Consider the following 57,434-nt stretch of genomic DNA (forward strand, 5'->3'; position numbering starts at 1 on the left):
AACACCGAACGCCCGCATAGCGCGCTGGGATACTTAACGCCGGAGCAGTTTGCTCAGGCGCATCGGCAACAACGGTTTTTAACCCTGGACTCTATGTCGGTGCCGTACTAAGTCTGGGGGCAGGTCAATTACTTTCTGAATGCTCCGCCGGACTGGATGGTGCTCGTCGAGTCCGTTGCAGAAGCGGCAGAGGTCGATGAGCTTGTCCGTCCGAGCTGGAAGCGGCTAGCAGATGGCGCGCGGATGTTGTGCCGTGGCGACAGGGAACGGTTGATCAGACGGCTTGAGCAGCAACGTTCGAACTGTGAGTCCTTGCCGGCCTTTCTTCGCCGAAACGGCGAGTAGTGCCGGTGAGGGGTGCTCTACGATTGGGCCGCCTCTACATTGGGTAACGTTGCTGTAGATATGCGTAGAATGATTTGCTTGCCGGGAGCCTTGAGGAACAAGGCTCGCTCGAGCGTTGCCCCGTGTAGTGTAGCGATGGCGTGCGGGAGGTCTCTCTCGACATGAGCTGCGGCATGTGCAGAAATGAGCTGCACTTAAGCCTGCCAACTCCTCACGCCGATGCACGACTTGTCACTCCGCATGGATGCCATCCCCAAATGTAGAAAGTTCACCCTTCGATTTAGCCTTGATGCGTTGGTGGGCTGATCTACTTTGACTGCTTGTGGGGGCGAGGGGGCGTTAGTGTGCGGAAACTTTTGTCAAATGGTCGCCCTCGCAACGTGTATAGGTGCCGGTTTCTCGTGAAAAATTACCGTGAAAAATCGGTTCCCTTATAAGTCATAGGTGATATTATTATTTTTACCTTGGTGAGAAAATTGCGGGTAAATAATAGGCTTTAGAGGGTTTTAAGTAAAATATTCTGAGATGTCACATGGTTTTCCAAAAAGAAAACCTTGAAATGCGGGGCAGCCAATATTCTCTAAGTATGTTAGCTGGTCTAGTGTTTCCACTCCCTCGGCCACGACGTCCACCTCCAGGGCCCGGGCCAGCATGACGATGGCGCCGACGATGCCTTGATCCTTCTTGCTCACGACAATTTCATCGATGAAGGTCTTGTCGATTTTTATACGCGAGATCGACAGGTATTTCAGATAGCAGATCGATGAGAATCCCGTGCCGAAGTCGTCCACGGCTATGCCCACGCCCGCATCGCGAATGCGCTGGAATCCGCCCTGTTGCCTGCTTCCTTTGGGGTTCAGGAATACGCTCTCGGTGACTTCAAGAATGAGCCTGTCCCGCTTGATCCGATAGCGCTTCAGCAGGTTGAGCACGTCGCCGGCGAAATTCGGATGATTGAACTGGTGCGCGCTGACATTGACGCTCAGCGTCCACTCGGAGGCTACCGGGTTCGCGGACCATTGCTCCAGCTGCTGGCAGCCTGCTTCCAGGGCCCAGGCGCCCATGCTCATAATGGCGCCGGTTCGCTCCGCCAGCGGCACGAATTCCGAGGGCGGAATCGGGCCGTATTCCGCCGAGTTCCAGCGCATCAAGGCCTCCATGCCTATGATCTTCCGCGACCGATCGACAATGGGTTGATATTGCAGAAACAACTCATCGTGCACCAGCGCATTACTCAGCGCTTCCTGCAGCGAATGGAATGCCTGAATGGCAGCATGTTGATTCATGAGCCCTCTCTGGCTGTTGGAGGGATTGCGGGCGTCGAAAGGACATGGCGTAAGTCTAGGTTAGGAGAATGCCGCGGCAGGGTCTTGCCATTCGACGCCAAATGCGGAACAGCCGTTCAAGCCGGTCTTGTAGATGCATGTGAGACGCCGGTCAACCTGTCTTGACAGGCATTGCCTCGCTCTGAATACTCCTGGCGCGCCGAAGGGGCGCGCAACCAAATCAGGGCATTCATGTTCATGGCAAGTCACAAATATTCCAAGTATGTCCCACGCCAGTTGGCTCATTGCCTGCGGTCTGTTCTGCTGGCGCTTGCCTACGCGCTGGTCTCGACAGGCGCAGCTATGGCCGACACGGCGCTCGCGATTCGCAATGAATCCGCAAATGCGCTGCAGCACCTTTACGCCGTCGAACCGAGCACCAAGGAGCTCGGCGACAAGGCGGTGGCAGTGCTGGTTTTTCCCAAGATATACAAGGCGGGCTTCGTCGTGGGCGGGGAGCATGGGCAGGGTACTTTGTTCAAGGGAAAGCAGCCCGCTGGCTACTATGAAATCTCCGCCATGTCGGTGGGACTGCAGGCGGGAGCCCAGACCTTCGGCTATGCACTTTTCTTCATGAACCAGAAGTCGCTGGCCTATCTTGAAAAGAGCGATGGCTGGGCCTTGGGCAGCGGCCCCAGCCTGGTCGTCTGGGACAAATCCGCCGCGTCCAGCGTGTCCACCACCACCTTGTCGCAGGATGTCTTTGCCGTGCCTTTCGGCGCCCAGGGCCTGATGGCGGGCATGGGCCTCGAAGGCTCCAAGATCAGCAGCATCACCCCCTGAGGCATTTCCGGAAAATCCCGGCAGCGCGCCAATTCCTCATGGTCCGCTGTCTCCTTTTTTGGTGTGTTTTGTCTCACGTGGATGGTTTTCCAATGCCTCCCTCAGAGGGGGTGGTGTAAATTCGTCCACGATTTCCGACGCAAGAATGGCTTGGGTCGGTGCAGTCCTTGAGGGGTGGAGCGTTCGGCGAACTGGCTGACGGTCAAACCTAAGTCCATGTCGAACGCCACACCATCCATCAAGCTCCGAAGCTTCCTGCATATCGGCCCCTACTTGGCTAGCCGAGGCGTATCGCCGCTTGAATTCTTCAAGCGCGTGGGGGTTTGTCCGAATATCTTCCAAACGCCCGATATCTGGCTTCCGCGAGCCCAGTGTTTTCGCATCGCCAACGAGATGGCAGCGATTGCGCAAGATCCTTTTGGCGGCGCTTATGTAGGCCGCCTGATGGAATTGCGCTCGCTCGGCGCATGGGGAGACCTGGTTCTAGGTTCGGAGAACGTGGCGCAGGCGTGTGCGATGGCGGCAGCCCATGCGGCAATGTTGCATCAGGGGGGAGAGGTTCGTATCGTCACGGAAGGCAGAACGACGAAACTGATTCATAGCTTTACGGGCCGGCTCGAAGCGGACCCACGGCAATTCATTTTTGGAAGCCTTGCCGTGCTGCGTAAGGTGCCCCTCATGGCCGGAGTGCCATCGGCAATACGCGTGCATTTGCAGGCGACGAGAGCCCGGGGCGACGACGCGCTCGAGGAGTGCCTGGGCCCCCATATCGAAACAGGGGCCGCATACAACATGGTCGAATTCGACCGCGAGTTGCTTGAGGCGCCTCTTCAAGGACTGGCGGACGACTCCCGCAAGATTACGCAGGCCCTGCAGTCAACGATCGATACCGCGGGACTGCTGATAGAGCGGATTTCGGACCAAGAGGACATCACCCTCAAATCCGTCGCAAGAGAAATCGGCATGTCGTCCCGGACGCTTCAGCGGCGCCTGAAATGCAGCGGGGTCGATTTCGAAGACTTGAGGGACGAGACGCGGCGTAGCGAGGCGCTGCGGTTGATTCGCCAGGGCAGGTATTCGGCGACTGAAATCGCCTACATGATCGGCTACAGCGATCCGGCGCATTTCACGCGCGCCTTCAAGCGTTGGACGGGGCGCACTCCATCGAATTTCCGCTCGGCGCCGCGCAATCCCGCCTGACGCGGCGCGCGCACGCCTGGGACTGCAAAGCACTTTGGCACCGAATGGCAAGCCCGGATGCGGCATGTCCGGTAGCCTCGCAAGGCTGCGCTAGATAGCGCCTCGTCGGCGGCGGCCGGTTGCCATGGGCAGGCCGTCGCCACGCAACAGCACGGTTATCCAGCCAAAGACATGAACGTTTATCCCCACTTGGTGGCCTGTGAGCATTGCGACAGCGTGTACCAACGCTGCGCGTTGGCCGCAGGCGAGGTGGCGCGCTGCAGGCGGTGCGAGGCGGTGCTCCAACGCGCTAACCCGCTGGATGTGGACCGGTGGTTGGCATTGACCATCACGACGGCGGTCGTGTTCCTGATCGCGAACGTCTGTCCGGTGGTCCGCATCAGCCTGAATGGAACGCGCCGCGACGCGACGCTGTGGGAATTCGCTTGGGCCCTTGCCCAGGGCAGCGTGGCGCCCATTGCGATAGTGACAGCGCTGGTGATCATCCTAGTGCCGCTTGCGCAGATCGCCTTGCTTGCATGGGTGCTGGTCCATGCGCGCGTCGGCCAGCGCGCGCCAGGCTTTTCCCGGGCTTTGCGGATGCTGGCGATTTTGCGGCCATGGAGCATGGTCGAGGTCGGCATACTCGGCATCCTGGTGGCGATCATCAAGCTGATCAGCCTCGTGGAAGTGAGCCTGGGCGCCGGCGTCTGGGCCACCGCCGCCCTGATGGTATTGCTCACCGTGATTTCACACCGGGACCTCTCCACGCTGTGGGAGCAGACCGAAGACGTTGCTGCCTTGCGCAGAGGCCGCGCGGCATGAACAGGCTGCCGTTTGCAAGCGATTTGTCACTGGTGGGCTGCCATGCGTGCGGCCTGGTATGTGAGCGACTGGAAACGCCGGGGCATTCCGCGCAGTGCCCCCGCTGCGGCTCGACACTGCATCATCGGCGCCCGAACGGCATCGCCCGCGCCTGGGCGCTGCTCCTGACCGCCGTTATCTGCTACATCCCCGCCAATGTCCTGCCCGTTATGCACACCAGCCTGCTGGGTAAGGGCGCCAGCAGCACCATCATGGAGGGGGCGGTGGAGTTCTGGACGTCCGGCTCCTACGGAATCGCGCTGGTGATTTTCGTCGCCAGTGTGGCAGTGCCTTGCGCGAAGTTCCTGATTCTTGGCCTGTTGCTCGCCACCTCCCAGCGGCGCAGCCGATGGGCGACGCGAGAGCGCGCCAAGCTGTATCGCATGGTGGAGTTTGTCGGGTACTGGTCGATGCTGGATGTGCTGGTGGTGGCGGTGGTGGCAGCCCTGGTGCAATTCCAGGGCCTCACCGATATCTCGCCCCGCGTGGGCATCCTCTTCTTCGGCATGGTCGTGATTTTCACGATGCTGGCAGCCATGTCGTTCGACCCCAGACATATTTGGGATGGGGAAATCAATGGTGGTGATGAATGAATGATTCTTCTAGGACGCTCCATGGACCCGGCTCGCCCATGGTGGTGGCCCCCAAGAAGTGGCGCATTTCGCTGGTCTGGCTGGTACCCCTTATTGCAGCCTTGATCGGCCTTTCCATGCTGGTGCAAACCTGGATGACGGAGGGCCCAGTGATCAATATCACGTTCCGTACTGCCGCCGGTCTGGAAGAAGGCAAGACCCTGGTGAAGTACAAGGACGTGAACGTGGGTACGGTTACGGCGATCGGTCTCAGCGAGGACGGCTCCCGCGTGGTAGCGACGGTGTCGCTGGACAAGGATGCGGCGACCTTGGCGCGTCAGGACTCGCGCTTCTGGGTGGTGCGCCCGCGCATCGGCATCGATGGCGTTTCCGGCGTGGATACCTTGCTGTCGGGGGCATACATCGGCGTCGATCGAGGGCATTCGACGGAGCTTGCCAAGGAGTTCACGGGCCTGGAAAGTCCTCCCACCGTCATCGGCGACACGCCGGGCCGGTCCTTCGTCCTACATACCGAAGATCTGGGCTCCCTGGACGTCGGATCGCCGGTCTACTACCGGCGCATTCAAGTCGGCCGTGTTGCGTCATACCAACTGGGCGAGGATGGCAGGGCGGTCGCCCTGCGGCTCTTCGTCAATGCGCCCTACGACCGTTACGTCACCACGGCGACCCGCTTCTGGAACGCCAGCGGTGTCGACGTCTCGCTCGGCGCGGACGGGTTCAAGCTGCAAACTCAATCGATTGCCACCATCCTGGCCGGCGGAGTTTCCTTCGGCACGGCTCCGGGCGTTTCCGGCGAGCCGGCGGCGGAAGACGCCGCGTACGAGTTGGCCAAGGATCAGCAGGCCGCCCTGGCTCCGCCCGACGGGCCGTCGCAGGCCGCCTATCTGGTCTTCGAGCAATCCTTGCGGGGCCTGACCATAGGCGCGCCTGTGCAGTTCGATGGCATGGACCTGGGCCGGGTCATCTCCATCAAGCCGGATTACGACCCGGTCAAGCGCCGCTTTCAATCCAAGGTCGGCATCGTGGTGTATCCGCAGCGGCTCGGCGAGATTATGGCGAAGATGCCGGCCTCCGAAGGGTCTGAGGAAGACCGGCTGGTGCGCATGCTTCAGGAGATGGTGGCGCACGGCCTGAGGGCCCAGGCAAGAACCGGTAACCTGCTGACCGGCCAGCTTTACATCGCCCTGGACTTTATACCGAACACTCCCAAGGTCGTCTTTGATCCGCGACAGCGTCCGATTGTGCTGCCCACCATCAGCGGCAGCTTCGATCAATTGCAGGAGCGGTTCGCCAGCATCGTGGGCAAGATCGACAAGATGCCGTTGGACAGCATCGCGCGCAATCTGGACTCGTCCTTCGCCAATCTGAATAAAGCGCTGCTGCAGTTGAACGGCCTGGTTTTGCCGCAGGCCACGCAGACGCTGCGCCAGGCGCAGCAAACCATCGGTGCCGCGCATGGCATGCTGGCCGAGGATGCGACCTTGCAGCAGGGCCTGGGCCAGGCGCTTCAGGAGATCCAGCGCACGGCGCGTTCGGTGCGCACCTTGACCGATCTCTTGAGCCGATATCCGGAGGCGGTGGTGAGAGGCCGCCCCAAGAATGCGACATTCGAGGCTTCCGCAGAGCCGCCAGCCAGCACCATGGAAACTCCCAAACGATGATCCGACCGTTCCGCACCTGCCTGCTCGCCCTGCCTTTCGGGCTGGCCGCTTGCAGCGCTTCCGCGCCTGTACGTCATTACACCTTGTTGAATCCGCAGGCGGACGCCCGGTATCAAGGCGCTCCTGCGCGCTTCGCGGTCGAAGTGCTGCCTGTGGCCTTGCCGGAATACCTGAACCAGCCTCAGCTGGTCGTGAGACAGGACGACAGCGGCATGCTCGCGGTCCTGGACGACGAGCGCTGGCTGGGGCCGTTGGACGAGGAGATACGCAACGCGTTTTCGGCGCAGCTGGTCGAGCGCTTGGGCACGCAGGACGTCGCCGGCTTGTCCTGGCCGGGCGATATGCAGGTGATCAAGGTGAAATTGCAGGTTCGCCGGCTTGACGCATGGCCGGGAAAGCGCGTGCAGCTCGAGGCAGGTTGGACCCTGGCGGATGCACGCCAGCCTGGCGCTGCCAGGCTAGTCTGCCACGGACGTTTCGAAGAACCCGCGAACGCCGGTTATCCTGCGCTCGTGCAGGCGCAACAGCGCCTGATCGCTGCGTTGGCCCGGCAGGTCGGCCGGGACGCGACGGCGTGGTCGGTCTCGCGCCAGTCGAAATGCGAGCCGCCCCAGGTATCCTAGGCGGCTCTGCGTCGCGTTCGTCCAAGGCCGATGTTTGAGCAACCGAAGCGCGTGCACCATGCCGCCAGGAAAGCCGTCCATATGATTTGTTCGGAAACATTCATATCCACCGACGCAATAGAGCATTCGCTGCGCGACGAGTACTGGCGCGATGTCACCCGTCCGTTCTGCGAAACGACGCTGGCGTCGACGGACGGGCAGGCGACGCTGGAGGGAACCATGCGGCTGCGCCACGTCGGCGGATTGACGCTGGGTTCGACCACCTTCAACGCGCAGCGCTACAAGCGGGACCGGGCCACGATTGCGCGCAGCGGACTAGACCACTATCTGGTCCATGTTCTGGTTGCGGGCTCCATCTACGGAGATTTCGACAACCGTGACGTCGTGGCGGCCCCGGGAGGAATATGCATCATCGATCTGGCCCGGCCTTACGCGTGCCGGGTGGATGCCGGCGAACGGCTGGCCACGACCATTCCCCGCGCGGGCATCGACAAGTTGCTGGGCGCCCGCGATGTCCATGGATTCGTGCTGCAGGCCGGGCAGCCGATGACGCGCCTGCTCATGGATTATCTGCGCGGTTTCCATGCTGTATCCGGGCAGTTGTCCGCGAGCGAGGACGTCGCGGTGCAGGACGCCCTGGCCACGCTGCTTTCCGCGGGCCTGTCCAACACGGCGCTCATGCAGGATGAACCGAAATCCGTGCTCGCCCAGGCTTTGCGTGCGCGGGCGCTTGCCTATATCGATCGCCATCTTGCAGACCCCGAACTGGGTCCGGATCTGCTGGTGCAACGATTCAGGGTCTCACGGGCGCACTTGTATCGCGTCTTTGCCGACCTTGGCGGAATCGCCCATGTGATCAGGAGCAGGCGCCTGGACGAGGCTTACGCCCGTATCGTCGATCCCCGGAACGCCATGCGTCCGGTGAGCCAGGCCGCGGCGGATTGCGGCTTTCGGGACGCGGGACGATTCCGTCAGGCGTTCATTGCGCGCTTTGGCGTGGCCCCGGACGAAGCCGGCGAATGGAGCCGCAGCACTGCGCCGCCGGTCGATGGCAGCAATTTGCTGTCCAGCCATTTTGCCGCGCACAGCCGTCTCAGAACCGGTAGGTGATTCCCATGATCGGTCCTTTCTGGATGACGTCGTACTCGAAGCCGTTCTTCTTGTAATCCACGCCCTGGATCCGGTAGCCGGCCACGGCGGAAAGGTTGGCGTTTATCTTGTAGCCGAGGCCCGCAACCACGTCCCAGTCCAGATCGGCCTGACCGGCGCCGATGTTGCCCCAACCGGTCAGATACACCTTGTCGGTAACGGAATAGGTGCCGCGGAAGCCGCCCACCATGTCCACCCAGGTTGCGCTGTCGCGCTGTTTCACATGGTCGAGGATGCCGCCATGGAAACTCAACTTCGTGCTCACGCTCCAGACACGCAAGCCGGCGATCAGGTCCAGATGCGCGCGATCCGTGCTGTGGACGGTGTATCCGCTTCCCAGCAGGCCCGAGAACGATTGCGAGGCCACGCCGATTTTTTCCGCCAGGACACCCTTGGGCGTGGAGTCCTTGACCGAGATCTTCGTATACGCAATATCGACGAAGAGGCTGTAGCGGCCGCGACGTCCCTCCAGTATCCCCATGAAAGCATAGTCCAGCTCGTCGAAAATCTGTCCGAAGTCGGATTCGAGCCTGGTCGGCGGAGAACCAAATTGCCGGACCGTGCCCTGAACTCCGGCCATCCAGAGATAGGGGCTGACGCTGAACTGCCAATCCGACTTGTCTGCCGCTGCGGGCGCCGCGAGGGGATCCGCGACGCGGCCGGTTTCATCCGCTTGCGCGGCACCCGGCAACGCCGACGCGGCCCCCATCAACAACGTGAACAGCAAGCCGGCGCTCCCGCGTCGCTGCGGCAGCGGCCAGGCGCGAGGCGCAAGCCGTCCGGGCTGTAGTCGTTTGGCTGTGCTTGCCGGATCACCCGGCTGGTAGGGAACCATGCTCATGAAAGCGCGGCGGCCTCGGCGGCGCAGTCCATGGGCGTATTTCCTTCCGCTGCCTTGAGGTTCTTCAGTTCCAGTCTGGCGGCATCCACGTCGGCGCGGAAGCCCGCGTCGCTTTGCAGCCTGCTGACCGTTGCCGCGCCCATGACGCGCCCGCCGTCCACGTCGCTCTGCCAATGCGCATTGCAGATGACGCGGCTTTGCCCAAACGCCAGGCCGCGCGCCAGCAACTCGTTCGCGCGTTGCGGGTTGATTTCGGCCAGGACGAGCGCCCAGGCCCATCCCGCAGCGGTGTGGCCGGAAGGATAAGAGCCGTCGTTGCGCAGGATTTCCTCGTCCTTAGGCGTGCAAGTGCCTTCGTCGTGCAAGGCAAACGGCCGGGTCCGGTCGTACTTGTTCTTGACGCCATAGGTGGAAAGCCCTGCGTCCGTCAAAACGCGCTGCATGAGCCGATAGGTGCGGGGCGTGTACTGCTCGTCGATTCGTACGCCCATGGCGCAGGAGAAATTGTTGGCCGGCGCGGGAAACCTGAGATCGGCATCCCGCCTGGCGATCTCCCAGCGGGCGGTTCCGCTCTGCGCAAGAGCTGCCTTCCTGGCCTCTTCGTCGCGCGCGAACGCGGCGCTGTCTTTCGAGGGAGGGGCGCCCAGGAGCAGCAGGCTATCGGGCAGGGCCGCCTGGTTCAGATAGCCCGGGGCCAGTTCGAAGTGCGGATCGGTCACCTTTCCCGCCGCAGGGGAGAGCGTTTGCGCGCAGAGCGGGCCGGCAGCCGCCATGCACAGCAGCGCGCCGGCCGCTGCCCGTGAGCGGCCAAGAATGGATATCCCGTGCATGCCTGCGCTCCGGATTCAACGAACCACGGGTTGTGGTTGCGGGAAACGCCATTGGCCGTTCAGGATCTGTTCGCCCGGCTGATACAGCCTGACGGTGTAGTTCCAGTCCGGCATGACGGGCAGGCAATTCGCGATCTTTCCGTCGCAGCCGCCGAATTGGATGTCGATCGACCCGTCGGCGTTCTTCTTGGCGGTGAGATTGTTCAAGGAATAGGCGTCGTAGGGATTCTTCTGGAAGTAGCCCTCGGCGTTGTAGACGGCGATGGACCAGAAGCCATTGACGGGAACGGACCCCACATTCAGTCGGTACACCGTCTTGCCGTCGTTCTGCGGTATCACCCCCGTGAGGTAGATCGCGTCCTTGCTGGGATTTCCGCCCCATCCCGCCGCGGTCCCGATCAGGTGATGGACGGGGTCGACCTGGTCCTTGGAGCCAAACGCCCGGTTGTAGTTGGGTATGGCCGAGGCTAGCACCAGCAAGGCATCACGCACCTTCTTCTGGCTTGCCTGATCCCATTGCGGAATGACGAAGGTACCGGCCTGGGCCTGGCTGACGCGGATCCTGTCCTGCAGCGCATGCACCTGTTCAAGGTCCTTCTTGTCCGCCGGGTCCACCAGGGTGCGGATGGCGACAAAGACGTACCGGGTGCCGATCTGCTCTTTCGTTAGGACGTGGCGGCCTGCGCCATAGAAGACGGCGGGCACGTAGTGGTCTTCGTCGACCACGAGCATCGACATGAATCTCTTGCCCGTATCGGGCAGCTCGATCGTGACAGGGCCCGCATCGAGATCGAACACGCCGCTCGAGTAAAGCGTGTCGCGGTTCATCCGGATGACGTTCTGGGCATCGATGGCGACCGGCTCCCGGCTGTGGACCAGCTTGCCGAAACTGCCGTCCGACACCATCTTGCTCATGTAGAGATCGGACTCGGCCCGGGCAAAATTGTCGACGCCCACCGGGATCGTCGTATTGGCGGTGGCGGGGGAGTTCACCGCCCCCAAAGTTGCTAAAGCCAGGGCGACTGTGCGGACCGCAAATGAATATGACACGTGAACCTCTAGATCTGATGAAAGCGGGCCGCTCATTCATCCAATGAGAGGCCTTTGATTGCAGCATGTTTTCCGCGTGCCGCTCCCTTTCAAATTCTATGGAGGAGTCTCGTTCAAAGCTTGCCATTTGATGCCAAAACCCTAACCGACTTAGCATCTCATCTGTTCCTGTGAACGGACGAAACAGGAAGCGATTCCTCGCCGAACTTGGCTAAGTTATGCTTGCGACCCGGTAGGAGGGCGTTTGGTTGACACACTGTTCTGCCGTCAGATCACAAATTATGAGCTCGGCGAAGTGCACTTTCCTGCGGTACTCAATAATGGGAGCAGTTTGCCCTTCATTTCATCGTCACGGCCAAGTGGATTTGCGCGCGTTCGCACAGAGCAGGTGTGATCGTTTGGTCGCTAAGGGCATGACGGCGCCCTGGGTCCTAGACTCGGGCGCGGGACTTGGCGAGCTTGGCCGACGACATCCCCATAACATCCATGATGCGGTTCAACATGTCGTAGAACGGGCCATCTGGCCGGTGGGCTAGGGCATAGCGCTGCTCGCGGATCGGCAGGCGCTGCAACCGGAGGTAGGTGGCGCGGGCAAGGGCGCGGTTCTCGGGTGCTTCCATGCGGACGCAGCGTGCCCAGACAGGTGCGAGGTCTTCCATCGGCCTAGTGTATCAAGGGGGCGCGGCCATTTTCTAAAAACCGGTCTCAAACTTTAAACAGTAGTTGGCCATTTTCAAACTTTAAACAGTTTGCTGGCCGTTGGCCTGATGATCCGGGGTTGGGACGCATCTGGGACGCATTTAGGGCGCATTTTCCGATTCATGCGTCCCGCTGGAAACCCGCATGGATATTGGTTCTACCTGATTTCTTTGTGACTTTGGGACGCACGGGACGCTTATTCTAAAAAAGTTCAAAAATATTTACCCCATAGATATGGACCTGTGGATACTGCGAGTCGCTGGACCCCGCAGATACCGCCAGAAAAAACGCAAAATACTTTTACCAGCATGCGTCCCATGCGTCCCATGCGTCCCGTTTGTGTCTCGCGTAGTGTTACGTAGTATCGCGTAGCGTCGCTTTTTTTGGATATCTGGGACGCACGGGACGCATGATCCCCCGTCGGAGGCAAAAGAAGGGCACCCCGAAGGTGCCCCGCTGCTTTTACCTGCGCAGAAGTCGGATCGCCCAGCCGTCGTCCTTTCTGTACCCCCTAGGGATGACCCACGGCAGCGCAACCCGTGCGATCCACTCGGCCGGCGCGTTGAACCCGCGCGCCAGGCAGAACGCCCAGCAGTCGAGGGCCAGCGCTTCCGCCGTCATGATGGCTTTCTTGTCGGGCATGGTCCGATCATTGAACCAGTCGAGCAGGGTCTGCCGGTGCGGGTATTCCACCGCGCCAGCCCCCCGGTCGTAGCCCTCGCACTTGCGGTAGGCGAAAGTTCGGTCAAGGCGCCAAGCCATGCCCTCAGCCGTCGGGGTGTAGATGACGCTGTTGGGCAAACATGGGTCGCCGCGAAAGTCCGACGCCGGCACGCTCAGCAGATGGCGCACCATGTCCGCCACCCCCGTCGCATGAGGCCCCGGCTCTGGCGTCCAGTCCAGGTACTCACGAATCCAGAACTTGGCATCTTTCTTTGGGCGCCAAGCCCAGACGCTGTCTTCCCAACGGAACCAAAGGTCTGCCCGCTTGACGCCCTCCAGCTGTTCCCATTCCAGCGACCCGGCCGGAATGCAGAACGCCATGCCGTCAATGAAATCAAGAATCGCGTTGCAAGTCTTAATCATCAGAAACCCCCTTGATAGTCGCCCATTGCCGCGCTGATATCCTCATCGGAGATTCCAGCGGCGCGCATCGGTTCCCGGATCGCGTCACCCGTGAGCCCTCGATCCTGCAAAGCGCCCACGATATCGGCCGGCTCCAGCCCGTTGGCGGCCATCTCTTCGGCCGTCAGCAGCACGATAGGGTAGCGACGCCCGGCCGACTTGCCCACCAAGCGACTGATGCCGGCACCCACCAGAAACTTGCTGAAGTCATTGGGGGCGATATGGAATGCCTTGTAGCCGGTCGTCACGCCGTCAATCCGCTGGCGGTAAGCGATGTACGCCTGACGCAGAACGCCTACCTGCTCGCCGCCGTGCGGGTCGTCCTTTGTCGCAGGACGCGTAAACGACGACAGCCATTCGTTCTGCTCTTCCAGCGAGGACAGCCAGCTCGATGTAGCAGCATCGACGGGCGCGTTGCTGGGCAGCTTCTCCCCGTGGTCGATCAGCTTGCATGCGCCGTCCAGAATCCAGGCCAATGCTGCGGCCCGTACCTCGGGATCGGCCAAGTCGTGCTCAAACCTGGGGTTGGGCTTCTCGGGTTTGCCGTACTGCATGAGGTTGAACCGGCTCTCGAGCGCGCCTTGCTGCTGGCCGCCTGCGATAGACGGCAGAGAATTACCGTGCATCCACAGCTTGGCGATAACCTGCACGTCTATCAGCGAGCCGTCGTACAGGTTGCGCGCCGGTACAAGGTCGCCACCGGTAACACGTTTGATGAACCCGGCGTCGAGGGTGTCGGCGGAACTTATCTCCGGCACGACTGCGAAGCGAACGCCAATCATGCGGATGATGTCGGGCCGGGGCTTCTCCGTCTTCGCGCGTCCTGTCTCGGCGCAGACAGTCTGCTGCCCGATAGTCACGGCATACGTGCCATAAGTTCCCAGCAGCAGGTTGGCCAACAGGCTTTTGCCCGACGACGGGGCGCCTACGGAAATGAACACCCCGCGCAGCGACTTGCCAAGCAGCGTCATGCCAAGCGCGTGCTGCATCCATTCGACTTGATCCGCACCGCGCGACGTAGCCAGAAAGTCCGTGAACAGTTTGAGCTTGGCCGCGTTGCGCTTTGGTCGAACCGCGGTGCTGCGCGTGATCATGTCGTCCATGCGGCCCTCACGAAGCACCCAGGCCGACGGCTTGCCATCCTTGCCCGGCGTGATGACCACCGTGCCGCCCGGCACGCCCAGCGTGTATGGGTCAGTGTCGAAACCGCTATCCGCAAGCGTGCGCTTGATCCGTGTGGGGTCAATCGTCACAGTCTGGAGTACGTCGATCATGTTGTTTCGGGCGGCGGGGTTGCCCAAGGTCTTAAGAATCTTGAGCTGCGCTGCCGCGAACGGGTCATCACCCTGGCCCTTCAACATCTCGGCGCGCCGGTCCACCCATGAGGTGACTGCATGCTTGACCAGATAGTCCGTGTCGCGGGCCTTGGACGGCGTAATGAACTTGCCGGCCTCCTGCGACCAGCATACGAAGCCGCCGTATGCAGTACTGAAAACGAACTGCCCTTTGTGATCGGCCATGAATGCACGGGCGTTCGCCGTCGCATTGCCCAGCGGCAAGACTTCCGGCGACCAGCCATTGTCCATCGCCATCTTGAACACCGTAGCCAGCGTCACGGGGTTAGCCGTAGATGACGGCTTGCCGTCCCACAACTTGTCGAACTCATCCGCGTCGAACTTGCCGCCGTCATCGTGCTGGCTCCACTCCAGCGCGATATCGCGGGCGCACGTCCAGCCAGTGGCGCGGATGGCAAAGCACACGTCACGCCACACGTCCCGGTCATCGGACGGGATAGACAGCAGCGCGTCGCGCAACTCGGCGACAGCGGCGGGCGTCTCCAACCGCGACGGGGCGAAGTCCGTAGCAGTGGCGGGGGCGATATCGACCGGCACTTCGTGGGCGATCAGGTCCAGCGACAGTGGCGGGCCGTCATGTACGAACACCTCGCGGCCTTTGGGCGGAAGAAAACACAGCTGGCCGCGGCTGGCCTGTGCCATGTCCAAGGCCACCAGCGGCCCTGTGCCGCCGGCTTCGGGCTTGCCCGCTACCACGGTCACCCCTTCCAACTTCTCGTCCAGCAGCGCCGCGACAGCGCGGACGGCTGTGGCGTTATCAGTCGCGTTCAGCTGGCGGTCCAGCCACAAGACAACCTTGAGCTTTGGGGCGGCGTCGGAATCAGACGCAGACCGCCAGCCAATGCACGCGCCCAACTCCTTGCACGCCGCGACGATACGGGCCTCGATAGCACGCGGGTCGAGGTCAGCGCCCCCGACGATATGGTCTGCGTCGATCAGCACCCAAGGCACAGGGTGAACGTTGCCGCTGCGCGTCTCGCCTTTGGCTGCTGGTGCGAATGCCGGCTGGGCCTCCTTGGATTTCTTGAACGCCGCAACTGCTCCCTTCGCCGCCTCATCGTCCAGCCCGCGCACGTCAGGCATGGCGAGGCGCAACGGCCGCGCCCGTGTGGTCAGCAGATCGGCCAGCGCTTGGGGGCCGGCCACCTCCACCGGCTCAGTTACGTCTCTGTCGTTGGCCCTCGCGTAGAGGTTTACGCGCCCGGCCAGCAGCGCGCCGTTCTCGTTTACGCCTTCGGTGTAGCCGGTGACGGTAACGGGCACGTCGTCGCCCGGTACCAGCTCATACGTGCCGGGCATGCCGTCGATAGTGAAGCCAAACGGTGCGGGCACGCCGCGCACGCCGTACAAGCCGGCATCGCCAGCATAGTCCAGCGTAGCTCGCGCGGCCTGGATCAAAGCGCCCAGGCTGGCGACGGGCACGTCTTCTACCTTGAAGCGGGTTGCACCGCTATCGGCGGTTTGAGACAATGGGTAAGACATTTAGGTTTTCTCCGAATCCCCCGGCGCTGGGCAGGCACGGGGGATTTCTTTATGGAGGCCTTGATTTTGAAAACCGGCACCCAGCTGGGCGAGGCCATGAAGCGCCCCGGCAGTGGTCATGGTGACAGTCATTTGAACGTCGGCGCTATGCAGCATTGCGCATGCGCCTTGCAGCGAAGGAACACGCGGTCATGCCGCTTCGCCCTGCGTTACACGCTTGATGTAAGCGCGCACTTTGCCCACATGAATACGTATGCAGCGCGCGGTCAGCACTACGCGGGTAAAGTCGCCCGCCTTCGGCTTGCGCCACTTGTGCGACACGGTGCGCGACCCGCATACACGCAGCTGCGTTGGGGGCGGTGGCTACGGCGCTGCCGCCCGCCATCATGGTGAGTATCAATGCGTACAGCATGGTCACGCCCACGCCAGATGAGACAGGGCGGGCAGGTCGGGAAGCAGCTCGCGCACTCGCTTTTCCAAGTCCATTACCACCTTCGAGCGCTTGAAGTCTTCGACCAGTGCCGCGATGGTCCCGCGAGCGTCTACCGCCCCAAGCACACGCGCGATTTCGTTGGTGATTATGTCGCCGTTGGCGCAAGTGAAAAGCTCGCAGCCTGGCTCGGCCGGCTCGTAGTCGAATTGATTGGCCATGGCCATGGCGGCGCTGTACATGCAGTCGAAAAAATCACATTGCGTCGCGCTCGGTTCGATATGCACGACGTGCGCGTAGCCCTGCCCGCAGTTGATATGCGCCACCGAACCATGCCCTGGATGCGCGCCCCATGCTGTAGCGATGACGGCCCACCATGCCGCGCGCTGGGCGGCCTGTTTGAACGTCGTCGGCCCCACGAATTGCTCAGGCTCGGCCTCCCGCGCGGTGTAGACGCCGGGCTTGGTGGATGCGATGGCGTGGGCGCCAGCCCGCGAGGCGTGCAACTCTTGGAAGATGTTGGCGTGGCTCATGCGGACTCCGCTTCCATTGCAGTCATGCGCTCATCGGCCCAGGTGCGCAACTCTTCCTCGCACCAGACGGTAACGCGCGCTGACAGGCGGCGCTTGGCTGGAAAGGTTTCGTCTTCCCGCGCCCAGCGCCAAAGCGTTGCGACCGACACGCCGAGAATTTCAGCGGCGCGCGGTGCACGTACATACGTTTTCTTTTCCATCTAGGATGTACCCCTTAAGGTTCATCCCCAGCCAGTGGCTCACTGGCAATAGCTTGGACGCTGGCGCCGACTCCGGTACGCAGTGCTGCGGGGGGCGGATCGTGGCGGGCGTGCCGGCTAGGTGCCGGCTCCGGGTGTTGCGCCCGGTCCTTTTAGTGCTGCATATCCTATCAGGACATAGAACGAAGGGCAATTACCTGGGCGGCTTGGCCGTTGCACAGGTGCTGCAGCGTGTCGAGGGCCGCGCGCTTCTCGTCCAGGTAGCTGTGGCGGTCGTAGTGACGCTGCTGCACGCCGGACAGGCCATGCGATTGCAGCTGCGCCCGCACGGCTTCGGGCACTCCAGCGGCAGCTAGGCGCGTCTCTACCGTGCGGCGCAGGTCGCCCAGCGTGAACGCCTCGCTTGCCTCGCCTGCTTCCACCATCGCAGCGACAACGGGCTTTAGCCGGTCGTCAATCGCCTTGTAGCTGGCGCCGAACTTGCCAGCCGATACCGAGAACACGAAGCCCGCCCCCGAACACATAGAGTCAATCGCGGCCAGCGCCTCGGGCAGTAGCGGCACGGCATGCACGCGCGGGGTTTCGCGGCGTCCCTTCGGGTCGCGCAGCACCATAAGCATCCCCGCGCGGTCGATGTCTGCGCCCGTCACACGCGCCAGCTGTTCCACGCGCTGACCACCGCTCAGCAGATGCAGCAGCAACTGGGGGATGGCCTGAATGCGGGACCAGTAGGCGCGAAGCTCGGCCAGCGACAGCGCGCGTTCGCCCGGCTTGCCCTGCCCACCGCGCAGCGCTGCGATGTTCGCCGCTGGATTGTCGCTCAGGCCCAGCGCGGCCAGCGCCGGCAGGCCGTCCGCACGCTGGCGTGCTGCGATGGCGGCGGTGTAGGCCGCGCGAAGGTGCGAACGGACCTTAGCCGCTTCGCGCACATGCCCGGCGTCCACGACACGGCGGACGATGCGCAAGCAATCATCCAGCGTAATAGCCGCGGCCGGCTTGGCGGCGAGGCCAGGATGTGCCGCGAGGATATGCCGGGCGATGCAGGTTTCCACTTCACGCCAGCGGATGCGCCCACGCGCCTTCAGGTCTTCGACATACGCCGCCATCAGTGCCGCCAGCGTGGCCGCGCCCTGGGCCTTGGCTTTGGCTTGTGCATCGTCGGCGTCGAGCATGCCGCGCAGGTCGTTTATCTGTGCGAGGTCTGGATACCGGAGGCGTAGCGCTTCTATGCGGGCGCATAGCTCGGCGTGGCGCTCCCGTGCTTCGGCCAGCGTCAGCGGCACAGTGGCGGCCAGCGCAATTCGGTGCGTGCGGCGCTGGCTGCTATACGTCAGATACCAGGACAAGCCGCCACCGGCCAGCCGGCGCACGGCAAGGCCAGACTGCCCACGTGGGCTGGGGTCGGTGTCCCACTCTCCCGGCTTGAGGGCCCTGATCCTTTTGTCGGTCAACATGACGGTGCGTACTCCGTGCGTACTTGTTCGTGAGATGGCATGATAGGACATGACATCACCAGACACAATAAACACGGGAATCTCCAGGCATCTCCCCCTGGTGTGAAACTTCATGATATGGCCTGATATCACCAGGAAGCTGCCTCATAATCCGTTGGTGCCGAGTTCGACTCTCGGGGGGCCTACCAAGAAAGTCCTGTTAATTCAGGCACCTACAGCCGCCAGCAATGGCGGCTGTTTCTTTTCCGGCTCCGATATTGACGTAATCTTGACGTTCTCGGCGTCGCTTGGTTCGTGCTGGGCGCGTTCCACGGCCGGGAGGTGGCCGAGCTGCGTGCTGTCCAGGCCATTGAGCGGGATGCGCAATCCCAGGCCACTGTTGCCGCTGTTGAGGCGGCGAGAACCGAAGAACGACGACGCACTGCCGCCATGGAGCAAGCCCGCGATAATGCCCAGAAAAAAAGCCGCTGTCGCGGTCGCTGATGCTGCTGGCACTCGTGTTGAGCGTGACCGGCTGCGTGCCCGCGCAAACACGTTGGCTCGCGCCGCAGTTGCCGAACAGCCCGCCCTTGCCGACGCAGGCCCGTCAGGAGCCGCTGCCGTCGATCTGCTCGCCTACATGCTTGGCCGCGCTATCGATCGAGCTGAAGCGCTTGCGGGCGTTGCAGATCGTGCCCGCATCGCGGGACTGACATGCGAACGGGCCTACGATGGGGTGCGAGACCCCAACGGCCGGGGTGGGGGTTGAGTATTGCGACCATGTGCGGCCACATGGAACTGCTAATATCCGCAAATTCCGGCAGTTCGGCCATCATTACGGGAAAACTGGATGAAGCGCGCTCCCTGTCTTGCCCTTGTGTTTGCGGCCCTGGTCCTCATCGCTGCGCGTCCGGCGGCGGCGGAGCAGGGATGCGGCGATGGTTACACCATGTCCACCCAGGGGCCGGCCCAGTGCATCCCCATCCCTGGCCTTTACCAAGTGCCGCAGGGCGGTGGCGTGCCGCCGCCGCCGCCGCGTCCGCAGGGGCATTGGGAAACCCGCTGGGGCGCATTCGCGTCCAGCAAGGAAAACCTGGTCGGCATGGCGGGCAACCGTGGCAGCGAGCGCGAAGCGACCAAGGCGGCCATTGCTCACTGTGTCTCGAAGGGCGGCACCGACTGCAAGACGGCGATGACGTTCTACAATCAGTGCGCGATCGTGGCTTCGGGGGCGGTCGGCAATGGCCAGTACTTCACCATGTTCCGCAAGCACTACACCATCGAGCAGGCGACCGACGACGCCATGGACATCTGCAAAGAGAAGAACCTGACGGAATGCACCGTCCATTTCTCTAATTGCAGCCAGGCGGAGTTCATACAATAGGCCGCTGCGGGCCCCCTCCCGCTGTCCCTGCAGTATGGGGCGTGCGCGGCGCGCCATCGGGCGATAGTCGGCGTTTGGCCCACTGTCCGGCCGTGATCTAACGTCATCTGCAAGCGCCAAGTACCCACGGCCTGCCGTCACACCGGAACTTTCGTGTCGGCCCTCGCTCTGATCTCCTTTTGTGCAAGACAGCAATGGAGAACTCCGATGAAATCCAACGCCCTGCCTGGTACTGCCCCAGACCCTCTGGCTTTCGAGGCGGAAGCCCTGGCGTGGAGCGGCGCTCGCCCAATGGCGTCTGACATCTCAATGATGTCTCCCGGCGAGTTGATGAGGCATGCCTTGGTAAAGCTGGAAAATTCGTCCGTTCACCAGACTCCGGAGAAAGCAGCCGCAATCCAGTACCTGACCAGTGCATTGAGCATGGTCAGCGTTGTCACATGTAGCTAAGCGGGATCAAGCAACTGTGTCTGCCGCGGGCAAGGGAACAGCGTAGGCAACGCATCAGTCGATGACTTCCGCGCAAGCATCCGTCGGCGCCGCCGCGACGTCGCCGACGACCGGCACGATCTTGATGGCGGCAGATGCGATACGGCACGGGGCGGCGACGACACCGCAGCCGGACGCGAACATGCATAGCATTGAGACCAGGATCCACTTCATCGGACGTGCTCGAAAATAATTGGTCAAGGCGCTGCCCGAGGACGGGCCGACGGTGTCGCACGGCGTCGATGCCGATCATGTTCAGACGCGGATTTCCATCTGAAGAGAATGTGCACGATGCATGGCGGAAGCGGCATTCTGCTTTGCGTCCGCACGGCAATTAGTGGGGAAATGCTGGCCAAGTGTAATGACACTTGCTCGTCCTGGAACAGGAAGTAACGCAGATCCCGCTTGTATGGCGCCAAGGCCGGAAAATCCCAGGTAGGATGGTGGCGTTCTCCTTCCGGGCGCGCCTGGAAGGGCGTCCAACAACAATAAGGAGCGCTACATGCTTGATACTCTCCCCAAGGCAGGTCGGGCCGGCGTGCTCGCCGCGATGCTCGGCGTGGCCAGCCTGGCGTTCACCGGCTGCACCACGACCACCGCCCAATCCTCGGCCACGGCTGCGGAAAAGCGGCAGGAACTCGATACCGCAGCCGACGCGACCCTGACCAAGCTTTATCAGTCCTCTTCCCAGGCCAAGCAATTGGTGGAACGCGCGCGTGGCGTGCTGGTGTTTCCGGGCGTATTGAGCGCGAGCTTCATCGTAGGCGCGCAGCATGGAACGGGCGTGCTGCGCGTAGGCGGGTCGGATACCGGCTACTACAGCATCACGGGCGGCTCCATCGGCTTGCAGGCCGGCGCGCAGTCCAAGGCGATGGTGGTGCTGTTCATGACCGACGGCGCCCTGGCCAAGTTCCGGGCCAGCAGCGGCTGGACAGTGGGGGCGGACGCGACGGTCGCGGTGGCCAATGTGGGCGTCAACGGCAGCATCGATACCTACACCGCGCAGCAGCCCATCGTCGGCTTCGTCTTGAACAACGGCGGCCTCATGGCCGGGGTGTCGGTGGACGGCAGCAAGATTTCACCGCTGCTGCTGTAGTTCAAACCGACGCGGGCGGCTCCGCTGGCCCCCGCCTTCTACCGCGTTCATCCAATAGAGTTGCGGAGGATCCTCAACCCTTGAAATGGAAGAGCGCCCCAGCTCAAGGTGAGTCTGAGGCGCTCCTGCCCGGCTTCGCACGCGATGGGTGTCAGACAGCCCGGCAACTCAAATCTACTGCTGAGCCATAGGTCGAACAATAGGGAAAACCCTTGAATATTAAAGGGTTACAAGATTCATGCCGTTTTGCGCGGTGGCCAGCCTGGGCGGGCCGCCGCCGCCCGTGCACTCTCAACGGACCCGTGATCACTTTATCCGCCTCGGCATCCGCGAATGGCGAGGCCGGGGGCAGACGCCGACACTGAAGCCTGTCTTCACAGTGCCGGAGAACGGATATGTCAGGGTTGCGGAAGCGTCAGTCGGGACAGGGTATGACGGAATACGTGGTGGTAGTGGCCTTGGTCGCGGTGGCGGCCATCGCGGTGTACCAGTATTTCGGCCAGGTGGTGCGATCGCAGACCGCCGCCATGGCGCGTGAACTTGCCGGCGAAGACGGCGGTGCGCAGAGCCGCGCGGCACAACAGGCGGCGCAAAAAGCGGCGGCGCAGACCAAGGCCCGTTCGCTCAAGTCCTTCACCGGCAATGCCACGGACGCGAAGTGAACGCGCGTTCTTGCGCACCGCTTGCTCAACAGCGCGGCCAGGCGCTGGTGCTGGGTCTGTTGATGGCGGCGGTGGGAGGCATATCCCTGGTCGTGCTGTACAACCTGGGGCAAACCGTGGGAGCGCGGCAGCGGCTGACGCATGCCGCGGACGCGGCCGCCTACAGCGGCGCGCTGGAGCAAGCGCGCGCGCTCAATGCCCTGGCCTACATCAACCGCACACAGATCGCGCATCAGGTCGCCATGGCGCATCTGGTCACGCTGGCTGCCTCGGCGCAGTACGCCCGCACCATGCAGTCGCAGCGCGACCGCCGCAATCCGCCCGCCGGGCTGATCGCCATGTTGTTCGGCCCCGATGTGGGGGCAGCCTACCAAACTGTGCGGGCAGTGCCCGACGCCGAGCAGAGGCTCGCGTCGGCGTTTGGCGAGCACGACAGAGTGGTCCACCAGGTTCTGGAAGCAGCCGCGGCGTCCGCTGTTTCAGGCTTGGCGGCTTCGCGCGAACGCATCATGAAGAAAGTGCTGTCCGCCAATCTGTCGGACGATGCTCCGTTGCCCGATGGCGATGCCGCGCATGTCCGGGGCCTGAGCCTGCGGCTGCTGACCGATGGCTGGCCCGGATACGTGGGGCGTCGCCTGGCCACGCGCGAGGCGGGGTTGCGGCCCGCTGTCGAACAAGCGGCGGAACGGTACGGGTTTCTCCACCGCCGCAACGTCACGCGCCGCAATCCGTGGATGGTCCATCCGCTGTGCCCTTTGCATCGCCACGAGTTGCGGCGCCGCGGTTCCACCTGGTTGGGGCCGGATGGACGCTGGGGCGCTCTTGATACCCAGTCCTACCATGCGCTGCGTTTCAACCGCTGGAGGGGCTGCTACTTCCGCGAGTACGCCGTGGGCTGGGGCACGGCGCAAGGCCAGAAGATCAAGGCGCCCGAAGGCCTGGAGTACGTGGAAGAGCCACCGCTCGATTTTTCCGAACAGGATTTCTGGCGCTGGGTGGAGCAGTCGACCAACTGGGATCTGCTCGACGGCTTCACCAATCCCATGGCCAATTCGTACGCCATGGCTGCCGCTCAGCGCTGGCCGGGGCGGGGCCTGCCAGCCTATCGCGACATCGCCTTGCCACGCAGCGGCGATCCCCTGCGTTTCGCGGTGACCGTCCGGCTTGCCGGCGCATCCTTGAAAACCACGGATGGCGACAGCGCAGTCCGGACACCCTTGGGGGCGTTCCGCTATGCCGCACTGGGACCGGAAGACGCCGTCACCGTCACTTCCGCGGCGGAAACCTATTTTGCACGGCCGGAACGCCGGGCCGATGGCCGTGATGAACTTGCCACGCTTTTCCGCCCTTACTGGCAGGCGCGCTTGTCCGCCGTCAGCGCCGCAGAGGCCGCGCAGGCAAGGCGCGCGCCATGAACCGGATCCCCACGCGCCAGCAAGGGCAGGCTCTGGTCGAAGCGTTGCTGATGTTGCCGCTGCTGGCCCTGCTGCTGTGGGCGGCGTCCTGGATTGGCGGATTGCAATTCGCAGCGCAGGAAATGTCGCAGGCCAGCCGCAAGACCGCAATGGCAGGCGCCCTGGGACAACCCATGCGGAATTTGCCCGCGCCGGGCGGCATGGCGCTCTCGGGCAAGGCCAGCACCTTATCGGGTATCGCACCCGCGCAGGTCAACGCCTTGCAGGCCGAATGGTTTGGCGCGGATCTGCGATTGCTGTCGGTGACGGCAAGCGCTGCGCGATTCGATCGGGACAGCGCGGCCTGGTTGCGCATCGCCCGCCGCACGCATGTGGCAAGCGGCGCCGGCTATGCGGACGGCGATGCCGACGCGCAGCGCCGGATCGGCCGGGCGCCTACGTCCTGGCACAGGGCGGAACGCGCCTCGGTGGCCGAGGCCCGACGCTTGAAGCCTGTTGTCGATCGCCTGGACGGACCCTGGCGCAGGCCCGGCCTGTCGCTGGACTGGTTGTCTGAATGGGCGGATGTGGTGCCTGGGGAGCGGCTTGCCAGCCGCAAGGGGGCGGGCAAATGATCGGCCTGCGCTTTTCGGCGCCCCTTGCGGGTTTTGCCCCATCACGGGAAGACGGCTGGCGAACCGTGGCTATGACAAAGACGCTGCGTCTGTTGATGGCCGGCGCCGTGGCTGTTGCGGCCGTAGGGTGGCGCAATGTCGCCGCAGCTCAGCATCTCGTGACGAGCGGCGGGGAGGCCGGCGGGAGCAGGCCAGGCGTTACCGCGCTGGAGGCCTTGCGTCTGCCCGCAGGTTCGCGTCGCGGATTGTTAGGGGAAAGCATCTGGTTGCATGGAATCCCGGCGCGTGTGCTGGTGTTCGATGCGCCGCTCAGTACGGCGGAGCTGATCCGTTACCTGTCTGCCCAGCAGCCCGCCCTGGTCAATCTCAACGTGTTGTCAGGTCAGGCGATTCTGTCGGGTAGGGTGGGGCAGGAGCAATGGGTCATCCAGCTGGAAGGCCTGGGCTCCCGTCGGACAGCCGGAAGCATTTCAGCCGTCAGCCTTCTGGCCGTGCCTGAAAGCGCTTCGCCTGCCTGGCTGCCCGCCGGCGGCCGCCTCAGGTTGGACATCGCCTTGATGGAGGACGGCGTACGCGTTTCCGAGCGGATCTGGCAATACGCCTTGCCTCCGGGGCAGTTGGCTGCGCAGCTGGAGCAGCACCTGCTCCGGAACGGCTGGCGTCGCATGCCCGTCTCCGAGGATTCGGCGCACTGGTGGGTCCGCTCCGGCTCCCGCATGCGGCTGTCGCTGGTGCCGCTGGACGGTGGCACCGGCCTTCTGGTCAGCGGAAGAGTGCCATGACGAACTGGATCACCCATGTAGCGCCGCGTCTGCGCCGAATGGGCGTGTATGCCATAGCACTGATTGCGGGTTTGGTATCCGCGTGGGCGGTGCGGGAACACGTGCAGCAGCGGGTCCAGGCGCTGGAGGCAGAGGCGCGCACGCCGATGGTCAGCCGGCTGGTCGCGGCGTACGACCTGCCTGCTGGCACGCAACTCGAAGAGGTGCACCTGGCAGTGCGCGAGATTCCGCAGCTTTGGGTGTCCCGGGCCAGCATCGATCCCCTGGATCTTGCAAGTTTGCTTGGCGCCACCTTACTGGCCGATGTCGCCAATGGTGAGCCCTTGCTGCGGGGGCATCTGACATTCAGTCCTCCGGCCCCGGCCTTGGCGTCCCGCTTGCGCAGCGGGCAACGCGCATTGACCGTGGCGGCGACGGACCTGGGCGGCCTGGCGGAAGTCCTGCGCGTAGGCGATGCCATCGACATCTATGTGAGTTTTTCGCATCGGCAGCGGGAGATGACGGTGCCCCTCCTGCAAGGCATGCGCGTGCTGATGGTGGGAGGCGACGCCGAGAGCGAAACCAAGGGCGGCAATATCACCTTGGCAGCGACGCCGGATGAGGCAATGCGATTCGTGGCGGCGCGGCAGAGCGGGGCGCTGACCGCGATGTTGCGCCATCGCGATGATGCCGCAATGGTCAGCGGCGCCGCGCAGGGCGACCTTGCCACCCTGATCGGATTGGACCTGGAACCCCGGAATGCGCCGGGCGTGGCCATCCTGTACGGAGACAGGCTGGACCCCTCGGCAGGCACAGGAGCAATGGATGTGGAAAGTGCAGGCCCGGCTCGACTTCAGCGGGGGCGGCCATGAGACGCGCCGTCATCAGCATGTTTGCCTGCGTGCTCTGGTTGGCCAATCCCGCAGCGCGGGCGGAGGATGAGGTGATTGAACTTCAGGTGGGTGAAACGCGGATTCTGTCGCACCCCGGGGTCAAGCGCGTGGCGATAGGCAACGGCCAGGTCGTGGGCGCCATCGAGGCCGAAGGGCGCGAGGTCGTGGTCTTTGCCCGCGCCGAGGGTGTTTCGTCACTGCACATCTGGGCAAACGCCGGGCGCGCCAAGGCCTATGAACTGAGGGTCGTGCCGGCCGGCGCGCCGCGTCTGCGGGCAGAGGTCGAGGCCTTGCTTGCCCGCATCCCCGGCGCGCGCAGTACTGAGGTGGGCGGTCGCATCCTGATCGAGGGCGACGATCTTTCCGACGATGACCGATTGCGCATCACGGCCCTGGCGGACCGCTATCCCGCAGTGCTGGACTTTACCGGCCAAGTGGGTTGGGACCGCATGGTGCAGCTGGACGTTCAGGTCGTGGAGATCCCCACCTCAAGGCTGAGGGATCTGGGCGTGCGCTGGGACGGCCTGTCGCAAGGCGGCATCAACGCCGGCCTGGCCTGGGATGCGGGGTCCAGGGGGCGCATGAACCGTCCAGGCGACGGGATCATAGAAACGGTGGGCCCGGTCTCTTCGGCGGCTGGCTACTTCGGCGTCAATGCGCTGTTGTCGTCCCGGATCGCGATGCTGGCGCAAAGCGGCGAGGCCGTGATGCTGGCCCAACCTCAATTGCTCGCGCGCAGCGGCGCCAGCGCCACCTTCCTGGCCGGCGGAGAGGTTCCTTACTCGTCGACCGACACGCGCGGCAACGCGACCACGATGTTCAAGCCCTATGGCGTCATGCTCAGGATCACCCCTCGCATCGATCGCAACGGGATCATCCGATCCTTGATCGAGGTAGAGGCGAGTTCGGTGGACAACGCGCTGAGCGTGCCGGGCGGACCGGCGCTACGCACGCGCCGCGCATCCACCGAATTCAACGTGCGGTCCGGCGATACGCTGGTCATCGGCGGCTTCCTGTCGCGCGAGCGGGACGAGACCAGCGATGGCCTGCCATGGCTGAAAGACATCCCGGTTCTGGGGGCCTTGTTTTCGTCCCGGCGCTATCAATTGCGGGAAACCGAACTTGCCATATTCGTGACGCCCAAACTGATTACGCAGGCCGAGCCCGCCATGGCGGACCGCGTGCGGCGGGGACGTGGCGTGCTCGAAGCGGCTTTTCCCGTGCCGCCCCGCCTGGGCTCCGCCGTGCCTGCCGCGGCAGGGTGGGATGCCCACGCCGGCACCGGTTCGCAGTGGGGCTCGCCGCAAGACGGCGCGCCGATTCCTTCTTCGGAAACTCGGCCATGATCGACGTGGAAATGATGTTTGAAGACGCCTCCGTGCACAGATCCACGGTGGCTGTTCCCGCGTTGATAGGAAGGGGCGCGCATTGCGGGGTGCGCATCGTGAACTGGAGAGTGGGGCGCCAGCACGCCCGCTTGTTGCGCGAAGCGGCGGGGATCGTGCTCGAAGACCTGGGTACGTTGGGCGGAACCCTCGTGAACGGCGCGAGGATCGTGCGCCACGCCCCGGTGTTGCCCGACGACGAAATACTGATCGGGCCCTGCCGGCTGCGGGTGTCGCTGGCGGACATCCCGGAGCGCAACGGGGGCGTGGACGGTGCGGCGGCTGAAAGCGTCGCCCGCGACATGGCTGCCGTGCAGGAACCGCCGATGCTGCCCGCGCCGGCGACGCCAGTGCCGGTTCTGCCACTGCCACATCCGTTGCAGGAGCGCCGGCGGCTGCACGCGGCGCTGCTGGCGGCGCTGGATCTGCGCCGCCGCGACGTGGCGGGCATGAGCGACAGCATGCTGCGCGCCGAGGCCGAACGGCTGCTGACGCATATCGTCGCCACGGACACCGACTTGCCGCCGGGGGTGGACCGGGCTGCGCTTTGCCGCGAGGTGCTTGACGAAGCCGTCGGCCTGGGGCCGCTGGAGCCCTTGCTCGCCGCTGCCGACATTACGGAGATCATGGTCAATCGCCACGACGAGATCTATGTCGAACGCGCCGGCCGCCTTTCGCGCCATCAGGCGGCCTTTACCAGCGAGCAATCGCTGCGTTGGGTCATAGAGCGCATCGTCACACCCTTGGGGCGACGCATCGATGAAAGTTCTCCGATGGTGGATGCGCGCCTGGCCGACGGGTCCCGGGTGCACGCCATCATTCCGCCGGTGGCCCTTAGGGGCGCCAGCCTGACCATACGCAAATTTCCACAGCGGCGCCCCGGAATGTCCGATCTGATCGCTGCGGGGACGCTGAGCGGCGCCATGGCGCAATTCCTGGCGCTCTGCGTGAGGATGCGCAGGAATCTGGTGGTATCCGGAGGGACCGGGGCGGGCAAGACCACGTTGCTCAACATCCTGTCCAACGAGATTCCCGACGGCGAGCGCGTGGTCACCATCGAAGATGCGGCGGAGCTGCGCCTGAACCATGATCATCTGGTGGCGCTGGAGGCGCGTCCGGCCAACCAGGAGGGGCGAGGGCGCATCGACATCCGCGAACTCGTGCGCAACGCGCTGCGCATGCGGCCAGACCGGATCGTCGTGGGCGAGTGCCGCGGGGCGGAGGCATTCGACATGTTGACCGCCATGAACACCGGGCACGAAGGCTCCCTGACGACGCTGCATGCCAACTCGCCACGCGACGCGCTGGGGCGGCTGGAATCGATGATCCTGATGGCCGGGCTCGATCTGCCTCTGGCCGCCGTGCGCGAGCATATCGCGGCCAGCGTGGATATCTTGGTGCAGCAGGCGAGGCTGGGCGACGGGCGTCGCGTCGTGACGTCGATAGCGGAGATTACGGGCATGGAAAGCGGACGTATACAGCTGCAGGATCTGTTCCGCTACGACCGCATGGGCGGCTTCACGGGCTGCGGCGCCTTGCCCGGCTTTGCGCGCGAATGGACGCAGGCCGAGGAGGCCTTCGATCCCGCCTGGTTCTCCAACACCGAGCAGGCGGCGCCGGGGACCACCGTTTTTGCGCAAGGAGCGACATGATTTGGCTATCTGCGGGAGCCGCCATGGTATGCGTGCTGCTGCTGGCGTGGCGTGCCCAACACTGGTTTGCGCCAGCGCTGCGCCGCTACCGCGAGGTCTACACCCAGGAGGCGGGCTTGCGTCTGAGCGAGGTGTTCTTATTCATAGACCCCGCCCAATTATGGGCTGGCGCGGTGGCTTGCGCGGCGATGGCGGCGGCCTTGGCCTTTGCTGCGACGGGCAGCGGCTTTGCCGCCGCCTTGGCCGCGGCGCTTGCCTCGCGCCTGCCCAGGACGCTGGTGAATGGGTTGCGGCGGCGCCGTGCCCGGCGGTTCGAGCAGCAACTGCCGATGGCGCTGTTGGTGCTCGCCTCCGCCCTGCGCGCTGGCGTGGCATTGACCACCGGCCTGCGCCACGTCGTCGAGCAGAGCAGCGCGCCCTTGGCCCAGGAGTTCGGCCTGATGTTGCGCGAGCAGCGCATGGGCGTGCCATGGGACGGCGCGCTTGAAAACCTGCGTGGCCGCATGCCGGCCGATTCGACCGCGCTCGTCGTAGCGGCCATGCGCATTGCGGCGCAGACGGGAGGCAACCTGGCAGAGGCGCTGGAAAGCATCGCGCAGACCCTGCGCGCCCGCCTGCAGTTGCAGGCGAAGCTGCTGGCGCTGACTTCGCAGGGACGTATGCAGGCCTGGATCGTGGGCGCTTTGCCTTTGCTGCTGCTTGCCGTGCTGGACCGGCTGGAGCCGGAAATCATGGGCCTGCTGTGGCATACGCCCGTGGGTTGGGGCGTGTTGGCGATCGTGGCGGTACTGGAGACCGCGGGCATGCTGCTGATCCGGCGCATTGTCCGGATCGATATCTGACGGGAGCGGATGCGATGTGGCTGTACTTGAGCCTGTTGACGGCCGCCCTGGCTGCGGGATGGTTGGCATGGGTGGTTTTTAAGCCATTGCTGCTGGACAGCGAGGGTGCGTCGTCCGCCTTGCCGTGGTGGTGGCGAGCGGCCTGGCCCTGGATTTCCGCGGTGGCGCCCGTGGCAGGGCCTTTATGTTCCTGGCGTTGGCGCATACGGCTGACTCGCGCCATCGAGCGGGCGGCGCTGCCTGCCGGCATCAGCTACGCGCATGTCGCGGCGCTGTGTTGGAGTGCAGCCATGGCTGCCGGCGGGTTGACTGCGGCGGTCGCCATCGTCTTGGCGCAGGCGCAGTCCTGGGAATGGATTCCCTGGATGGTAGCGTCAGCGCTGGCGGCAGGCGCCGCGCCGGGGCTTTGGTTGCGCAATTTGAGCAGCAACCGGCGGCGCAGCATCGAACGCGACCTGCCTTTCGTGTTCGACATGATGACCTTGTGTGTGGAAGCGGGGCTGAGCGTGCATGGGGCATTGCAGATGGCCGCCCAGAGCGGACCGGCGGGCATACTGCGAGATGCCCTGGCTGACGCGCTGGCAGAGATGCGTGCGGGGGTTTCCAGGACCGCCGCGATCAAGGCCTTGGCGGAACGCAGCAATAGCCCGCTTGCGCGTAACTGGGCGGCCGCCCTGGCGCAGGCCGAAGGGCTCGGGATAAGCCTGGGTCCAGTATTGCGGGCACAGGCGGCGCAAGCCCGCAGCGATCGTCACGTGCGTGCGGAACAGCTGGCGATGCAGGCTCCGGTGAAGATGCTGCTGCCGCTGATCGGCTGCATCTTCCCCTGCACGTTCATCGTGCTGGCCTTTCCGGTCATGGTGCAATTGCTGCAGAGCGTGCAATGACTGGCGGTCAGCCATCGGCGCGGCGCGGCGGACTCAGGCTACTCAAGGTCGCCAGCTGCTGCGGCCGCGCGCGCGGCTTGCTGGGACGCAAGCCGCCGGGGCCGCGGTCCGGCATCTTGCTGATGCATTGCGCCGCGGTGCATACCTTTGGCATGCGCTATGCCATCGACGTGGCATTCATATCGCGGCAGGGAAGGGTGCTTGCGGTGCGCAGGGCGCTGGCGCCCTGCCGCGTGGCGTCATGCCTGGGCGCCGTTGCCGTCGTCGAGATGCGCGCCGGCGTTCTCGATACCGAATACGGAGGTATAGGCAGGATAGAAGCTGCAGTACAGCACGCCACCCGCGGCGATATTGAAGGGAATCTGCAGCGTGCCGGCAAGCTGGGGTGACAGGCCGATGGCGACCAGAAGGCCGGCGCACAGGTCGATGAAAAGAAACACCAGGATCCAGGTGGCGCCGTAGACCAGGAACGGCAGCTTGTTGCGCCAGCAGGCGATGCCGGAGAAGAACAGCGCCTGGACCAGGCGCAGCCCATGCCAGGCGACCAGGACGGGGGCGTGCCAGAACAGCGCGGCGATCACGACATACACGATCGCGAACAAAGTCAGCGGAACGGCCATGGCAGACAGGATGGGCTCCATGGACTTTTCCACGGAGGCAATGCGCATGCCCTCGACCATCGCGTCCGTGAATGGCAGGAAGATGATCAGGCCGGTCGCAATGCAGAGCGCCGCGTACAGCAGCCCCATCAGGAACAGTTTCCTGAATACGCCAGGCTGCTTGAGCGGCTTGGCCCACATCGAGGGCAGCATGATGCGGTCGGCTTCGACATGCTTGCACGCCGATAGCGTCATCAGCGTGATGATGGGCATCAGCGCCACCACCAGTATGGGTCCGACCGGCGGCGTCGCGGTGGCGAAGATGACCAGAAGGCTGATGGCCATGGCCCAGGTGAACATGGCCAGAGGTTGCTTGCGGAACAGACGGAAGCCGTCTCGGACCCATTGCCAGCCGGATGTCGCGGGGAGGAATGCTGCTTGCATGGCTCTTTAAAGGGGGGTGATCTCTCAAAAAGGGACGCGCTATCCCCATTATGGGGGGAGCAACGGTTACGGCAATATTGGCAGGCCAGGGCGGTGGCGCGCTTGCAACACTCTTTCGAAATGCCGGGGGTCGTGCGGTTTCAGGGTCTGAGCCGGCCGCGGCAGGAAAAAGTCATACAGGCGCGATATCCAGAAGCGCAGCGCGGCGGCCCGCAGCATCAGCGGCCAGACCTCGCGTTCCGCGTCGGTGAACGGGCGCACGGCCGCGTAGGCTGCCAACCAGGACTCGACCAGTTCGGGCACGAATTCACCCGTGTCGCGTTCGATGCACCAGTCGTTGACGCTCACCGCCACGTCGAACAGCCAGGTGTCGCAGCCGGCGAAGTAGAAGTCGATGATGCCGCCCATGAGCGGATCTTCGAAGGTGCCGGCGAACAGGACGTTGTCCCGGAACAGGTCGCAGTGGGCCGGGCCGGTCTGCAATGTCTGCCAGGCCGGCGTCGCGGCGGCGGCCTGCTGGTCGGCCAGCTCCGCCGACAGCAGTTGGGCTTGCGCCGGTTCCAGGAAGGGCATGACCTTGGGTGCCGTTTCCAGCCACCAGGACAGTCCGCGCAGGTTGGGCTGGTGCAGCGGAAAGTCGCGTCCGGCCAGGTGGGCGCGGGCCAGCGTGGCGCCGGCCAGGGCGCAATGCGCCGGGCCGGGAGCGGGTTCGTAGCCGCCGGGCAGGCGTGAAACGATGGCGCAGGGCTTGCCGTGCAGGGTCGTCAGGCGAGTGCCGTCGCGCAGGGTCTGGGGCCGGGGCACGGGAATGCCGCGCTCGGCCAGGTGGTACATCAGCTCGATATAGAAAGGCAACTGGGCCTGCGTCAGCACCTCGAACAGCGTCAGCACATATTCGCCGTGGGTCGTGTACAGGAAGTAGTTGGTATTCTCGATACCCGCCGTAATCCCCCGAAGCGAGACAAACTCGCCCAGATCGAAATGCGCCAGTAGGGCGCGAGCGTCGTCTTCGGAGACAGGGGTGAATACGGCCATTGATGTGCGGGATCTAGGGGTTGACGGGCGCGCGCGCATGCCGGTTTCGGCTGCGGCGGCGCAATTTTAGACCACATGGCGGGCCAGTCTGTCCGACTTGCGGTGGAGCGGATACGGCCGCCCGCCAGACACAAAGCCGCCAAGCACCGTAAAATACCGCATCCCCTTGTTTTGTAGAGTGATTCTTGGACTCCCCCGACTGGCGGCTGTGCGTCGCCCCCATGATCGATGTGACCGACCGCCATTGCCGTTATTTCCACCGGCTGCTGGCGCCGCGCGCACGCTTGTACACGGAAATGATCACCACCGGCGCGTTGTTGCACGGCAATGTCGAGCGGCACCTGGACTTTGACGAGGCCGAGCATCCCGTGGCCTTGCAATTGGGCGGCAGCGAACCCGACGCCCTGGCGCATTCGGCCAGGCTGGGAAAAAAGTGGGGTTACGACGAGATCAACCTGAATTGCGGTTGCCCGTCAGAACGGGTGCAGAAGGGCGCGTTCGGCGCCTGCCTGATGGCGGAGCCCGCTCTGGTGGCCGATTGCATGAAGGCCATGCAGGATGCCGTGGATATCCCTGTCACCGTCAAACACCGGCTTGGCCTGGATTACGACGAGTCCTACGCGTTTGTCCGCGATTTCGTCGGCAAGATCTACGACACCGGCTGCCGGGTGTTCATCGCCCATGCCCGCAATGCGGTACTCAAGGGCCTGACGCCCAAGGACAACCGCGAGATTCCGCCTCTGCGCTACGACGTGGTGCGGCAATTGAAGCGCGACTTCCCGGATTGCACGTTCGTGCTCAACGGCGGTCTGGCCGACGCCGAGCAGTCCGTGCGCGCCGCGGGCGATTTCGACGGTGTCATGCTGGGCCGGGCTGCCTGGCACACGCCGCGAGTGCTGTCCGAGGTGTCCTTGCAGCTATGGCCGTCGCTGCGGCTGCCCAGCGATGCGCAGGTGGTGGACGCGATGATGGGATATGCGACGCGGCAGGTCGCGCGGGGCGTGCCCCTGCGGGTGATGACGCGGCCCATGCTGGGGCTGGTGAATGGCCAGTCCGGTGCGCGCCGCTGGCGCCGCATGCTGTCCGATCCGGCCCTGCTGGCCGCGAACAACCCTGAACTGATCTACGATGCCTGGCGCAGCCAGCGGCATGCGCCGGATATGCGCGGCGCCGCGATCGAAGCGGCGCCGGCTGGGGTTTGACGAGGGGCCAGCCAAGCTGGCCGCGGGCTCAGGACTTGGCCGGTTCGGCGCTTTCCGTGGGCCAATCGCGGATATAGGCCTTCAGCATGTTGTTTTCGAATTGCTGGGCCGCCACGATGGCCTGGGCCATGTCGTAGAACGAAATGACGCCCATCAGGGTGGGGCCGTCCATGACCGGAATGTAGCGCGCGTGCTTTTCGAGCATCAGGCGCTGCACTTCGTCGGCGCTGGTGTTGGGGGACACGCTGACCGGGGCATCGTCCATGATGGAACGGATGGTGGTGTCGCCGGCGCCGCCATGCGCATGCATGTGGCGGATGATCTCGCGGAACGTGAGCATGCCGGTCAGCGTCCCGAATTCCATGATCACCAGCGAGCCTATGTCCTGCTCGCTCATTGTTTGCACGGCCTGGGACACAGGCATGTCGGGCGACGCCGTATAGAGCGTATCGCCCTTGACGCGCAAAATCTCGCTGACCTTCAACATCGGTTCCTCCTGGGCGGTTTACGCCCTAATGCTATTTGCTAATTCTTTTTCGCTTCCAGCTGCAGCACGGGAGCGATTCCATTTTCGGTATTTTGCGCTTCTCCGCAGACTTCTTCCAGCGTGGGCGCATTTTGCTGGGAAATCACGGCCGAGGCGACTCGCAATATCTCGGGGTCATTGCGGACCCTGGGCTGGCCGCGGTCCAGCAGAAAACGGTCCACCACGGGTTCCATCGAGGTTTGCCGGGCGTCGCAGGTCAGAACCCAGAGGCCTTCGGGGCTGCGCGTCGCCAAGCCCATTTCAGCCAGGGTTTCGAGGACTTCGTTCAGTTCGTCCTGGTGCAGGCGCAATTGCGCGGCCAGCAGATTGGCGGGCAGTCCGGGCGGATTGGCCGTCTGCGCCTGGCGCAGCGTGCGCAGCGCATCCACGGCGTCCACGAAGGGCGCGCCCGGATAGCGGTTGATTTCCCAGCGGCCCAGCCGGATCAGCGGCGCGCTGGACGCCAGGATGGCTCCCAGCAGCACGGCCAGCCATGACAGGTAGATCCAGAGCAGGAAGATGGGCAGGGTGGCGAATGCGCCGTAAATGACGGTGTAGGTGGGGAAGCGGGTCAGGTAGTAGGCGAAGGCCGACTTCATGATTTCCAGCACGATCGCAGTCACGCAGCCCCCGACCAGGGCATCGCGCCAAAGAACCTCGCGGTTTGGGACCATGACGAACAGCGTGGCAAAACCCAGGGCGGTCAACACCAGCGGGATGAACGACACCGCAACGCTGACGGCTTCGGGCACGTCCCGCACCAGGCCCAGCGATTCGCGCGCCACGAACGAAGTCGCCCAAAGGCTGGCGCCGGCCACGACGGGGCCCAGCGTGATGATGGCCCAGTACACCAGCGCGCGCTGCCGCAGCGGGCGTTGGCGCGTCACGTGCCAGATGTCGTTGAACGCCTTGTCGATCGTCATGATCAGCAACAGCGAGGTGATCAGCAGGAATACGCCGCCGATGGCGGTCAGGCGTGAAGCCTGGCGCGCGAACTGATTCAGGTAATCCATGATGTTGTCCGAGACGGACGGCGGCATCAGGCTGTTGGTCAGGAAATCCTCGAGCGCGACGCGGAATTCCTGGAATACCGGAAAAGCAGTAAACAGCGACAGGACCACGGCCAGCATCGGCACGATGGCCAGGACGGTCGTGAAGGTGAGGCTGGACGCGACCTGCAGCAGTTTCTCTTCGCTGGCGCGTTCAGCGCTGAAGCGCACAACACGTCCGGCCCTCGCGATCCATGAAGAGCGCGAGGTCGAGTGCTCGGTGGCCGCCGGCGTCGCGGCGGCAGGCTCGGCGGGGCGATTCATCAGGCGATAATAGCAGCATGAACCCTGAACTCAACCCCCGCTTGCGCCTGCTGGCCTCGGTATCGCTGTTCGCCCTGATCGTGCTTTGCGTCACCTGGGAAACCGTGGTGGCGCCGCTGCGGCCTGGCGGTTCCTGGATGCTGCTCAAGGCCCTGCCGCTGGCGTTTCCGCTGCGCGGCATCCTGCGCGGCAATCTTTATACCTATCAGTGGGCCTCGATGCTGTCGCTGCTCTACCTGATGGAGGGCGCGGTGCGGGCCATGTCGGATCCGGCTCCGCTATCCGTGTTGATGGCCTGGGGCGAGATCCTGCTGTCGGCCATTTTCTTCCTTAGCGCCATTTTCTACGTGCGGCCTGCCAAACGGGCTGCCAGGAGGCAACGCGCATGAGCGCCCATACGTTGTCCGACCTGCGCGTCGTCAATTCCTTTGCGGCATTGCCCGCAGCCTTCTACACCCGGCTTGCGCCTCAGGCCTTGAATAATCCGCGCTTGCTGCACGGCAATGCGGAAGCGGCGGAACTGATCGGCCTGGACCCGTCGGCCCTGTCCACGCCCGAGTTCCTGAGCGTGTTTTCCGGCGCCCAACCGCTGCCAGGCGGCGATACGCTGGCGGCGGTCTACAGTGGCCATCAGTTCGGCGTCTGGGCCGGCCAGTTGGGCGATGGCCGCGCCCATCTGTTGGGCGAGGTCGAGGGGCCGCAGGGCAATTGGGAGCTGCAGCTCAAGGGGTCGGGCATGACGCCGTATTCGCGCATGGGCGACGGCCGCGCGGTGCTGCGCTCATCGGTGCGAGAGTACCTGGCCAGCGAGGCCATGCACGGGCTGGGCGTGCCCACGACGCGGGCGCTGGCGCTGGTGGTGTCCGACGACCCGGTCATGCGGGAAACGGTGGAGACAGCCGCAATTGTGACGCGTATGTCCCCCAGTTTCGTGCGCTTCGGCTCTTTCGAGCATTGGTCGTCGCGCCGCCAGCCCGAAATGCTGAAGACGCTGGCGGATTACGTCATAGACCGTTATTACCCGGAATGCCGGGAAGCGGGAACGGGCGAGCCCTCGAATGACGCGACGCCCTATATCAACCTGCTGCGCGCCGTCACCCGGCGTACGGCGCTGCTGATGGCAGACTGGCAGGCGGTGGGCTTCTGCCATGGCGTGATGAATACCGACAACATGTCCATATTGGGGCTGACGCTGGATTATGGCCCCTACGGTTTCATGGACGGTTTCCGGCTGGGCCATGTCTGTAATCACTCGGACTCGGAAGGGCGCTATTCCTGGAACCGCCAGCCGTCCGTCGCCCTCTGGAACCTTTATCGCCTGGGTGGCAGCCTGCACGCGCTGGTGCAGGATGTAGAAGGCCTGCGAGCAGTCCTGGATGAATTTGAGCCGGTCTTCACGCGTGCCTTCCATGACCGCATGGGCGCCAAGCTGGGCCTGGTCGCATGGCGACCGGCCGACGAAGCGTTGCTGGACGATCTGCTCAAGCTGATGGACGCCAATCAGGCGGACTTCACCTTGACCTGGCGTCGCCTGGCCGACGCCTTGTCGGGCCAGCGTAGCGCGTTCGAGGACCTGTTCATCGACCGGCCGGCGGCAGGAGCCTGGCTGGATCGTTTGGTGGCGCGGCACGCGCAGGACGGCCGGCCGATGCAGGATGTAACCGCGGGCATGAATGGCGTGAATCCGCTATACGTGCTGCGCAATCACCTGGCGGAAGAGGCGATTCGGGCGGCCAAGACCGGCGATGCAAGCGAGATCGATACCTTGATGAGGTTGCTGCGCAACCCCTACGAGGCCCAGCCGAGGTATGAGCGGTATGCGGGTTTGCCGCCGGATTGGGCGGGCAGCCTGGAGGTCAGCTGTTCGTCTTGAAACCGGCCGCCAGCCGAACAACCGGGACATTTGCGAAAGCCGTTTTCCCGCGATTTACGGGAAAATAACCATTTGGACAAGGAATATCGCAGTTTTTTTCATTGCAATCATTCGTTTCCATTGTAAAAGACGTAAGATTGTCGCCAACGGAATACCCGGGGACTCTGCGTCCGCGGGGCATTTGTCGATAATCTTCAAAATAAAGCACTCTAAATATGGCTGGCGCAGATGGTTTGCTGTGTATCGGTCTGCTTGAGGATGACGCCGACTTCCGGGAGGAGTTGGCGTTAGGCTTGGGTGGCTATGGTTTCCGGGTGGCATTCGCCTGTGATAATGCCGCGGCGTTTTATCGCCGGTTGCAGGAACAACCCTGCGACATCGTCATTCTTGACGCCCACCTGCCCGGTGAAGACGGTTTCTCCGTGGCGACCCGCCTGCGCGCCCTCAGCCCCGTCGGTATCGTCATGCTGACAGGTCGCAGCGCGCTGGAAGACCGGGTGCGCGGCCTGGAAGGCGGCGCCGATGTCTACATGACCAAGCCAGTGGATCTGCTGGAACTCAGTTCCGTCATCCGTAGTTTGGCTCGTCGGATGCGTCTTGCGAAGGCGCCTCGGCCGGTGGATGCGGAAACGCGCGCCACCGCGGACACTTCGTGGTCTCTGCAGGACGGGGGCTGGATCCTGGTTGCGCCGGATGGCGCCTCGCTGCATCTGAGCGCCCAGGAACGGACCTTCCTGGTTGCCCTGATGGATGCCGCCGGCAGCGCGGTCAGCCGTCAGGTCCTGGCGGAATTGTTCCTGCCGGACAGCCCGGGCGGCTTCGAATTGCGCCGCATCGACGTGCTGGTCAGCCGTTTGCGCGCCAAGGCGCAAAGCGCGGGCCTGAAGCTCCCCGTGCTGTCGGTGCGCGGCCAGGGCTACGTGTTCGCGGCCTGAACCCGCCAGAGGCGGTCAAGCCGCCGGAGCGCTGGCCGGCAGGGTGACGACGAAGCGCGTGCCTACGCCTACTTCGCTTTCCATGGTCAGTGTGCCGCCCTGGTTCTGGCAGATGCGCCGGGCCAGGTAGAGCCCGATACCCATGCCTTGCGTTTCGCGGTGCGCTGTGCGCCGGAAATGCGGTTCGAAGATTTTGGCCTGTTCCTCGACGCCTATGCCCGGGCCGCGGTCGGTGACGGCGACCCACGCCATGGGAATGGCGCCCACCCGGGTTTCGCCGGTTTCTATGCGCACGGGCTCATTCGCCGGCGAATACTTGATGGCATTGTGGATCAGGTTGCGTACCACCACGCTGGTCAGCGGACGGTCGCAGTAGACCGGCAGGGAGGGGCTGGCTTGCACCATCAGCGCATGCGCCGTATCGGGCTGCATGGCGGTGACGACATCGAGCACCAGATCCGCCATGTCCGTTTGTTCGCCGCGCGGCATCCAGGCCTGTTCGCCCAGCCTGTCCTGGTTCAGCAACTGATCCATGAGTTCGGTCATCCGTGCGACCGACCGATGAATGCGCGCCAGGCGGTTGTCCACGGCCTCGCCGCTCTCGGCAAGTATCATGTCCAGGGATTGGGCTGCCGCGCTGACGGTGGCCAGCGGTGCGCGCAGTTCGTGCGAGATCAGTGCGTTCATCTGGCGCTGCGTATCCAGCGCGCCGGCCAGTTCTGCCAGCCGCAGTTCGCCTTGGGCAAGGTGTTCCGCGTCGGCGTGCTCGTGGCCTGCGCGTTTCGACCCCAGTGGCGGGTGGCCGTGCTGATGGATCGCCAGCAGGATCAAGGCGCTAGACACCAGCAGCAGTCGCGCCAATTCGGCGATCGTTCCTGCCGCGGCCTGGGGCAGCCAGGCGTCCTGTCCCAGCAGCCAGGCCGAGATGCCATAGGCGCCGGCCAAGGCCAGCGCGGCCGCTCGAGCTGGCGACGGACTGGCGGCGCGGACCATGAACCAGGTGGCCAGCGGCAGACTGGCGATGGCGCAGGCCCCGGCGATGGCGGCGGACACGACGCCGTTGCCCGGGGCGTATGCGACGATCAGCGCCAGTACCGCTACCAGCGTCAAGGCCAGGCTGGCCCAGCGGCAGGCCGTCGCCAGTTTGTCGGCGGATGCTTCTTTGAGGATGGGCGCCGTGAGCGCCAGCAGGGCGGCATAGGAGCCGGCTTGCAGCGCCGCCGCCGGCAACAGCGTGGGCATGGAGCGGAAAACCCCTTCGATCAACATGAAGGCCAGCCCCGCGCCGAAAATGGCATTGCGGGTGGCCGCCCATGCGACTGCGCAGGCCACGCCACAGGCCGTGGCGACACCGGCTGTCAGGCCCAGATGCAGGTCTTCGTGTGAAACGCCTACGCCGTAGGCCAGCGCCGCGTCGGGGCCGAGCAAGGCGCATAGCAGCATCCCCACGCGAGGCAGCATGGCTTGCCGAACCGCGGAGGCGTTACCGGTGCGCCGCAGGCGGGAAGGCCAGCGGGCGCGAAAAAGCCAACAGATGCGAAGCAGCATGCCTTCCGTCAACTGGAAACCCATGGATGATCAGGTGCGATGTCGTGCGTCTGGGCGGAGTTTACGACAGGCCCGCGCATGGCATGGACGCCCAGGCCCGCCAGGACGTTTTGCGTGGCAATGTCTGGCACGTCCTCGGCGTAGACCGCGATATTCAGCGCGGCCGCGGTGGCCACCACCGTGGCGGCGAGGTGCTGGCTGCCCGGACTGTGGAGCAGGCCGGCGATGAAGCCGCCGCACAGCTTCAGATAGGACAAGGGGAATTCGTGCAGGTGCTCGATGGCGCCGAACTGGTACGACAGTCGGCTTACACCGACGCGGGCGCCCGCAGCCACGACGATGTCGCAAAGCGGGTGCAGGTCGGTTCCCTGAGCGGCCAGGGCCGCCGCGTCGATTTCCACGATCAGGCGCGCGCTCAGGGCGGGGCGGTCGGCCAGCATGCGTTGAAGCCTGGACTGGAACGACGGTTGGGCGATCGATGCCAGCGAAATCGGCACTGCCAGCGCGCCGGAGCGCGCATACAGCCAGTCCAGCCCCAGGCGGATGGCTTGTATGTCGCATTCGGCGGACAGGCCGAGGCGGACGGCGGGAGGCATGAAGATCGAAGCCGGAACGGGGTCGGCGCCGCTGGTATCGTGCAGGGTCAGGCTGGCTTCCTGGTGCAGCAGGCCGCCGGAAAGATCGTGCAGAGGCTGCACGGACAACGAGAACCTGTGTTGTTCGAGCGCCGTGACCAGAGCGTCGTGCCAGCTGTATTCGCCGATGTGCGTGCTGTCCGGCGCGCGGCTGGCCGAGGCTATCTGGTCGTCGTCGGCGCTTTCGGCGCACATCAGCGCGTGATCCAGCCGTGCCAGGATGTCGCTCATGCTGTCTCCTGGCGCGTAGGTGGCCATCGCCAGGGCCCAGCGGCAGGATTCATGCTTGTCCATGGGCACGCGCAGCGAGCGCAGTTCGCGCCGCACCCGCTCGGCCAGCAGGCTGGCCTGAGGCGCCGAGGCGCGGGGCAGCAGCAGCGCAAAATCCGAACCGCTGATGCGCGCGAGCATGGCCCCCGGAGCGCCGAATTCAGCGACCAGCTTGCGCAGCCGGTCCGAAGACGAGCGCAGCCACTGGTCCGTGAACGCGCGCGAGAGGTGCCGGTTGATCTGCGCCAAATCGCGTTGACGAAACATCAGCAGATGGCCGCCCGCATCAGGGTCCTTGTCCGCCAGCGCCAATCTGAATTGGTCGACAAAATACTTGCGGTTGTGCAGCCGGGTGACGGGATCCCTGTAGATCTCGCTCTGTAGCGATTCGATCCGAGCATTCTGTTCCTGGACCGTGGCGGCGACCAGGCGTTGCGCGTCCACCAGCGCTTGGTCGACACCCGCCTGTTCGCTGGCGCCATTCGATGTCTTGCGGTCGCCAGGCGCGAGCGCGCGCTCGCGTTCACGGACGTCGCGTGAGATGCGCGCTTCTATTCGCCGCGCCAGATTCACGCAGAACAGGGCCCACAGCAGGCTCGCGGCCAGCACCAGTCCCAGGACCCGCACGCCGCCTTGCCATAGCGTATCGCGAGCAGTCCGCGAATCTGCTTGCACGGTCACGACGCCTTGTGAACTGCCGTCTGGCGCAGCGTAAGGCCGCGATACGGCGGGTGCGGCCATGTTCAGCCAGGCATCGCGCCAATCGTGCTCTCTGGTTTGTGGGTCGGTTTGCGGCGTTTGCCGTTCGACGACAGGCGCCCCATTGTCGTCCGCGATGCGCACCAGCGCATATTCCCCTCCTGCAAACATGTCATCCACCAGCGCAGTCCGTTCTTCGGGGGCGGCGGCCGCATGCGACAAGGCCCAGGCCAGCGCATTAGCGCCGTCGTCGCTTTGCCGCGCCAACTCCGCGCTCAGATAGCGGTGCGCGGCCAGCATTCCCACCGTCTGTGCGCCGAGCAGAACGAGGCCGATCAGGAGGGCGGTGAAGAAAAGTAGCCGGCGGAATGTGGACATGTATTTGGAGGTTCCCTTCCTGGCCGTTGCGTGGCCTGCACTGAGGACTGCCAGGTGTCCGGATGGAATGGCGTCGGATCGAGATCAGGGCTGGAGGGCCGGGATACGGGTGTGATACGAGTCACTAATACATCAGTGGTACAGCAATTCTACATGTCACAGAACGTGCCGAATATTACTAAATTCACGCCGTAAGACGCCAAGGTGTGCAATTATTTCGAAGCTGTCTGATTTTCAATGACAACTATCGAGACACGGTGTATTAATTTTTCGGGTGTAGCTGTCGTAAGTAGTAGGCGAGCATGGCGCAAGGGCCGGCGCCAGTCTGCCGTGGCTCATCCCAAACCCTCCGTGAGCAACCAAAGTAACCGTAGGAATACAGGGAAAAGAGGTGCGTTGCCTCTGAAGTGTGGCGTTTTTTGCGAAAATAATGCATATTTTAAAAAATGTTACAGTCCTTGGGTTCCCTTTCGAACCGCAACGCCAGGGGCTTATGGATAGGGGGCTTCGTGCGTGAGAGTTACCTGCTCGCACTGTGCCTGACGCTTGCGGGCGCACTTGTAGCGATATGCTGGGTCTTCGTACGCAGGGAACGCCTGCTGCGTCAACGCCTGACGCGCGATGAACTGACCGGGGTCCTGAATCAGCAGGAATTGCACCGGCGCGCCCGTGCCTGGCTCAACGATGCCGAGGGCCGTTCGCGCCGCGGCGCTTTCTTTCTGGTGAGCTTCGAGCAATACGCCGAGATCAGCGCCATGTTGCGCGCCGGCGAAGACCAGGCTCTGCTGGTGCAGGTGGCCAATCGCCTGGGCCTGATCTGCCGGTCCATGGGCGGCATGGTGGCGCGTTCGGGGGCGGATGCGTTCACGGTCTGCGCACCCGACGTGGATGAGGCCGGAGCCGCTCAGGTGTCGGCCAAGCTGCTGGAAGCCCTGAGCGTGCCTTACGAACTCGGCGGGCGTCCCCTGATGGCGATGTTCCGCGTCGGCGCTGCCCTGTATCCCGAGCATGGCCGCAGCGTGGAAGAACTGCAGCGCTGCGTGCAGGTCGCCTTGCTGCCGCTGAAGGAGCGCGGCGGGCCGGGCTGGAACCTGTTCGATTTCCGCATGCTGGCGCGCCAGCGCGACCAGCAGGGGCTGGAGAACGACCTGCGGCTGGCGCTGACCACGCCGGACATGGATCAGTTCGAACTGTATTACCAGCCGGTCTGTGACAGCGGCACCGGCATGGTGCAGGGCTGCGAGGCGCTGCTGCGCTGGCATCACCCCGTGCTCGGCAGCGTCTCGCCCGCGGTGACCATCGAATTGGCCGAGCGCAGCGGCCTGATCGTGCCGCTGGGGGCCTGGATACTGGAGCGGGCATGTACCCAGGCTGCGTTATGGCCGGCGACCTGGCGCGTGCATGTGAACCTGTCAGTCAAGCAGATGAACGAGGATGGCCTGGTCGAACTCGTGTCGAATGCGCTTGCGGCCGCAAACCTTGCCCCGCGCAAGCTGGTGCTGGAAATCACGGAATCTCTCTTCATCCTGCACTACGAACGGCACGTGAAGATCCTGAACACGTTGCGGGCGATGGGCATCGGTGTGGCGCTGGACGACTTCGGCTGCGGCTATTCCAGCCTGAACCACCTGCGCTGCCTGCCGATCGATTGGGTCAAGATCGACCGCAGCTTCATCTCAGCGCTGGAATCCGACGCCGGCAGCCGCGAGGTGGTCTCGGCGCTGTTCGGCCTGTGCCAGGCGATGCATCTGCCGGTGGTGGCCGAGGGCGTCGAAACCGAGGGCCAGCGTGAAATCCTGAAGTCGCTGGGATGCCGGGTCATGCAGGGTTTCCTGTTGGGACGTCCCGCACCGGCCTCCGAAATCCAGGCTTTGGCCTCGGCGGTGTCATAATCGGGGTTGCTTGCAAACCCCACCTGTTGACTCCCTATGCCCGGCAATACCCTAGGTACCCTCTTTACCGTCACCAATTTCGGCGAATCCCACGGGCCAGCCATCGGTTGCGTCGTGGACGGCTGTCCTCCGGGGCTGTCGCTGGATGCCTCCGACATCCAGCTCGAACTGGACCGTCGCCGTCCCGGCACGTCGCGCCATGTTACGCAGCGCCAGGAAGCCGACCAGGTGGAAATCCTGTCGGGCGTATACGAGGGAGTGACCACGGGTACGCCCATCGGCCTGCTGATCCGCAACACAGACGCGCGCAGCAAGGACTACTCCAACATCGCCGACACGTTTCGACCGGGCCATGCCGACTATGCCTATTGGCGCAAGTTCGGCGTGCGCGATCCGCGCGGGGGCGGCCGTTCTTCGGCGCGCCTGACGGCGCCGACCGTCGCGGCAGGCGCCATCGCCAAGAAATGGCTGGCGGAGCAATACGGCGTCAAGGTGCGCGGCTACATGAGCCAGTTGGGGCCCATTGCAATCCCCTTCGATTCCTGGGAAGAGGTTCCCAATAATCCGTTCTATGCGCCCAATGCCGCAGTCGTGCCCGAACTGGAGGCCTACATGGACCAGTTGCGCCGCGACGGCGACTCCGTCGGCGCCCGGATCGAGGTCGTGGCCGAGAACCTGCCCGCGGGCTGGGGCGAACCGATCTATGACCGGCTGGACGCCGACATCGCGCACGTCATGATGGGCCTGAATGCCGTGAAGGGCGTGTCGATCGGCGCGGGCTTTGACAGCATCGCTCAGCGCGGCTCGGAGCACGGCGACGAAATCACTCCGGACGGTTTCCTGACCAATAACGCGGGTGGGGTGCTGGGCGGCATTTCCACTGGCCAGCCAGTCACCGTTTCGCTGGCCATCAAGCCTACCTCCAGTATCCGCGTCGAGCGCCGCTCCGTGAACCGCGCCAATGACCCGGTCATGGTGCAGACGCTGGGTCGCCATGACCCTTGCGTCGGCATCCGCGCCACGCCCATCGCTGAGGCGATGCTGGCGCTGGTCTTGATCGACCACGCCTTGCGCCACCGCGGCCAGTGTGGCGATCCGGTAGTCTGATACGCTGTTGCTCTTCGAATTGCCTGGGAGGTCTGCCATGAACCGGAAACGTCTTCTGCTGCGCAACGCGGGTGCAGCGCTCGCGCTGGCAGCCCTGGCGGGCTGCACGGGCATGAATACCACGCAGTCGGGCGCCATTGGCGTCAACCGGACCCAGTACATGTCCAGCATGGTGCCTTCGCAGGCGCTGGAACAGGAAGCGACCCAGCAGTACGCCGACATACTCAAGCAGGCGCAGGCCAAGGGCCTGCTGGACCGCGACCCCCAACAGGTGGCGCGGGTCCGCACCATTTCCCAGCGGCTGATCGCGCAGGCAGGAGTCTTCCGGCCTGACGCCGCCAGCTGGAAATGGGAAGTGCATGTGCTGTCCAGCAACGAGATCAATGCCTGGTGCATGCCGGGCGGCAAGATCGCTGTCTACACGGGCCTGCTTGGCAAGATCAAGCCCACGGACGATGAGCTGGCGGCGGTGCTGGGCCATGAGATTTCGCACGCCTTGCGGGAGCACGCGCGCGAACGAGTGTCCCAGCAGATGGCGACCAATCTGGGGCTGTCGGTGCTGGCGATCGCCACGGGTTCTTCCGCGGCGTCCGACTTGGGCGGACAGTTCACCAGCGTCATGTTCACGCTGCCCAATAGCCGCACGCATGAAACCGAAGCCGACCGCATGGGTGTGGAGCTTGCGGCCAGGGCGGGATTCGATCCGCGCGCCGCCGTGACGCTGTGGCAGAAAATGGGCGCGGCCGACCAGGGCAGCGCACCGCCCGAGATCCTGTCGACTCACCCGTCCGCCGCATCGCGCATCAGCGATCTGCAGGCCGCAGCCCAGCAGGTGCTGCCGCTGTACGAACAGTCCAAGGGCAAAGCCTCCCGCTGAGGCTCTTGCGGCGGCCGTGACTATTACGGCCGCCTCGATCCGCTGTCTTATGCCGCGGCTGTCTTGACGCCGGGGCCGCGCATGACGGCGATGCCCAGCCTGGCCAGGATGCGTTGGGTTTCGGCATCCGGCACATCTTCTGCATAGACCGCTATCTTCAGGCCGCGCGCGGTTTCCAGCACCGATGCCGTCAACTGCTGGCTGCCGGGGCTTTGGGACATGCCGCCGACGAAGCCGCCGCCCAGTTTCACGTACGACAAGGGCAGGGTGTGCAGTTGCGCAACTGCGCCGAACTGCTGAGCCAGGCGGCGCACGCCGATATGCGTGCCGAACTCCGAGGCGACGCGGGCCAGCGTGGCGATCTGCTCATGGCATTCCACCAGGCCGTGCGCATCGATTTCCAGGTACAGGCGCCGCGCCAGAGACCGGTGTTCGGTCAGCAGCAGCGCCAATTGGCGGAAGAACTTCTGGCCCCGCAACGAGGGCAGAGCCACCCGAACAGCCAATTCGCCAGGGTTGGCGGCCAGCCAGTCCAGTCCCAGGCTCACGGCCTCCAGGTCGCAATCGGCCACCAGATCCAGACGCACGGCCGGCGGGATGAACAGCGTGGCGGGTATCGGCACCTGGTCGGCCGCGGTTCGCAGCATCAGCATCGCTTCGGTGCGGACGGTGCTGCCGTCGGTGGCTTGCAGGGCTTCCGTGGCCAGCTCGAAGCGGTGCTCTTCCAAAGCGGATTGGATCGCGTCCTTCCAGGCGCGTTCGCCCGATTCCGAAGGCGACTGCATGTCGGTCGCGCCAGCGATCACGACATGGTCGTTGCCGGCGCTTTCCGCCCGCATCAAGCCGAAGTCCAGGCGGGCAAGCACCGGCCCGGCCTGGCTGCCGTGGCCATAGTCGGTCATGGCCTGCGCCCAGCGGCACAGATGTCCTTCACCCACGGGGATGCGGGACGCGTGCAGGTCGGCGCGTACCTGTTCGGCCACCATCATGGCCTGCGGCGCCGCGCAGCCGGGCAGCAGCAAGGCGAAATCCGAGCCGTTCAGACGGGCCAGCAGGGGCGATGCCACATGCATGCTCTTGAGCGTGCCGCGGATGCGTTCGCAGGCCGTGCGCAGCCATTGGTCGATGAACTCGCGCGGCATATGGCGATTCAGGTCCGCCAGGTCGCGCTGGCGGAACACCAGGACGTGGCCGCCGTCGATGCTGCGGCCGGTCGTGAGGGCAGGGGCTTCCAGCGCGCGGCGGAACTCGTTGACGAAGTACTTGCGGTTGGGCAGGCCCGTGACCGGGTCCTGGTTCAGTTCCAGTTCCAGCGATTCGATCTTGGCGTTCTGTTCTTCGACGCTGGCATGGATGCGTTCGCGGGTCTGGTTCAACGCCTGCACCACCCCGGACAGTTCAGGCACGCGCGCCTCGACCTGTTCCGTCGGGGATTCCTGGCCGATGCTGCGCACGTGATCGCTGATTTCACGCAGCAGGCGGTTCTTGATCCAGCCCACCAGCATGAAGGCGAACACGGCCCAAAGAATGCCGGCGCCCACCACCAGGGCGATCATCTTGAGGCTGCTGCGCCACAGGGCTTCCCAGGCATAGGCGTCGTTGGCGATCAGCGTGACCTCGCCGATCTGGCGCCAGCCGTCGCTGACGGCATGGCTGGCCGATTGCGTCGTCAAGGGAGCCAGTGCCTGAAACCAGGCGGGGACTGACGCCGCGGTGGCCGTGGATTTCCGTTCGATCAGGACCTTGCCCTCCGGATCGCTTAAGCGCACCAGCGAGAAATGCCCGCCGTCGTACAGCGCCGACACCAGCAGCTCTTGCACGACCGGGTCGTTGTTCGCGGGCTGCGACAGCGACAGCGCCAGCGACACGGCGGCGTCCGTGCTTTGCACTTGCAGTTGGCCGGACAGGTACTCCCGGGCGGAATTCACGCTGAGCGCGAGCGTGCCCAGCAGGATGACGCCGATGGCGAGGGTAACGCTGAGCAATAGCTGTCGAAGTATGGACATAGTCTTATTTCCGGACATCAGGGGCGCACGCCTTCCCGTTCCATGCGTTGAAGTAGATCACGCCAGCGGCTGAGACGGTCAACCGGCGCGGCGGGCTTGCCGTCCACATAGACGCCGTCCGCATTGAAACTGAATACCGGCGTCAGGTCGCGGCGCTGCGTGGCGGGCAAAATGGTCGAGATCAGGTTGTCCAGCACCAGCGGCACGGCGTTGGGGGTTTCGTAATAGCCCAGCACCATGTGGGCGATCTGGGTGCTGCTGGCCGCGCCGCCGATGCGCGCGCGGACGTAGATGAAGCGCAGTTTGTTGGCAGGCACGCCCAGCGCCAGCAGCGTGAAGTACTTGCCGATGACGTAGTCTTCGCAATCGCCCGCGCCCCTGCCCAGCGATTCTAATGGCGTGGCCCAATAATCGGCCTGTTTCCAGATGGTGATGTCCTCGCCGGACATCAGGGAGCGGTTCCAGAAATCATTGGCCTGTGTCAGCGCGCCTTTTTCCTGGGCAGGGGCGGGGCTGCGCATCAATTGCAGCCATTCCGAAACCGCCTTGGAGCCTTTTGCGCCATAGCGGCTGGCCGACAGGCTTTGCAGCCGGTCGGCATTCACTTCCAGGGCGGAACTTCCGCCCCAGCCGCAAGCCAGGCATAGCAAAGCCAATCGGCACAGATTCAGCGTGCGGCGGAAACGGCGGGACGATGGCATGAAACGGATTTTCACATTTTTCCGGGCATCTTAGATGCGCCTTGGGAAAAAATGCGTCATGCGGGGGCGGGAAGAGCCTGCTGGGTCTTCCCTGGAGCTATTGCTCAGGCATGGTCGACGGCCAGCTTACCTTTTTGCAGCAAGTCATTGATGATGGCCTGGTTGCTCATGGATTGGCCGTGGGCATCGTGGGTGAGGTCCACGTTTTCCAACACGATCTTTTGGCTCGCACCCATGGTACTCAGCTTGCCTCGGGTATTCACATCGATGACCGTATCGTTGCCTTCCAGGTGGAAAGCCAGGTACTTGGAGAGTGAGCCGTCATCCTCGCCGACCAGCAATCCTTGCAGATCCAGAATGTCGCCGCCATCGGCGGGCTTCAGGATCGAGAAGTCCTTGATCGTGTCTACGGCTGGCGTGCCTGCGGCGCCTTGGTCGTCGAGTACCCATTTGAACGTATCGCTGCCCGAACCGCCGTACAGAATGTCATTGCCCTTGCCCCCGATCAGCACGTCGTTACCTGCATCGCCAAACAGCGTGTCGCTGCCGGTGCCGCCCGACAGGACGTCATTGCCCTCATCTCCGTGGAGCTGGTCATTTCCACCCTGGCCGTAAAGAATATCGTTGGCCGCGCCGCCATGCAGCTCGTCGTTGCCGCCGCGCAGATCGCCCTGCACGTCGAAAAGCGCGTGGTTGTCCGAGATGAACTTGTGTAGATCGGCGTCGGTCGGTTGGATGCCGTTCTTCAATAGCAGGAACTGCTTGAGCGCGTCGAGGCTGGCCCCGTCGGGAAGACCTGCGGGCCTGGCGGCGTTGCCGTCAACGTTCCACGGCAAGTGATCAGTGTTGATTGCATCACCAAACAGGATGTCCGAGCCCTCTCCACCATGAATCTTGTCGTTAGCGACCGGAGTCGTTCTGTCATAGAGCAAGGCCGCTTGCAGATCCGACGGCCTCTGCAGGAACTGCGAGTTGCCAGTACGAGCAAGGTCACTGTCGATGAGATCCGAACTGTTGTCTGGGCGGCCTGAGTACCACATCCGGATCGTGTTGATAGCGATAGACGCGCCGAAACCGCCATTGCTCCCGCTGATATTGTTGACTATGAACTGGTACCTATAGTCGCCAGGACCGTGGATAAGTGTTTTGGTGTTGGCGTCTGTACCTGCCTCGACTTCTGCCCACGTCGAACCGATCCGCTTTAGCAAGACCCACTTGAACGTGCCAACTTCACGCAATTCTCCCGCATTCACCGTATCGAAGTCGAACGAGACGCCTGCGGAATGGGTCACCGTAATTCTGTCGGCTTCGCGCATGGTTACGGCGAAGGGCTGGCCGTCTGCCGTCGTGTCGGCAATGACCAGGAAGTGGGCGATCTCCGTAAAGGGACCCTCATCCTTCACTGCGTAGCTGCCATAACCTACTCTGCCGTCACCTTCTTGCTGCCAATTCTCGGGATCGTTCGCAGTCAATAGATCTGAATCACCGCCGTCGAACTGAAGAAGATTCTTGTAGTACGTGAATTCGCCGCCGGTGTTGTCATATTTGTCGAGTATGGCGTTATCGAATTTGAAGGCCCCAGAAGTATGAGAAAGGGTGCCAACGCCAATGGCATGCACGTCGCTGATTTCGGCGAGATTGCTGAATTCAGCGTCGCGGTCGTAAGTCAGTTCTAATTCCGGAACGCCATTTGTCAGGAAGTAGGTCAGGTTCTTGTACGGATTGCCGTTGCTGTCAACCGTTGGCTGGCCGTCGAACCAGTCCTTGGTTGCATGGAAGGCCGCGCCATATGGTTTGGTCCAGCTATATGGCTGTAGGCCAAGAAGGGTGTCCACGATTTCGTCAACATTGTCGGGTGTCAGCCCCGAAACCGTCTTCTGCAGCGTGGTTCTGTGGTTCCCGAAAGTGATCAGTGATACGTTGATGGTGCCGTCATGAACCGCCAGTTGACTCTCCAGCATGGTCTTTAGGGCTGTCTTGACCGTATCGAGTGGTGTTGCCGCGTTGGAATCAACAACCCAATTCATTGAATACGACAGATCCAGAACCAGAGCAATGTTGTAGCTTGTACCCGGCATCACGTTCTTCACCATGCCACCCTGGTCGCCCAGCAGCACGTCGTTGCCCGAGCCGCCGTTCAAGGTTTCGTCATCGTTGTTGCCACTGACGAATTGGTCCAGATGCAGCTTGAACGTTTGCTGACTAGATGTGTCGTGCCCCCCGTTGGCGGTGCCGCCGGTATCCTTGACGCGAAAGTCGAAGGAGGCGCCGGCGTCTATGCCGGTATTGAAAGCGCCGGACTCGAACACCAACTTGCCGCTGGCCAGATCCCCGGCACTGATCTCCTGCCCCTGTACCACCGGCTTTCCGTCCAGCAACAGCATGCCGCAGGAGGGCAGGGAGTCGATGATCACGGAGTGCATCGAATCGCCTTCCCCTGAATCGGAGAAAGGAAAGTCGTCGAGACCGAATATGTAGCTATTGCCAGCCGCTACGTTGCCGGTGAAGTCCAGCGAGACGGGGGCGTCATTGACGGACTGGACCTGGAGATCGAGGGTGGATGAGATCGTCGTCGCACCGTCCGTCGCGGTGTACGTGATCGGCGGGACATCTCCGTTCCAGTTCGAATCCGGCGTAAAGACATAGCTGCCATCCGCTTTGATGAGGATCGAACCCACGCCAACGAGATTTGCGGTACTGCCTGCGTCGTACTTTGTGTCGTTGACAGTGAAGGTTGTGATTGTCAGCGTGTCGTTGTCGACGTCGACCGTGCCTATGAGCACGTTGCCAGACGCCGAGTGGTCCTCCGATAATTGGTGGACTTGGGCTAGAAGGACTGGCGCGTCGTTGGTTCCGAGGATTTCGATCGTGAGGGTGGCGATGGCCGTGCCTCCCTCTCCATCGGAAACGGAGTAGGTAATCGAACTGTGGGCTTTTTCGCCGATGCCGAGATGCTGGAAGGCAGAGCCAGGGTTGAAGGTGTAGGAACCGTCGGCATTCAGCGTGAAGCTACCGCCATGAGTCCCGACGATCGCCACGCCGACATTGGCTGCGCTGCCGTTGACGCGTAAAACAAACAGGGTGTCGCCATCCGGATCGCTGTCATTGGCCAGTACACCGTGCTGGGCGTTGACGTTGAGGGTGGTGTCCTCGTCCGTGGTGCCCGTATCGTCGGCAACGACAGGGATCGTATTGATGACGTTCCAGTGGAATTCCTGGGACGTCGTGGCGCCGGACGCGTCGGTCGCAGTAATGGTGGCCGTATACCTTCCGCCGACACCGCCCTGCGAAGCGGAATGGTCGACATCACCGCCGATAATTCCGGTGTTCGGGTCGATGCTCAAGCCGGGCGGTAAGCCGGTGGCGGCAAAGGTAAGCCTGTCGCTGGTGTCTGGGTCCGAGAAGTGGCCGGAAACGTCGTAGCGCACGCTCGTCTGTGCATCCAGGCTGGAGGTATCGGAGATAGTGGTGGAAACCGGACCGTCGTTGACGCCGGCGATCGTCACGACGACCGTTGCCATGGCGGCGGCACCGCTGGGGTCCGTGATGGAGTACGAAACGGTACTGGTGGCGGTTTCGCCCGCGGCTAGGTGTTGATGCTCTTTCCCCGGCGTGTAGACGTAGCTCCCGTCAGGTAGAACGGTGAACGTGCCGCCATTGCTGCCCGCGACCGTAACGCCGCTCGAGGTCATGGGCCTGCCGCCGACCGACGCTATTGCCAATGGATCGCCGTCTGGGTCCGTGTCGTTCGCGAGCAGGTTGCCGCGCACCTGATGGTTCTGATCACCCAGTCCTGCATCGTCTCGTGCGGCGGGCGCATGGTTGACGCTGACCGGCGTTGGTGTCTCGTCGTCGTTGCTGATGGCGCCAGTGCTGGACATGCGAGGCAGTGCCGCATCGCTGCGACCGGGATTGGAATAGCTCAGATCAAGCGGACTGGTGGTTTCAAGAAGGCGCGCCAAACGGACGAAGCTGCTGCCACCGGCGCTACCCCCGCCTGCTACCACGGCGGCGGTGGGATCGAGTTCATCGAACAGATCGCGGCCATTGCGCAGGGCTGCCAGCAAACGTTCGGAGTCGGTGCCTTTGGGGGGCGTGACCGCCGCTTCGGACACATCGTCGAGCGTGCCGGTCATTTCGCTGGTCAGCGCGACCTCGCGGCCTTCGCCGATGATGATCGGCATGCCGTTTTCGACTTGAAGGGAAACCGTGGCGCCTGACGCCGTGACGACGTCACTGCCGGCAGGAACCTTGCTGCCGAGGTGCAGTTCGGTCAGGGATCCGTCGCCATGGCGCAACCACGCGCGACCGGAAATTTCGTTGACGATTGCGGGAGACGTATTGGCCATGTTGGTTCCCTCTTCAGGGCGTTATCCAAGATGGCCAGATACTAGATGTCGTTGCCGGGACTAGATACTGGCAACACTTATAGGGTCAAGCAGCAATGCAGATGCTAGGCGGGAAATGCACCGCCGGGAAGGCCGTTGCCGGCCTTCCCGGGGCTTGCTGCTTAGCTGTGGTCGACGTTCAGCTTACCCTTCTGCAGCAGGTCGTTGATGATGGCCTGATTGCTCATGGCCTGACCGTTCGCGTCATGGGTGAGATCAACGTTCTCCAGCACGATCTTCTGATCCGCGCCCTGGGAGCCAAGCTTGCCCTGGGTGTTGATCTCGACGAGCGTATTGTTGGAGTTGGCCGGATCCTGCTTGAAGTTCAAGTACTGCGACAGGTTGCCGTCCTTCTCGCCCACGAGCAGGTCCTTCAGGTCCAGCACATCCCCGCCGTCGACGACCGAGGCCTTCGAGAAGTCCTTGATCGTGTCGATCGCAGGCTGCGCCGTGGTGCCCTGGTCGCCAAGCTGCCACTTGAACGTGTCGCTGCCGCCGTCACCCCACATGGTGTCGTTGCCCTTGCCGCCGACCAGGATGTCGTTGCCGGCGCCGCCATGGAGCTCGTCGTTGCCGGTTCCGCCATAGAGCTTGTCGTTGCCGTCATCACCCCACAGGACATCGTTGCCGCCCTGGCCGTAGATGATGTCGTCGCCCTTGCCGCCATGCAATTCGTCATTGCCGCCACGCGTGTCGCCAGCCGCATCGAACTGACCCGGATTCTGCTTGATGAACTCGTATATCCGTTCGTTCGTCGCGGCGACGCCGTCTACCGCCTGGAGGTAGTCCTTCAGCGAGTCGAGACCGCCACCATTGTGGGATCCCGCGGGATTGCCGGCCCACGCGAGGTGGTCGGTGTTGATCGCGTCACCGAAGATGATGTCGTTGCCGTCGCCACCGTAGACGGTGTCGTGGCCGACTTCAGCCGGATTGCTCGTGCTGCTGCCTCCCTTGAGCGCGGCCTCCAGGTCGTTGGCGGTGTTGACGATGTCAATGGAGCCAACCTTGCCGGTGACGGTGTTGAGGCCCCAGTTAAACGAGATCCGGCCATCGCCGACAGTGTCCGTATTGTCGAAGAAGCGCAGGATGTTGCTGTCGATGCCAGTCCCGATACCGATGCCGTGGACCTTGCTGGTGCCACTCAGGGCTTTGAAGGCGTCGACGGATTCCTTCATGGTGTTGTAGTCGGTATCGTTACCCGGTCCGTCCACTCCCTTCTTGTCGTTGTAGTAGTACTGCGTCGGGTTTCCGTCGGTCAGGAAGAACGTCAGATTCTCGAACTTCGTACCGCTGGGATTCACTTTGCCCTGATCGGCGAACCACTTCACGGTCGCGTTGAAGGCGGCTTCGTAGTTGGTCCCCGCAGTGTTACCCGTCGCGATAGTCAGATCGTTGATCGCCTTGATCAACTGGTTCAGGTTGGCCTGCGTGAGGTTGTTGAACGTGATCGGATCTTGAGCATGGGTTGCGAAGCCGATCAGCGATACGTTGACGACGCCGTCGTGGTGCTCCAGGTCGGCGGCGAGCTTGACCAGCGCGTCCTTAACCAGTTGCATGCGGTTGACACCGGAACCGGACTGCGCGGACATGCTGCCTGAACGGTCCACCACCAGCGCAATGTTGTAGTTCGTGCCGGGGGTGACGTTCGTGACGTAGCCGCCCTGGTCCGCCAGGATGACGTCATCACCCGACCCGCCGTTCAGCGGCGGTTTGCCGCCGCTGCCGCTGTCGTCATTGCCATGGGTCACCAGGTGATCGGCGGAGATGACGAACTTGTGCTCGGTCGAGGTGTCGTTGCCGCCATTCGCCGTGCCGCCATTGTCCTTCACTTGGAAATTGAAGGAGCTGTCCTGCTTGTCGGCGCCCGGCGTGAACTTCAGCAGGCCTTGTTCGATGGCCGACTTCGGAATCTCCATGCCGGCCGTGACCGGCTTGCCGTTATAGGTCATCGTGCCGCTGGTGGGCGGTTGGGTGATGATGACGCTTTGCAGGCTGTTGCCTTCCGCTCCATCGTCGAAGCGGAAATCGTTCAGCGAGAAGACGTACTGGTTATCGCCAACTTCCAGGTTCGCGGAACCGTCCACGGTCGTGGGCGCGTCGTTGACGCCATTGATGGTGATGGTGATGGTGCTGGTGGCCGAGCCGTCGGCGGAGGCGACCGTGTAGGTCTCGACGATGCTTTCGCCCGCCTTGAGGAACTGGATCGCGGCGTTGTTGACGTTGTAGGTATAGGTGCCATCGGGTTTCATTACGATGACGCCCAGCGCTCCGCCGGCATGCGTGCTGTTGGTGAGCTTGAGGGTGGCGGTGTCGAAGGTCGACTGGCCGGCATCGGGATCCGTGATCGTGACCGCGCCCTTGACGGTGAGATTTCCGCCCGTGACGTTCACATCTTCCGTGACCGACCGGAAGTCGTTGGTCATCACCGGCACGTCATTGGTGCCATTGATCGTGATGGTGATGGTCGTGGTGCTGAAGTCGCCGTCGGAATCGCGGATGGTGTACGAGAACACGTCCGAGAGCTTGTCGCCTTGCCCCAGTGCATTGACGCGCGGATCGGTGTTGTTCAGGGTATAGGTATAGGTGCCATCGGCGTGGATGGTGATCTTGCCGTACACGCCATTGACCTCGGCGTTGACGTTGCCTTCGATCGCCTTGTTCGCGTTGGCCGAACCCTTGGCCACGCCGACCACCGTGGTCACGTCGGCGCCCACGGCGTCCGCACCGGTGCCGGTGATGACGTTGCCGGTGGCTTCCAAGACCTTGTCTTCCGTCACACTGGCCGTGTCCGGCTTTGCCTCGGGCGCCGTGTCGGTGATCTGGATGATCAGGCTGCCGCTGCTGCCGTGGCCGCCAGCATTCTTGGCGGTCACGATGAAGTCGTCATGCACGCTGTCCTTGCCGTTCGAGTGATTCTGGGATTTCCCCTTCTCGGTATAGGTGTAAGTGAGCTTGCCGGTAGCTGGATCGTAGCCGGTGATCTTGAGCGTGCCCTTGCCCGTGGTCAGGCTGACGGGGTTGGCATTCGTCGCCTTGGTGACGTCCACGCCATTTACGTCGACGCTCACGATGCCCAACGCCGCGGAAATCTGCATCGTTCCCGTAACGGTGTCGCCGGTGGCTTCCGCCACCTTGTTCGTCGCGTTCGTAACGGCGGATTCCGCGGTGGAGGTCACGTTGAAATGCGTGTTCACCTTGTCGCCGTCGCCATCCGTTCCGGTAACGCCAACCGTGAAGTCCATCGGGCCGGCGGGAACGCTTTCCGTATAGGAGCCGGTCGTGAGGAAGGACATCCTGACGCCGCTGCCCGCGGTGACCTCGATGCTATCGAATTGAGTGAACGAGGGGGTGCCCTGGCTCAACATCTCCTTCGTGATGTGAATGGCGCCAGTCGTACTGTTCACGGGTACGGAGATCATCTTGGAGACGCCGTCGCTCCATACCGTGATATTGAGCGTGCCGCTTCCCTTGACTTCCGCGACATTCAGCTTGAAATCCGAGAGGGCTTCGTTGAAGTCCATGCGGAAGCTTTCGCCCGAGTCGAAGGAGGTGTTGCCGATCCCGAACGAATTTCCGCTGCCGAACGTGTTGGCATTGAACGTCTTTCCGCCGCCGGCGCTCAGCGTGGCATAGCCGAGGTCATAGGTGGATTGGGGGTTGTTGCTGATCGAGGAGGCCAAGTCGATCGACGCGGTCGTCCCGGGCCGGGCTTCGTGCTGGGTGACGGTATAGCCGCCCTCCGGATTCAGGGTCACCGTGAAGATCTTGGTCCCGTTGGGCGAGAAGATGTCGACCGAAGACTTGTTGAGCGCGCTGGTCGTCCAGTTCTGCGGCAGCTGACCGACAGACGACACGACCAGCGTGGCGCCCACGGCGTCGGCGCCCGTATGGAATTCCAGGGTGCCGGTGGCGCTGGTGGCGGCATTCTCCATCACAGTATTGGAGACGGCGCCGAATTCCGGACTGTCATCCTCGATATTGATCGTGATGGTGCCGTTGCTGGTGGCGTGGCCATCGCTGACCTGCACGCCGATACCCAGCTGGAGCACGTCCTCGACCGAGTTCGTCGGGTGATCCACTTGGCCCGACAGGGTTACGGTGTAGCCGCCCGCGTCGGTCATCGTGACAGTGATGACGGAGTTTCCGTGGAAGTCCTTGCCGACCAGGGTGTGGCCATTGTCCGACAGGGTCCAGACGACAGGTTTTCCTTGTGAGGTCAGGGCGTTGTCCGCCGGCTTGACCAAGGTGACGGTATGGGTGTCCTTCACATCCAAATCGGAGATGGTCAGGTTGCCGGAGTAGGTGACAGCGTTCGTCGTATCCGTGGTGCCATTGCTGTCAGGTATGCCGTGCGGCAGGCCTTCTTCAGACAGGTTGATGCTGGCGCTGCTGATCGAGGGCAGATCGTTCGTGCCGGTGATCGTAA

At 63.5% G+C, this 57,434-nt stretch carries 49 protein-coding genes and 1 pseudogene (1 of these 50 running past the window's edge); 28 read left to right on the top strand and 22 right to left on the bottom strand.

Features of this window, described 5'->3' with window-relative positions:
• Window positions 1-851 precede the first annotated feature (851 nt).
• Entirely contained in the window at window positions 852-1,631 is a 780-nt protein-coding gene (locus tag IB268_RS30085; RefSeq protein WP_192355260.1) for a bifunctional diguanylate cyclase/phosphodiesterase, read from the bottom strand.
• A 342-nt stretch (window positions 1,632-1,973) separates the two neighbouring features.
• On the opposite strand from IB268_RS30085, the gene IB268_RS30090 reads away from it, so the two are divergent.
• The 7 genes from IB268_RS30090 (at window position 1,974) to IB268_RS30120 (ending at window position 8,483) form a co-directional block, all read left to right on the top strand.
• Window positions 1,974-2,453 carry a YSC84-related protein gene (locus tag IB268_RS30090; protein WP_225591531.1) on the top strand — a complete coding sequence of 160 codons (480 nt, stop codon included), beginning with the start codon at window positions 1,974-1,976 and terminating at the stop codon, window positions 2,451-2,453.
• 216 nt (window positions 2,454-2,669) lie between these two features.
• Window positions 2,670-3,653 carry an AraC family transcriptional regulator gene (locus IB268_RS30095; protein ID WP_192355261.1) on the top strand — a complete coding sequence of 328 codons (984 nt, stop codon included), beginning with the start codon at window positions 2,670-2,672 and terminating at the stop codon, window positions 3,651-3,653.
• A 171-nt stretch (window positions 3,654-3,824) separates the two neighbouring features.
• Complete coding sequence (locus tag IB268_RS30100; RefSeq protein ID WP_192355262.1) at window positions 3,825-4,457, top strand: paraquat-inducible protein A; 633 nt, start codon at window positions 3,825-3,827, stop codon at window positions 4,455-4,457.
• Complete coding sequence (locus tag IB268_RS30105; RefSeq protein ID WP_192355263.1) at window positions 4,454-5,089, top strand: paraquat-inducible protein A; 636 nt, start codon at window positions 4,454-4,456, stop codon at window positions 5,087-5,089. The genes IB268_RS30100 and IB268_RS30105 overlap by 4 nt, the downstream gene beginning before the upstream one ends.
• 38 nt (window positions 5,090-5,127) lie before the next feature.
• A complete protein-coding gene (locus IB268_RS30110; protein ID WP_225591532.1) occupies window positions 5,128-6,750 on the top strand; it encodes an intermembrane transport protein PqiB in 1,623 nt (540 codons plus the stop codon).
• Window positions 6,747-7,373: a membrane integrity-associated transporter subunit PqiC gene (locus IB268_RS30115; protein WP_192355265.1), complete on the top strand. Its 627-nt coding sequence runs from the start codon at window positions 6,747-6,749 to the stop codon at window positions 7,371-7,373. The genes IB268_RS30110 and IB268_RS30115 overlap by 4 nt, the downstream gene beginning before the upstream one ends.
• A gap of 81 nt (window positions 7,374-7,454) precedes the next feature.
• Window positions 7,455-8,483, top strand: coding sequence for a helix-turn-helix domain-containing protein (locus IB268_RS30120; RefSeq protein WP_192355266.1), 1,029 nt, complete (start codon window positions 7,455-7,457; stop codon window positions 8,481-8,483).
• Here the strand turns inward: IB268_RS30120 and IB268_RS30125 are convergent.
• The 9 genes from IB268_RS30125 to IB268_RS30165 form a co-directional block, all read right to left on the bottom strand.
• Window positions 8,467-9,363, bottom strand: coding sequence for a hypothetical protein (locus IB268_RS30125; RefSeq protein WP_192355267.1), 897 nt, complete (start codon window positions 9,361-9,363; stop codon window positions 8,467-8,469). The two genes, IB268_RS30120 and IB268_RS30125, sit on opposite strands and share 17 nt — an antisense overlap.
• Window positions 9,360-10,193 carry a phosphatase PAP2 family protein gene (locus IB268_RS30130; protein WP_225591533.1) on the bottom strand — a complete coding sequence of 278 codons (834 nt, stop codon included), beginning with the start codon at window positions 10,191-10,193 and terminating at the stop codon, window positions 9,360-9,362. The genes IB268_RS30125 and IB268_RS30130 overlap by 4 nt, the downstream gene beginning before the upstream one ends.
• A gap of 15 nt (window positions 10,194-10,208) precedes the next feature.
• On the bottom strand, window positions 10,209-11,186 hold the full coding sequence (locus IB268_RS30135) for a DUF1254 domain-containing protein (RefSeq protein ID WP_370540044.1): 978 nt from the start codon (window positions 11,184-11,186) through the stop codon (window positions 10,209-10,211).
• 488 nt (window positions 11,187-11,674) lie between these two features.
• Window positions 11,675-11,863: a hypothetical protein gene (locus IB268_RS30140; RefSeq protein ID WP_192355269.1), complete on the bottom strand. Its 189-nt coding sequence runs from the start codon at window positions 11,861-11,863 to the stop codon at window positions 11,675-11,677.
• 541 nt (window positions 11,864-12,404) lie between these two features.
• Entirely contained in the window at window positions 12,405-13,028 is a 624-nt protein-coding gene (locus IB268_RS30145) for a hypothetical protein (protein ID WP_192355270.1), read from the bottom strand.
• On the bottom strand, window positions 13,028-15,904 hold the full coding sequence (locus IB268_RS30150) for a PriCT-2 domain-containing protein (RefSeq protein ID WP_192355271.1): 2,877 nt from the start codon (window positions 15,902-15,904) through the stop codon (window positions 13,028-13,030). Before IB268_RS30150 ends, IB268_RS30145 begins: the two co-directional genes overlap by 1 nt.
• 414 nt (window positions 15,905-16,318) lie before the next feature.
• Window positions 16,319-16,867: a hypothetical protein gene (locus tag IB268_RS30155; RefSeq protein WP_192355272.1), complete on the bottom strand. Its 549-nt coding sequence runs from the start codon at window positions 16,865-16,867 to the stop codon at window positions 16,319-16,321.
• Window positions 16,864-17,067 (bottom strand): AlpA family transcriptional regulator, encoded by a 204-nt coding sequence (locus IB268_RS30160; protein WP_192355273.1) that lies wholly within the window; start codon window positions 17,065-17,067, stop codon window positions 16,864-16,866. Before IB268_RS30160 ends, IB268_RS30155 begins: the two co-directional genes overlap by 4 nt.
• 170 nt (window positions 17,068-17,237) lie before the next feature.
• Window positions 17,238-18,521, bottom strand: coding sequence for a site-specific integrase (locus tag IB268_RS30165; RefSeq protein ID WP_192355274.1), 1,284 nt, complete (start codon window positions 18,519-18,521; stop codon window positions 17,238-17,240).
• A 321-nt stretch (window positions 18,522-18,842) separates the two neighbouring features.
• Between IB268_RS30165 and IB268_RS31220 the strand changes: the two genes are divergently transcribed.
• The 3 genes from IB268_RS31220 (at window position 18,843) to IB268_RS30175 (ending at window position 19,884) form a co-directional block, all read left to right on the top strand.
• Window positions 18,843-19,004 (top strand): DUF2514 family protein, encoded by a 162-nt coding sequence (locus IB268_RS31220; protein WP_233564566.1) that lies wholly within the window; start codon window positions 18,843-18,845, stop codon window positions 19,002-19,004.
• Window positions 18,970-19,269, top strand: coding sequence for a DUF2514 family protein (locus IB268_RS30170; protein ID WP_255510305.1), 300 nt, complete (start codon window positions 18,970-18,972; stop codon window positions 19,267-19,269). Before IB268_RS31220 ends, IB268_RS30170 begins: the two co-directional genes overlap by 35 nt.
• Before the next feature lie 81 nt (window positions 19,270-19,350).
• Window positions 19,351-19,884 (top strand): DUF4189 domain-containing protein, encoded by a 534-nt coding sequence (locus IB268_RS30175; protein WP_119450744.1) that lies wholly within the window; start codon window positions 19,351-19,353, stop codon window positions 19,882-19,884.
• Window positions 19,885-20,388: 504 nt separating this feature from the next.
• Here the strand turns inward: IB268_RS30175 and IB268_RS30180 are convergent.
• Window positions 20,389-20,547 carry a DUF6726 family protein gene (locus tag IB268_RS30180; protein ID WP_054458630.1) on the bottom strand — a complete coding sequence of 53 codons (159 nt, stop codon included), beginning with the start codon at window positions 20,545-20,547 and terminating at the stop codon, window positions 20,389-20,391.
• Window positions 20,548-20,875: 328 nt separating this feature from the next.
• Here IB268_RS30180 and IB268_RS30185 point away from each other — a divergent pair, with 328 nt between their 5' ends.
• The 10 genes from IB268_RS30185 (at window position 20,876) to IB268_RS30230 (ending at window position 30,580) form a co-directional block, all read left to right on the top strand.
• Window positions 20,876-21,469 (top strand): YSC84-related protein, encoded by a 594-nt coding sequence (locus IB268_RS30185; RefSeq protein ID WP_054458628.1) that lies wholly within the window; start codon window positions 20,876-20,878, stop codon window positions 21,467-21,469.
• A 395-nt stretch (window positions 21,470-21,864) separates the two neighbouring features.
• The gene (locus IB268_RS30190) at window positions 21,865-22,131 is read left to right on the top strand and encodes a hypothetical protein (protein WP_054458606.1); all 267 of its coding nucleotides are present in this window, start codon (window positions 21,865-21,867) and stop codon (window positions 22,129-22,131) included.
• Window positions 22,128-23,546, top strand: a complete 1,419-nt coding sequence (locus IB268_RS30195; protein WP_054458604.1) for a pilus assembly protein TadG-related protein — start codon at window positions 22,128-22,130, stop codon at window positions 23,544-23,546. Before IB268_RS30190 ends, IB268_RS30195 begins: the two co-directional genes overlap by 4 nt.
• Window positions 23,543-24,160, top strand: a complete 618-nt coding sequence (locus tag IB268_RS30200; RefSeq protein WP_175182236.1) for a pilus assembly protein — start codon at window positions 23,543-23,545, stop codon at window positions 24,158-24,160. The genes IB268_RS30195 and IB268_RS30200 overlap by 4 nt, the downstream gene beginning before the upstream one ends.
• Window positions 24,157-24,942 carry a hypothetical protein gene (locus IB268_RS30205; protein ID WP_119450735.1) on the top strand — a complete coding sequence of 262 codons (786 nt, stop codon included), beginning with the start codon at window positions 24,157-24,159 and terminating at the stop codon, window positions 24,940-24,942. Before IB268_RS30200 ends, IB268_RS30205 begins: the two co-directional genes overlap by 4 nt.
• Window positions 24,939-25,793 carry a Flp pilus assembly protein CpaB gene (gene cpaB / locus IB268_RS30210; protein WP_054458598.1) on the top strand — a complete coding sequence of 285 codons (855 nt, stop codon included), beginning with the start codon at window positions 24,939-24,941 and terminating at the stop codon, window positions 25,791-25,793. Before IB268_RS30205 ends, cpaB begins: the two co-directional genes overlap by 4 nt.
• Entirely contained in the window at window positions 25,790-27,160 is a 1,371-nt protein-coding gene (locus IB268_RS30215; RefSeq protein ID WP_192355275.1) for a type II and III secretion system protein family protein, read from the top strand. The genes cpaB and IB268_RS30215 overlap by 4 nt, the downstream gene beginning before the upstream one ends.
• On the top strand, window positions 27,157-28,851 hold the full coding sequence (locus IB268_RS30220) for an ATPase, T2SS/T4P/T4SS family (protein WP_119450732.1): 1,695 nt from the start codon (window positions 27,157-27,159) through the stop codon (window positions 28,849-28,851). Before IB268_RS30215 ends, IB268_RS30220 begins: the two co-directional genes overlap by 4 nt.
• Window positions 28,848-29,693 carry a type II secretion system F family protein gene (locus IB268_RS30225; protein WP_192355276.1) on the top strand — a complete coding sequence of 282 codons (846 nt, stop codon included), beginning with the start codon at window positions 28,848-28,850 and terminating at the stop codon, window positions 29,691-29,693. The genes IB268_RS30220 and IB268_RS30225 overlap by 4 nt, the downstream gene beginning before the upstream one ends.
• Window positions 29,694-29,707: 14 nt before the next feature.
• Window positions 29,708-30,580, top strand: coding sequence for a type II secretion system F family protein (locus IB268_RS30230; protein ID WP_192330990.1), 873 nt, complete (start codon window positions 29,708-29,710; stop codon window positions 30,578-30,580).
• A gap of 7 nt (window positions 30,581-30,587) precedes the next feature.
• On the opposite strand, the gene IB268_RS31150 is transcribed toward IB268_RS30230, so the two are convergent.
• A complete protein-coding gene (locus tag IB268_RS31150; RefSeq protein WP_225589319.1) occupies window positions 30,588-30,734 on the bottom strand; it encodes a hypothetical protein in 147 nt (48 codons plus the stop codon).
• Here IB268_RS31150 and IB268_RS31225 point away from each other — a divergent pair.
• Window positions 30,703-30,810, top strand: a pseudogene (locus IB268_RS31225) (DUF192 domain-containing protein); the annotation flags it as partial. The gene IB268_RS31150 and the pseudogene IB268_RS31225 sit on opposite strands and share 32 nt — an antisense overlap.
• Window positions 30,811-30,819: 9 nt before the next feature.
• Here the strand turns inward: IB268_RS31225 and IB268_RS31160 are convergent.
• Window positions 30,820-31,623 carry a BPSS1780 family membrane protein gene (locus IB268_RS31160; protein ID WP_054458588.1) on the bottom strand — a complete coding sequence of 268 codons (804 nt, stop codon included), beginning with the start codon at window positions 31,621-31,623 and terminating at the stop codon, window positions 30,820-30,822.
• Window positions 31,624-31,689: 66 nt separating this feature from the next.
• Window positions 31,690-32,658 (bottom strand): homoserine kinase, encoded by a 969-nt coding sequence (locus tag IB268_RS30240; protein ID WP_054458586.1) that lies wholly within the window; start codon window positions 32,656-32,658, stop codon window positions 31,690-31,692.
• Between the two features lie 185 nt (window positions 32,659-32,843).
• Between IB268_RS30240 and dusA the strand changes: the two genes are divergently transcribed.
• Entirely contained in the window at window positions 32,844-33,860 is a 1,017-nt protein-coding gene (gene dusA, locus IB268_RS30245; RefSeq protein ID WP_082401337.1) for a tRNA dihydrouridine(20/20a) synthase DusA, read from the top strand.
• Between the two features lie 28 nt (window positions 33,861-33,888).
• On the opposite strand, the gene IB268_RS30250 is transcribed toward dusA, so the two are convergent.
• Window positions 33,889-34,347 carry a CBS domain-containing protein gene (locus IB268_RS30250; protein ID WP_054458582.1) on the bottom strand — a complete coding sequence of 153 codons (459 nt, stop codon included), beginning with the start codon at window positions 34,345-34,347 and terminating at the stop codon, window positions 33,889-33,891.
• A gap of 38 nt (window positions 34,348-34,385) precedes the next feature.
• Entirely contained in the window at window positions 34,386-35,699 is a 1,314-nt protein-coding gene (locus IB268_RS30255) for a YihY family inner membrane protein (protein WP_054458580.1), read from the bottom strand.
• 17 nt (window positions 35,700-35,716) lie between these two features.
• On the opposite strand from IB268_RS30255, the gene IB268_RS30260 reads away from it, so the two are divergent.
• The 3 genes from IB268_RS30260 to IB268_RS30270 all read left to right on the top strand — a co-directional run bounded on the left by IB268_RS30260 (window position 35,717) and on the right by IB268_RS30270 (window position 38,507).
• The gene (locus IB268_RS30260; protein WP_054458579.1) at window positions 35,717-36,088 is read left to right on the top strand and encodes a DUF2069 domain-containing protein; all 372 of its coding nucleotides are present in this window, start codon (window positions 35,717-35,719) and stop codon (window positions 36,086-36,088) included.
• Window positions 36,085-37,572: a YdiU family protein gene (locus tag IB268_RS30265; protein ID WP_192355277.1), complete on the top strand. Its 1,488-nt coding sequence runs from the start codon at window positions 36,085-36,087 to the stop codon at window positions 37,570-37,572. The genes IB268_RS30260 and IB268_RS30265 overlap by 4 nt, the downstream gene beginning before the upstream one ends.
• A 215-nt stretch (window positions 37,573-37,787) precedes the next feature.
• On the top strand, window positions 37,788-38,507 hold the full coding sequence (locus IB268_RS30270) for a response regulator transcription factor (protein ID WP_054458575.1): 720 nt from the start codon (window positions 37,788-37,790) through the stop codon (window positions 38,505-38,507).
• A 15-nt stretch (window positions 38,508-38,522) separates the two neighbouring features.
• Here IB268_RS30270 and IB268_RS30275 read toward each other — a convergent pair whose 3' ends face one another.
• Window positions 38,523-39,968 carry a sensor histidine kinase KdpD gene (locus IB268_RS30275; protein ID WP_225591534.1) on the bottom strand — a complete coding sequence of 482 codons (1,446 nt, stop codon included), beginning with the start codon at window positions 39,966-39,968 and terminating at the stop codon, window positions 38,523-38,525.
• A gap of 95 nt (window positions 39,969-40,063) precedes the next feature.
• Window positions 40,064-42,037: an EAL domain-containing protein gene (locus tag IB268_RS30280; protein ID WP_192355279.1), complete on the bottom strand. Its 1,974-nt coding sequence runs from the start codon at window positions 42,035-42,037 to the stop codon at window positions 40,064-40,066.
• Between the two features lie 509 nt (window positions 42,038-42,546).
• Here IB268_RS30280 and IB268_RS30285 point away from each other — a divergent pair.
• From IB268_RS30285 to IB268_RS30295, 3 genes are read left to right on the top strand one after another with little or no spacing between them, the layout of a single operon-like run.
• Window positions 42,547-43,929, top strand: coding sequence for a bifunctional diguanylate cyclase/phosphodiesterase (locus IB268_RS30285; protein WP_054458572.1), 1,383 nt, complete (start codon window positions 42,547-42,549; stop codon window positions 43,927-43,929).
• 36 nt (window positions 43,930-43,965) lie between these two features.
• A complete protein-coding gene (gene aroC, locus IB268_RS30290; RefSeq protein ID WP_054458570.1) occupies window positions 43,966-45,036 on the top strand; it encodes a chorismate synthase in 1,071 nt (356 codons plus the stop codon).
• Between the two features lie 37 nt (window positions 45,037-45,073).
• Complete coding sequence (locus IB268_RS30295; RefSeq protein ID WP_054458568.1) at window positions 45,074-45,913, top strand: M48 family metallopeptidase; 840 nt, start codon at window positions 45,074-45,076, stop codon at window positions 45,911-45,913.
• Between the two features lie 47 nt (window positions 45,914-45,960).
• Here IB268_RS30295 and IB268_RS30300 read toward each other — a convergent pair whose 3' ends face one another.
• The 4 genes from IB268_RS30300 to IB268_RS30315 all read right to left on the bottom strand — a co-directional run.
• Window positions 45,961-47,919, bottom strand: coding sequence for a LapD/MoxY N-terminal periplasmic domain-containing protein (locus IB268_RS30300; protein WP_119450725.1), 1,959 nt, complete (start codon window positions 47,917-47,919; stop codon window positions 45,961-45,963).
• Between the two features lie 17 nt (window positions 47,920-47,936).
• Window positions 47,937-48,620, bottom strand: coding sequence for a transglutaminase-like cysteine peptidase (locus tag IB268_RS30305; protein WP_175162500.1), 684 nt, complete (start codon window positions 48,618-48,620; stop codon window positions 47,937-47,939).
• Window positions 48,621-48,724: 104 nt separating this feature from the next.
• Window positions 48,725-52,969, bottom strand: a complete 4,245-nt coding sequence (locus IB268_RS30310; RefSeq protein ID WP_192355280.1) for a retention module-containing protein — start codon at window positions 52,967-52,969, stop codon at window positions 48,725-48,727.
• A gap of 161 nt (window positions 52,970-53,130) precedes the next feature.
• Window positions 53,131-57,434 carry part of the coding region annotated (locus IB268_RS30315; RefSeq protein ID WP_192355281.1) for a VCBS domain-containing protein on the bottom strand (this coding region is incomplete at its 5' end). 2,322 nt of the annotated region lie beyond the right edge of the window, so 4,304 of the 6,626 annotated nt are shown.

Source organism: Achromobacter sp. ACM01, from assembly GCF_014851745.1.
GTDB classification, from domain to species: domain Bacteria; phylum Pseudomonadota; class Gammaproteobacteria; order Burkholderiales; family Burkholderiaceae_B; genus Achromobacter; species Achromobacter aegrifaciens.

Bases quoted from the DNA above. Each gene is read 5' to 3' on its own strand.
- IB268_RS30250 (WP_054458582.1), bottom strand. From the start codon at position 34,347: ATGTTGAAGGTCAGCGAGATTTTGCGCGTCAAGGGCGATACGCTCTAT.
- IB268_RS30130 (WP_225591533.1), bottom strand. From the start codon at position 10,193: ATGCACGGGATATCCATTCTTGGCCGCTCACGGGCAGCGGCCGGCGCG.
- IB268_RS30260 (WP_054458579.1), top strand. From the start codon at position 35,717: ATGAACCCTGAACTCAACCCCCGCTTGCGCCTGCTGGCCTCGGTATCG.
- IB268_RS30190 (WP_054458606.1), top strand. From the start codon at position 21,865: ATGTCAGGGTTGCGGAAGCGTCAGTCGGGACAGGGTATGACGGAATAC.
- IB268_RS30085 (WP_192355260.1), bottom strand. From the start codon at position 1,631: ATGAATCAACATGCTGCCATTCAGGCATTCCATTCGCTGCAGGAAGCG.
- IB268_RS30155 (WP_192355272.1), bottom strand. From the start codon at position 16,867: ATGAGCCACGCCAACATCTTCCAAGAGTTGCACGCCTCGCGGGCTGGC.
- IB268_RS30125 (WP_192355267.1), bottom strand. From the start codon at position 9,363: ATGAGCATGGTTCCCTACCAGCCGGGTGATCCGGCAAGCACAGCCAAA.
- IB268_RS30220 (WP_119450732.1), top strand. From the start codon at position 27,157: ATGATCGACGTGGAAATGATGTTTGAAGACGCCTCCGTGCACAGATCC.
- IB268_RS30300 (WP_119450725.1), bottom strand. From the start codon at position 47,919: ATGTCCATACTTCGACAGCTATTGCTCAGCGTTACCCTCGCCATCGGC.
- IB268_RS30255 (WP_054458580.1), bottom strand. From the start codon at position 35,699: ATGAATCGCCCCGCCGAGCCTGCCGCCGCGACGCCGGCGGCCACCGAG.
- IB268_RS30310 (WP_192355280.1), bottom strand. From the start codon at position 52,969: ATGGCCAATACGTCTCCCGCAATCGTCAACGAAATTTCCGGTCGCGCG.
- IB268_RS30215 (WP_192355275.1), top strand. From the start codon at position 25,790: ATGAGACGCGCCGTCATCAGCATGTTTGCCTGCGTGCTCTGGTTGGCC.
- IB268_RS30275 (WP_225591534.1), bottom strand. From the start codon at position 39,968: ATGCTGCCTCGCGTGGGGATGCTGCTATGCGCCTTGCTCGGCCCCGAC.
- IB268_RS31150 (WP_225589319.1), bottom strand. From the start codon at position 30,734: ATGCCAAAGGTATGCACCGCGGCGCAATGCATCAGCAAGATGCCGGAC.
- IB268_RS30230 (WP_192330990.1), top strand. From the start codon at position 29,708: ATGTGGCTGTACTTGAGCCTGTTGACGGCCGCCCTGGCTGCGGGATGG.
- IB268_RS30265 (WP_192355277.1), top strand. From the start codon at position 36,085: ATGAGCGCCCATACGTTGTCCGACCTGCGCGTCGTCAATTCCTTTGCG.
- IB268_RS30115 (WP_192355265.1), top strand. From the start codon at position 6,747: ATGATCCGACCGTTCCGCACCTGCCTGCTCGCCCTGCCTTTCGGGCTG.
- IB268_RS30305 (WP_175162500.1), bottom strand. From the start codon at position 48,620: ATGCCATCGTCCCGCCGTTTCCGCCGCACGCTGAATCTGTGCCGATTG.
- IB268_RS30145 (WP_192355270.1), bottom strand. From the start codon at position 13,028: ATGATTAAGACTTGCAACGCGATTCTTGATTTCATTGACGGCATGGCG.
- IB268_RS30240 (WP_054458586.1), bottom strand. From the start codon at position 32,658: ATGGCCGTATTCACCCCTGTCTCCGAAGACGACGCTCGCGCCCTACTG.
- IB268_RS30090 (WP_225591531.1), top strand. From the start codon at position 1,974: ATGGCCGACACGGCGCTCGCGATTCGCAATGAATCCGCAAATGCGCTG.
- IB268_RS30110 (WP_225591532.1), top strand. From the start codon at position 5,128: ATGGTGGTGGCCCCCAAGAAGTGGCGCATTTCGCTGGTCTGGCTGGTA.
- aroC (WP_054458570.1), top strand. From the start codon at position 43,966: ATGCCCGGCAATACCCTAGGTACCCTCTTTACCGTCACCAATTTCGGC.
- IB268_RS30150 (WP_192355271.1), bottom strand. From the start codon at position 15,904: ATGTCTTACCCATTGTCTCAAACCGCCGATAGCGGTGCAACCCGCTTC.
- IB268_RS30280 (WP_192355279.1), bottom strand. From the start codon at position 42,037: ATGTCCACATTCCGCCGGCTACTTTTCTTCACCGCCCTCCTGATCGGC.
- IB268_RS30120 (WP_192355266.1), top strand. From the start codon at position 7,455: ATGATTTGTTCGGAAACATTCATATCCACCGACGCAATAGAGCATTCG.
- IB268_RS30200 (WP_175182236.1), top strand. From the start codon at position 23,543: ATGAACCGGATCCCCACGCGCCAGCAAGGGCAGGCTCTGGTCGAAGCG.
- IB268_RS30100 (WP_192355262.1), top strand. From the start codon at position 3,825: ATGAACGTTTATCCCCACTTGGTGGCCTGTGAGCATTGCGACAGCGTG.
- cpaB (WP_054458598.1), top strand. From the start codon at position 24,939: ATGACGAACTGGATCACCCATGTAGCGCCGCGTCTGCGCCGAATGGGC.
- IB268_RS30160 (WP_192355273.1), bottom strand. From the start codon at position 17,067: ATGGAAAAGAAAACGTATGTACGTGCACCGCGCGCCGCTGAAATTCTC.
- IB268_RS30185 (WP_054458628.1), top strand. From the start codon at position 20,876: ATGCTTGATACTCTCCCCAAGGCAGGTCGGGCCGGCGTGCTCGCCGCG.
- IB268_RS30170 (WP_255510305.1), top strand. From the start codon at position 18,970: ATGCCCAGAAAAAAAGCCGCTGTCGCGGTCGCTGATGCTGCTGGCACT.
- IB268_RS30165 (WP_192355274.1), bottom strand. From the start codon at position 18,521: ATGTTGACCGACAAAAGGATCAGGGCCCTCAAGCCGGGAGAGTGGGAC.
- IB268_RS30180 (WP_054458630.1), bottom strand. From the start codon at position 20,547: ATGAAGTGGATCCTGGTCTCAATGCTATGCATGTTCGCGTCCGGCTGC.
- IB268_RS30140 (WP_192355269.1), bottom strand. From the start codon at position 11,863: ATGGAAGCACCCGAGAACCGCGCCCTTGCCCGCGCCACCTACCTCCGG.
- IB268_RS30295 (WP_054458568.1), top strand. From the start codon at position 45,074: ATGAACCGGAAACGTCTTCTGCTGCGCAACGCGGGTGCAGCGCTCGCG.
- IB268_RS30175 (WP_119450744.1), top strand. From the start codon at position 19,351: ATGAAGCGCGCTCCCTGTCTTGCCCTTGTGTTTGCGGCCCTGGTCCTC.
- IB268_RS30095 (WP_192355261.1), top strand. From the start codon at position 2,670: ATGTCGAACGCCACACCATCCATCAAGCTCCGAAGCTTCCTGCATATC.
- IB268_RS30205 (WP_119450735.1), top strand. From the start codon at position 24,157: ATGATCGGCCTGCGCTTTTCGGCGCCCCTTGCGGGTTTTGCCCCATCA.
- IB268_RS30270 (WP_054458575.1), top strand. From the start codon at position 37,788: ATGGCTGGCGCAGATGGTTTGCTGTGTATCGGTCTGCTTGAGGATGAC.
- IB268_RS30105 (WP_192355263.1), top strand. From the start codon at position 4,454: ATGAACAGGCTGCCGTTTGCAAGCGATTTGTCACTGGTGGGCTGCCAT.
- IB268_RS30225 (WP_192355276.1), top strand. From the start codon at position 28,848: ATGATTTGGCTATCTGCGGGAGCCGCCATGGTATGCGTGCTGCTGCTG.
- IB268_RS31160 (WP_054458588.1), bottom strand. From the start codon at position 31,623: ATGCAAGCAGCATTCCTCCCCGCGACATCCGGCTGGCAATGGGTCCGA.